General features: G+C 33.8%; 47 protein-coding genes and 1 pseudogene (1 of these 48 running past the window's edge). 31 read left to right on the top strand and 17 right to left on the bottom strand.

From position 1 onward, the window contains the following. A pseudogene (locus K1X16_RS15185) lies at positions 1 to 76 on the bottom strand (30S ribosomal protein S12); the annotation flags it as partial. Between the two features lie 236 nt (positions 77 to 312). Between K1X16_RS15185 and K1X16_RS15190 the strand changes: the two are divergent. From K1X16_RS15190 to rlmB, 4 genes are all read left to right on the top strand, one after another. Then, the gene (locus K1X16_RS15190) at positions 313 to 1,941 is read left to right on the top strand and encodes a POTRA domain-containing protein (RefSeq protein WP_225036996.1); all 1,629 of its coding nucleotides are present in this window, start codon (positions 313 to 315) and stop codon (positions 1,939 to 1,941) included. A gap of 522 nt (positions 1,942 to 2,463) precedes the next feature. Further along, positions 2,464 to 5,592 carry a SusC/RagA family TonB-linked outer membrane protein gene (locus tag K1X16_RS15195; RefSeq protein WP_195871636.1) on the top strand — a complete coding sequence of 1,043 codons (3,129 nt, stop codon included), beginning with the start codon at positions 2,464 to 2,466 and terminating at the stop codon, positions 5,590 to 5,592. Positions 5,593 to 5,617: 25 nt separating this feature from the next. Next, entirely contained in the window at positions 5,618 to 7,261 is a 1,644-nt protein-coding gene (locus K1X16_RS15200) for a RagB/SusD family nutrient uptake outer membrane protein (RefSeq protein WP_195871635.1), read from the top strand. A 133-nt stretch (positions 7,262 to 7,394) separates the two neighbouring features. Further along, positions 7,395 to 8,129 carry a 23S rRNA (guanosine(2251)-2'-O)-methyltransferase RlmB gene (rlmB, locus tag K1X16_RS15205; RefSeq protein WP_225036997.1) on the top strand — a complete coding sequence of 245 codons (735 nt, stop codon included), beginning with the start codon at positions 7,395 to 7,397 and terminating at the stop codon, positions 8,127 to 8,129. Positions 8,130 to 8,205: 76 nt separating this feature from the next. Here the strand turns inward: rlmB and K1X16_RS15210 are convergent, their stop codons facing one another. Then, entirely contained in the window at positions 8,206 to 8,970 is a 765-nt protein-coding gene (locus tag K1X16_RS15210) for a rhomboid family intramembrane serine protease (RefSeq protein ID WP_225036998.1), read from the bottom strand. Positions 8,971 to 9,120: 150 nt separating this feature from the next. On the opposite strand from K1X16_RS15210, the gene K1X16_RS15215 reads away from it, so the two are divergent. Then, positions 9,121 to 10,398, top strand: a complete 1,278-nt coding sequence (locus tag K1X16_RS15215; RefSeq protein WP_225036999.1) for a replication-associated recombination protein A — start codon at positions 9,121 to 9,123, stop codon at positions 10,396 to 10,398. 19 nt (positions 10,399 to 10,417) lie between these two features. On the opposite strand, the gene K1X16_RS15220 is transcribed toward K1X16_RS15215, so the two are convergent. The 4 genes from K1X16_RS15220 to radC all read right to left on the bottom strand — a co-directional run bounded on the left by K1X16_RS15220 (position 10,418) and on the right by radC (position 14,014). Beyond that, positions 10,418 to 11,230: a hypothetical protein gene (locus tag K1X16_RS15220; RefSeq protein WP_225037000.1), complete on the bottom strand. Its 813-nt coding sequence runs from the start codon at positions 11,228 to 11,230 to the stop codon at positions 10,418 to 10,420. A 10-nt stretch (positions 11,231 to 11,240) separates the two neighbouring features. Beyond that, positions 11,241 to 11,924, bottom strand: a complete 684-nt coding sequence (locus tag K1X16_RS15225) for a YjjG family noncanonical pyrimidine nucleotidase (protein ID WP_225037001.1) — start codon at positions 11,922 to 11,924, stop codon at positions 11,241 to 11,243. Further along, entirely contained in the window at positions 11,924 to 13,219 is a 1,296-nt protein-coding gene (locus K1X16_RS15230) for a polysaccharide deacetylase family protein (protein ID WP_195871629.1), read from the bottom strand. The genes K1X16_RS15225 and K1X16_RS15230 overlap by 1 nt, the downstream gene beginning before the upstream one ends. A gap of 96 nt (positions 13,220 to 13,315) precedes the next feature. Then, positions 13,316 to 14,014: a RadC family protein gene (gene radC / locus K1X16_RS15235; protein ID WP_225037002.1), complete on the bottom strand. Its 699-nt coding sequence runs from the start codon at positions 14,012 to 14,014 to the stop codon at positions 13,316 to 13,318. 97 nt (positions 14,015 to 14,111) lie between these two features. On the opposite strand from radC, the gene K1X16_RS15240 reads away from it, so the two are divergent. The 7 genes from K1X16_RS15240 to K1X16_RS15270 all read left to right on the top strand — a co-directional run bounded on the left by K1X16_RS15240 (position 14,112) and on the right by K1X16_RS15270 (position 20,300). After that, on the top strand, positions 14,112 to 14,702 hold the full coding sequence (locus K1X16_RS15240; RefSeq protein WP_225037003.1) for an FMN-binding negative transcriptional regulator: 591 nt from the start codon (positions 14,112 to 14,114) through the stop codon (positions 14,700 to 14,702). 11 nt (positions 14,703 to 14,713) lie between these two features. Then, entirely contained in the window at positions 14,714 to 15,121 is a 408-nt protein-coding gene (locus K1X16_RS15245) for a hypothetical protein (protein ID WP_225037004.1), read from the top strand. Between the two features lie 61 nt (positions 15,122 to 15,182). After that, positions 15,183 to 16,070: a dienelactone hydrolase family protein gene (locus K1X16_RS15250; protein ID WP_225037005.1), complete on the top strand. Its 888-nt coding sequence runs from the start codon at positions 15,183 to 15,185 to the stop codon at positions 16,068 to 16,070. Positions 16,071 to 16,158: 88 nt separating this feature from the next. After that, on the top strand, positions 16,159 to 17,103 hold the full coding sequence (locus K1X16_RS15255; protein ID WP_225037006.1) for a tRNA dihydrouridine synthase: 945 nt from the start codon (positions 16,159 to 16,161) through the stop codon (positions 17,101 to 17,103). Between the two features lie 120 nt (positions 17,104 to 17,223). After that, on the top strand, positions 17,224 to 17,784 hold the full coding sequence (locus K1X16_RS15260; protein ID WP_195871623.1) for a hypothetical protein: 561 nt from the start codon (positions 17,224 to 17,226) through the stop codon (positions 17,782 to 17,784). Continuing rightward, on the top strand, positions 17,781 to 18,230 hold the full coding sequence (locus K1X16_RS15265) for a hypothetical protein (RefSeq protein ID WP_225037007.1): 450 nt from the start codon (positions 17,781 to 17,783) through the stop codon (positions 18,228 to 18,230). The genes K1X16_RS15260 and K1X16_RS15265 overlap by 4 nt, the downstream gene beginning before the upstream one ends. Positions 18,231 to 18,455: 225 nt before the next feature. Beyond that, positions 18,456 to 20,300: a cystathionine beta-synthase gene (locus K1X16_RS15270; RefSeq protein ID WP_225037008.1), complete on the top strand. Its 1,845-nt coding sequence runs from the start codon at positions 18,456 to 18,458 to the stop codon at positions 20,298 to 20,300. A 75-nt stretch (positions 20,301 to 20,375) separates the two neighbouring features. Here K1X16_RS15270 and K1X16_RS15275 read toward each other — a convergent pair whose 3' ends face one another. Together K1X16_RS15275 and K1X16_RS15280 are read right to left on the bottom strand one after the other, a co-directional pair. Next, entirely contained in the window at positions 20,376 to 21,734 is a 1,359-nt protein-coding gene (locus K1X16_RS15275) for a UDP-N-acetylmuramate--L-alanine ligase (protein WP_225037009.1), read from the bottom strand. Positions 21,735 to 21,952: 218 nt separating this feature from the next. Beyond that, entirely contained in the window at positions 21,953 to 22,870 is a 918-nt protein-coding gene (locus K1X16_RS15280; RefSeq protein WP_225037010.1) for a tetratricopeptide repeat protein, read from the bottom strand. 262 nt (positions 22,871 to 23,132) lie between these two features. On the opposite strand from K1X16_RS15280, the gene K1X16_RS15285 reads away from it, so the two are divergent. Beyond that, positions 23,133 to 29,201, top strand: a complete 6,069-nt coding sequence (locus tag K1X16_RS15285) for an alpha-2-macroglobulin family protein (protein ID WP_225037011.1) — start codon at positions 23,133 to 23,135, stop codon at positions 29,199 to 29,201. Between the two features lie 109 nt (positions 29,202 to 29,310). On the opposite strand, the gene K1X16_RS15290 is transcribed toward K1X16_RS15285, so the two are convergent. Then, positions 29,311 to 30,036, bottom strand: coding sequence for an SDR family oxidoreductase (locus K1X16_RS15290; protein ID WP_225037012.1), 726 nt, complete (start codon positions 30,034 to 30,036; stop codon positions 29,311 to 29,313). Between the two features lie 143 nt (positions 30,037 to 30,179). On the opposite strand from K1X16_RS15290, the gene K1X16_RS15295 reads away from it, so the two are divergent. Further along, entirely contained in the window at positions 30,180 to 30,668 is a 489-nt protein-coding gene (locus K1X16_RS15295) for a hypothetical protein (protein ID WP_225037013.1), read from the top strand. Positions 30,669 to 30,670: 2 nt separating this feature from the next. Further along, on the top strand, positions 30,671 to 32,056 hold the full coding sequence (locus tag K1X16_RS15300; protein ID WP_225037014.1) for a M64 family metallopeptidase: 1,386 nt from the start codon (positions 30,671 to 30,673) through the stop codon (positions 32,054 to 32,056). A 12-nt stretch (positions 32,057 to 32,068) separates the two neighbouring features. Here the strand turns inward: K1X16_RS15300 and K1X16_RS15305 are convergent, their stop codons facing one another. The 5 genes from K1X16_RS15305 to K1X16_RS15325 form a co-directional block, all read right to left on the bottom strand. Further along, positions 32,069 to 32,590: a DUF4136 domain-containing protein gene (locus K1X16_RS15305; RefSeq protein WP_225037015.1), complete on the bottom strand. Its 522-nt coding sequence runs from the start codon at positions 32,588 to 32,590 to the stop codon at positions 32,069 to 32,071. A 16-nt stretch (positions 32,591 to 32,606) separates the two neighbouring features. After that, positions 32,607 to 36,236 (bottom strand): T9SS type A sorting domain-containing protein, encoded by a 3,630-nt coding sequence (locus K1X16_RS15310; protein WP_225037016.1) that lies wholly within the window; start codon positions 36,234 to 36,236, stop codon positions 32,607 to 32,609. A 63-nt stretch (positions 36,237 to 36,299) separates the two neighbouring features. Further along, complete coding sequence (locus K1X16_RS15315) at positions 36,300 to 37,013, bottom strand: ion transporter (protein WP_195871612.1); 714 nt, start codon at positions 37,011 to 37,013, stop codon at positions 36,300 to 36,302. A 15-nt stretch (positions 37,014 to 37,028) separates the two neighbouring features. Then, positions 37,029 to 38,027, bottom strand: a complete 999-nt coding sequence (obgE, locus tag K1X16_RS15320) for a GTPase ObgE (protein ID WP_195871611.1) — start codon at positions 38,025 to 38,027, stop codon at positions 37,029 to 37,031. Between the two features lie 64 nt (positions 38,028 to 38,091). Further along, on the bottom strand, positions 38,092 to 39,201 hold the full coding sequence (locus tag K1X16_RS15325; RefSeq protein WP_195871610.1) for an adenylate kinase: 1,110 nt from the start codon (positions 39,199 to 39,201) through the stop codon (positions 38,092 to 38,094). A 157-nt stretch (positions 39,202 to 39,358) separates the two neighbouring features. Between K1X16_RS15325 and K1X16_RS15330 the strand changes: the two genes are divergently transcribed. The 10 genes from K1X16_RS15330 to K1X16_RS15375 all read left to right on the top strand — a co-directional run bounded on the left by K1X16_RS15330 (position 39,359) and on the right by K1X16_RS15375 (position 47,294). Then, positions 39,359 to 40,513: a 5-(carboxyamino)imidazole ribonucleotide synthase gene (locus K1X16_RS15330; RefSeq protein ID WP_195871609.1), complete on the top strand. Its 1,155-nt coding sequence runs from the start codon at positions 39,359 to 39,361 to the stop codon at positions 40,511 to 40,513. A gap of 3 nt (positions 40,514 to 40,516) precedes the next feature. Continuing rightward, on the top strand, positions 40,517 to 40,996 hold the full coding sequence (gene purE / locus K1X16_RS15335) for a 5-(carboxyamino)imidazole ribonucleotide mutase (RefSeq protein ID WP_195871608.1): 480 nt from the start codon (positions 40,517 to 40,519) through the stop codon (positions 40,994 to 40,996). Between the two features lie 165 nt (positions 40,997 to 41,161). Further along, on the top strand, positions 41,162 to 43,192 hold the full coding sequence (locus tag K1X16_RS15340; RefSeq protein ID WP_225037017.1) for a M3 family metallopeptidase: 2,031 nt from the start codon (positions 41,162 to 41,164) through the stop codon (positions 43,190 to 43,192). A gap of 27 nt (positions 43,193 to 43,219) precedes the next feature. Beyond that, complete coding sequence (locus K1X16_RS15345) at positions 43,220 to 44,002, top strand: hypothetical protein (protein ID WP_225037018.1); 783 nt, start codon at positions 43,220 to 43,222, stop codon at positions 44,000 to 44,002. Between the two features lie 47 nt (positions 44,003 to 44,049). After that, on the top strand, positions 44,050 to 44,553 hold the full coding sequence (locus tag K1X16_RS15350; RefSeq protein ID WP_225037019.1) for a GbsR/MarR family transcriptional regulator: 504 nt from the start codon (positions 44,050 to 44,052) through the stop codon (positions 44,551 to 44,553). 153 nt (positions 44,554 to 44,706) lie between these two features. Next, the gene (locus tag K1X16_RS15355; protein ID WP_225037020.1) at positions 44,707 to 45,039 is read left to right on the top strand and encodes a hypothetical protein; all 333 of its coding nucleotides are present in this window, start codon (positions 44,707 to 44,709) and stop codon (positions 45,037 to 45,039) included. Then, complete coding sequence (locus K1X16_RS15360; protein ID WP_225037021.1) at positions 45,036 to 45,470, top strand: hypothetical protein; 435 nt, start codon at positions 45,036 to 45,038, stop codon at positions 45,468 to 45,470. The genes K1X16_RS15355 and K1X16_RS15360 overlap by 4 nt, the downstream gene beginning before the upstream one ends. 11 nt (positions 45,471 to 45,481) lie before the next feature. Then, a complete protein-coding gene (locus tag K1X16_RS15365; RefSeq protein ID WP_225037022.1) occupies positions 45,482 to 46,363 on the top strand; it encodes an SAM-dependent methyltransferase in 882 nt (293 codons plus the stop codon). A gap of 80 nt (positions 46,364 to 46,443) precedes the next feature. Beyond that, the gene (locus tag K1X16_RS15370) at positions 46,444 to 47,001 is read left to right on the top strand and encodes a sigma-70 family RNA polymerase sigma factor (RefSeq protein WP_225037023.1); all 558 of its coding nucleotides are present in this window, start codon (positions 46,444 to 46,446) and stop codon (positions 46,999 to 47,001) included. Positions 47,002 to 47,030: 29 nt separating this feature from the next. Beyond that, positions 47,031 to 47,294, top strand: coding sequence for a hypothetical protein (locus K1X16_RS15375; protein ID WP_195871601.1), 264 nt, complete (start codon positions 47,031 to 47,033; stop codon positions 47,292 to 47,294). Here the strand turns inward: K1X16_RS15375 and K1X16_RS15380 are convergent. Then, positions 47,271 to 48,107, bottom strand: a complete 837-nt coding sequence (locus K1X16_RS15380; RefSeq protein ID WP_225037024.1) for a hypothetical protein — start codon at positions 48,105 to 48,107, stop codon at positions 47,271 to 47,273. The two genes, K1X16_RS15375 and K1X16_RS15380, sit on opposite strands and share 24 nt — an antisense overlap. A gap of 119 nt (positions 48,108 to 48,226) precedes the next feature. Here K1X16_RS15380 and gcvP point away from each other — a divergent pair, with 119 nt between their 5' ends. The 4 genes from gcvP to K1X16_RS15400 all read left to right on the top strand — a co-directional run bounded on the left by gcvP (position 48,227) and on the right by K1X16_RS15400 (position 53,803). Beyond that, positions 48,227 to 51,076, top strand: a complete 2,850-nt coding sequence (gene gcvP / locus K1X16_RS15385) for an aminomethyl-transferring glycine dehydrogenase (RefSeq protein WP_225037025.1) — start codon at positions 48,227 to 48,229, stop codon at positions 51,074 to 51,076. A 175-nt stretch (positions 51,077 to 51,251) separates the two neighbouring features. Then, entirely contained in the window at positions 51,252 to 52,310 is a 1,059-nt protein-coding gene (locus K1X16_RS15390) for a 3-oxoacyl-ACP synthase III family protein (RefSeq protein ID WP_225037026.1), read from the top strand. 31 nt (positions 52,311 to 52,341) lie between these two features. Beyond that, a complete protein-coding gene (locus K1X16_RS15395) occupies positions 52,342 to 52,878 on the top strand; it encodes a methyltransferase (protein WP_225037027.1) in 537 nt (178 codons plus the stop codon). Between the two features lie 73 nt (positions 52,879 to 52,951). Further along, positions 52,952 to 53,803, top strand: coding sequence for a glycosyltransferase family 2 protein (locus K1X16_RS15400; RefSeq protein WP_225037028.1), 852 nt, complete (start codon positions 52,952 to 52,954; stop codon positions 53,801 to 53,803). A 70-nt stretch (positions 53,804 to 53,873) separates the two neighbouring features. Here K1X16_RS15400 and K1X16_RS15405 read toward each other — a convergent pair whose 3' ends face one another. Further along, complete coding sequence (locus tag K1X16_RS15405) at positions 53,874 to 54,680, bottom strand: DNA/RNA non-specific endonuclease (RefSeq protein WP_225037029.1); 807 nt, start codon at positions 54,678 to 54,680, stop codon at positions 53,874 to 53,876. Positions 54,681 to 54,689: 9 nt separating this feature from the next. Then, positions 54,690 to 56,357 carry an alkaline phosphatase PafA gene (pafA, locus tag K1X16_RS15410; protein WP_225037030.1) on the bottom strand — a complete coding sequence of 556 codons (1,668 nt, stop codon included), beginning with the start codon at positions 56,355 to 56,357 and terminating at the stop codon, positions 54,690 to 54,692. Positions 56,358 to 56,456: 99 nt separating this feature from the next. Here pafA and K1X16_RS15415 point away from each other — a divergent pair, with 99 nt between their 5' ends. Both K1X16_RS15415 and K1X16_RS15420 read left to right on the top strand, forming a co-directional pair. Continuing rightward, positions 56,457 to 57,206 carry an MlaE family ABC transporter permease gene (locus K1X16_RS15415; RefSeq protein ID WP_195871593.1) on the top strand — a complete coding sequence of 250 codons (750 nt, stop codon included), beginning with the start codon at positions 56,457 to 56,459 and terminating at the stop codon, positions 57,204 to 57,206. A 2-nt stretch (positions 57,207 to 57,208) separates the two neighbouring features. Continuing rightward, positions 57,209 to 57,671, top strand: the 5' portion of a protein-coding gene (locus tag K1X16_RS15420) for an ABC transporter ATP-binding protein (RefSeq protein ID WP_195871592.1). 305 nt of this gene lie beyond the right edge of the window; only the first 463 of its 768 coding nucleotides appear in the window; its start codon is at positions 57,209 to 57,211; the stop codon falls past the right edge of the window.

A 57,671-nucleotide genomic window follows, 5' to 3' on the forward strand; every position in this document is an offset into this window, starting at 1 on the left:
AATCTAAAGCAGCCGATTTACTCTTCTTGGTTATTTTGGCTCTTCCTTTTCGTACTAATTGTGAAATTGTTGGCATATATTTCTATATAAAATTTATTAATCCTCACTTTTGAGGGGTGCAAATGTAGTAATTTATATCTATAATTCAAATAGTTGATAATTAATTTTTAAAAGAATTATAAACTTTAATTTCATCACTATACAATATCACTTATTTTTACGTTACCATTAGACCTATTTTATATCGTTTAAATGCCATTTTATAACCGAATTGTTTTTTTAATTCTGTTCCCAGTTTTTTCAAGCTTAGGGATGGCACAATCTATTCACCTATCCGTTATTGGAGAAAACGACACCTCTACTAAAATAATAGACACTATTGGCTATACAGAAACCTTTACCTCTTACAATGATCTCCAATCAGAAATCAATCTTTTAAAAGGGAAGGTTATTCGAAAGGGCTTTATTGACACAAGTACAGAAAAAATAACCAAACTAAACGACACGCTTTTTAAAGCACATCTTATATTAGGACATAGAATTAATAGAATTAGAGTGTATTTTGACTCTAGTTTCAATGTTGAATTATTAAAGTCTTTAAATTATAACATCCGTGACGGTTATTTCGAGCTACATATAAATGAGCTTGAATCTAATCTAGAAAATTTAAACTCTAAAATTGCCGAACAAGGCGATCCGTTTTCGACATTACAACTTATTAATATATCTAAGTTGAATTCTGAGTTATTATCAGCTAACTTAAAAGTGGTCGCTAACCAAAAAAGACGCATCGATAAAATATTAATTAAAGGTTACGAGCAATTTCCGAAGTCGTATTTAAAACACTTTCTAAAACTGAAAACCGGAAAATCCTTCAACCTAAATGCAATAAAAGAAAAGGTTGAATTACTAAACGAGCTCCGCTTTGCCTCTAAAATTAAAGCACCTGAAGTTCTATTTACACAAGACTCTACGACACTATATATATATGTAGAAAAAACTAGAACTAATAATTTTGATGGATTTTTAGGTTTTGGAACCAATGAAAACACTAATAAAATTGAATTTGATGGCTACTTAGACTTAAGGCTTATTAACAACCTTAATTATGGCGAAACCTTGAATCTATTTTACAAAAGTGACGAAATAGATCAACAAACCTTTAACGTTGATGCAGATTTACCTTATTTATTTGGATCACCAATTGGATTTCAGGTTGGTCTCAACATTTTTAGAAAAGACTCAACGTTTTTAAATGCTAAGCAATATGCTAAAATAAACTACCAGGTTAATGCACAGCATAAAGTTGGTGTTGGCATCACCTCCACTACATCGACTAACCTATTAGAAAATGATACTGATATTTTAAACGATTACAAATCCAATTATTATACGCTCCATTACAACTACATGAAGTCTCAGTTTTACGATGCTTTATTTCCTATAAATTTTTGGTTCGATTTCTCATCTGGCTTTGGCAATAGAATCAATGATTTAGAAAAACAACAGCAAAATGTATTCACTTTAGATACGTATAAAATTTTTAACCTAAATAACAAAAATAGCTTTTACACTCGGATAAATGGAGCAACACTTACTTCAGATAACTATCTAGATAATGAACTGTTTCGTTTTGGAGGCATCAATTCTATTCGTGGATTTGAAGAAAACAGTTTGGTAGCAAATTTATATGGAGTACTTAGTACAGAATACCGCTACCGTTTAAGTAGTAACATATATGTGCACTCGGTTTTAGATGCTGCATATTTTGAGAACAAACTAACAGACAGTAAAGAAAAGCTCTTTGGTTTTGGTTTTGGATTAGGTTTATTGACCAACGCTGGATTATTCCGTTTAAACTACTCTAGCGGAAAGACTGAAAACCGACAATTTAAATTATCAGACTCAAAAGTTCACTTGAGTTTAACAGCTACTTTTTAATCTTCCAAACCACATACGATAAGCTTGTGATACTAAAAAGAACACTCATAAAGTTATTATGAGTGAAATCATTAACTCTACATTTCGCAAAACAGACACTTTAGGTTTCTCAGAATAACTTAATAGCATTTAGTTACTATAAATGTATTCAGACACAAATAAATTAGGCAAAAAGCTAGTGAAGTATATGAAAAGTTTAAACTAGTTTTAACCTTGACACACAATGATATCTACCCAATTATACGATGGTTTGTTTTTAGGCAATATCACTATACATTATAGAATACAGAAACTATTTTACTGAAGACTTCCCTAATCACACAACAATAACACTCTTGTTATCAGACGCTTTACAAGAACGGCACCAATAACACTTTTTTCACAAAAGATTTAGGCAGTAAATTCAATTAAATTTCACTCCAAACCTTTATAAAACATTATTCTCTATTTAACATCAAAAATATTGCTTATTTGGCAAAATTTTAGCATTTTTGGTGTTAATCATAACTAATCCATATTAATATGAAAACAAACTACAAAGGAATTTTAACACTAGTATTAGTGTTTCTTGTACAGCTAACGTTTGCACAAGAAAAAACAGTCTCGGGTGTGGTATCCGATGAATCTGGGCTCCCCTTGCCTGGAGTGAACATTATAGTGAAAGGCACTACGACAGGAACACAAACAGATTTTGACGGTAAATTCTCTATTACAGCTAATGTAGGAGACACTATTGTTATTAGCTACATTGGTCTACAGACTCAAGAAGTCAAAGTTGGCAGTTCTAATACTATGAATGTAACATTAGCTGAAGATTCTGCTGCGTTAGATGAAGTCGTGGTCGTTGCGTTTGGTACATCTAGCATGGAAGCTTTTACCGGCTCTGCCAGTGTCATTGGCGAGAAAGACTTAGCATTAAGAAGTGTAACTTCACCTGTTGCTGCCATAGAAGGTAGAGCAACTGGTGTTCAGTTTACATCGCCTTCTGGTCAACCAGGTTCTTCACCTAATATTGTAATACGTGGTGTAGGAACATTAAATGGTTCTTCAAGTCCTTTATATATTGTTGATGGTATTCAATTTGAAGGTGCATTGAGCACAATAAACCAAGAAGACATTCAATCTTTTACAATTCTTAAAGATGCTGCATCCACATCACTATATGGATCTAGAGCTGCAAATGGGGTTGTATTAATAACCACAAAAAGTGGTACAAAAGGAGATATTAAAACGAATGTATCTGTACAAACTGGTTATGTAACAAATGCAGTCTCTGAATATGATTACATAGGTCCTGGTGATTACTATGAAACCATGTGGGAAGCCCTAAAAAATTCAAGTGCTGCAGGTGGTGATCCTGTTTTTGCTTCAGATAACATTTACAACCAATTAGGTTATAATCCGTTTAATGTTGCTAACGATCAAATTGTTGGAACTGACGGAAGGTTAAATCCAAATGCTGAAGTCATCTATAAATCTCTAGATTGGTATGACGTTTTACGTAGAACTGGTATAAGAACTAACTACAATGTAAATGTTGCTGGTGGTGGAGAGAAACACAAAGTATTTTTCTCTACGTCTTATTTAGATGAAGATGGTTACGTAGTAACTTCAGATTATAATCGTTTAACCACACGTTTAAATGCTGACTTTGATGTTAGTGATTGGTTAACTATGGGAGGTAGTGCTAATGTTACTCTTTCAGAGTCTAATGGACCTGCAAACGGAGGTGAAGGAAGTATTGCAAACCCTTTTAGTTTTGCTAAAAATATTGGATCGATTTACCCTGTTTATGTGAATGACTTAGATGGAAACTTAGTTAGAGATGCTTCTGGAAGTCCTGTTTATGATAATGGATCTGGATTTCCAGAGTACAACATTGGATCAAGACCAACAAATCAAGATCGTCACGCACTACAAGAACTTGTTTTAAACGACGAAAACAATCAAAACAATACCTATGGATTTAGATATTATGCAGATGCAAAAATATTAGATGGTTTACATTTCAAAGTTAACTATGGAAGAGACATCAATGAAGGTATAAATAAAAGTTATGAAAATAACATTATTGGAGATGCTCAACCCACTGGTAGATATGCAGAGGTTAGATATAGAAGGGAAGTAGAGAATTTCAATCAAATTTTAACGTACTCTAAAACTTTCGGAAGTGCACATAATGTAGATATTACGGCAGGACACGAAAGTTTTGACAGAACTTACACAAGTAATAATGCTACTGCTATAACGCAAGTTGTAGAGGGTATTTTTGAGTTTGACAACTTCTCTGAACCAGTAAGCTTAGGTGGCGCAACTACAAATAAGACACTTGAGGGTTACTTTTCAAGAGCTAATTACAACTATGATAACAAATATTATTTAAGTGCTTCAGTAAGAAGAGATGCTTCTTCTGTATTTGACAAACAGTCAAGATGGGGAACATTTTACTCTGTAGGTGGATCATGGCGTATAGATCAAGAAAATTTTATGGATGACGTAAGTTTTATTGATAAGTTAAAAATTAGAGCCTCTTATGGAGAAGTTGGTAACGATAACTTATTAGACTTTTTCTTATCACAACCTAGATATGGATTAACGTCTAATGCCGCTGATCCTGCATTAGTTTGGCAAGAAATTGGTAATGCAGACTTACAATGGGAAACGTCTTCAAGTTATGACATAGCTTTAGAATTTGCATTATTCAATAACTTCATAGATGGATCTTTAGAATATTACAAGAAAAACTCAACAGACCTTCTTTATGATTTACCAATTGCATTGAGTAACGGACTAAACGAATTCCCAACAAACGTTGGTGATATGTATAATTCTGGTTTTGAAATTGGATTAACAGCACACCTTGTCAACAAAGTAGATTTCAAATGGGATGTAACATTACAAGGCTCAACGTTTAAAAACGAAATAACTGCACTTCCAGACCCTTTTATTAATGGTTCTAAACGATGGGAAACAGGACGTTCTCGTTTTGATTTCTATTTACTACATACAGCAGGTGTCGATCCTGCCAATGGTGACCAATTATTTTACATGTATGAAATAGATGATGACGGAAATAGCGTACCTGTTGAAGATGGCAATGGTGTTCAAGAAACTACTAATGACTGGCAAGAAACAGAAAGAGCGTATACTGGAGATAGCTCAATACCTGACTTTTTAGGTTCTATATCAAACAGTTTAAGCTATAAAGGATTTTCTTTAGATTTCTTAATTACTTATGGAATTGGTGGCAAAGTATTAGATAATGGTTATTCTGCAATGATGCATAGTGGTAGTTATGGTCGTTCTTTACACCCAGACATCTTAAATGCATGGAGAGAGCCAGGTGACATCACAGATGTTCCAAGATTACAAAATGGAAACAGTGATTTAGTACAAACTCAGTCAACTAGATTCTTAACAGATGCTTCGTTCTGGTCCTTAAAGAATGTAAACCTTGGATACACCTTTGACAACAAACTTACAGATGCTCTTAAAATGGATAACTTAAGATTGTATGTATCGGGAGAAAACTTGTATCTTAAAAGTGAAAGAACAGGTTTAGACCCTCAATACAACTTAGGCGGAACAGGTTCAGGAAATGATTATAGTCCTAGTAGAATTTTCTCTATTGGATTAAATGTTTCATTTTAATTAAACTAATTTAAAAATATATATCATGTTAAGAAAAATAAAAATAACACTATTAGTAGGCCTCGCTCTTACTGTAGCCTCGTGCGAGGAAGATTTCTTGGAAACATCACCTACAGATGCGATATCTTCTACTGATGCCTTAGCTACTGCAGACAATATGGCTTTGATACTAAATGGACTGCACCGTTTACAGTATGCACAGCCACAAACCTTAATTTCGGGAGGTGACAGTTACAGATCTGGTAACCATTATTGGGTACCATTAGGAGATAATATAGCAGGTGCCTTAATTCATTCTGCATCTTCTAATAATTTAGGCTGGCAAGATGAAGCAAGATGGACGTCACATTCACAACAAACATCACTTACAACTGAGCAATTATGGTACCAACGCTACCACGTTATTGCTAGTACCAATGCGATTATTAATAAAGCTTCAGACGGAAGCATTCCTGAAGATGACAGATTGAGAGAGATACTGGGACAAGCATATACTTACAGAGCATTTGCTTACCACGATTTAGTGACGCATTATGCTAAAGGCTACTTAATTGGAAATCCTTCTACAGATCCTGGTGTACCATTATTATTTGCTTCTGAATCACCTTTTGAGAGTGAAGCTAGATCTACAGTTCAGGTGATTTATGACCAATGTAAAGCAGATATTGATACGGCAATTTCTTATTTTGAAAATGCAACACCAAGACCTACAGGAGATCCTAAGCATAAATCACAACTTAATATAGATGTTGCTTATGGGATTAAGGCTCGTATTGCTTTAGCTAGTGGTGATTGGACTACGGCTGCTAGTGCAGCTGCATCAGCTAGACAAAATTATCCGTTAATGGGAGAAGAAGAGTATAAGTCTGGGTTTAATTCTAATAACTTATCTGAAGTCATCTGGGGAAGTAATAATATAGGAACGGAAACGACATTTTTCCGATCGTACTTTTATTTAGCTAGTAATACTTTTAATGGTAGTCAAGTTAGAAACAATCCTAAACTGATTGACAAAAGGTTATACAATCAAATTCCTGATACGGATTACCGAAAAGACTTATTTTTAGCCGACGCACCTAACACTAATACTTCTGCATCTAATGGAGAAGGCGGTTTTGGCAATGATCCTAATTATACAGATGAAGACGCATTTAACGATAGACGCGATGAAATTCGTTCTCAGTATGGTTTATCTTCTAGTTTTAATTTACACCCTTATATGCATGTAAAATTACGTAATGCAAATGCTGGAACTACAGATCCTGATGATATCATTTACATGCGTTCATCTGAAATGTATTTAATTGAAGCAGAAGCAAATGCTATGATTCCTAATATTCCTGCAGCACAAGCTGCCCTACAAACTATAGGAGAAGCTAGAGATTCTGCCTTCGATGCTACTGTTTTTAATACTCAGGCGAGTTTATTAGAGCAAATTAAGTTTCAACGTGGTGTAGAGTTATATGGTGAAGGTTTTAGTTATTCTGATAAAATTCGTTGGGATGAGGGTATAGACCATAGTGCCAATGGAGGTTCTGGTGCATCTCAAACATTATATCAAGATGGGTTTATACAAGCAAAACCTTCTGTAAATGATGCATGGATTTGGAAAATTCCTCAAGCTGAAATTGATGCTAACCCAAATTTAACACCAGGTGATCAAAACTAAACAACACCTTTAAGCGATTACAGGTATTAAATAAAATCTCCAGCAGTAATGTACTGTTGGAGATTTTTTAGTTTACCAACGTATCATTCAAAATAATTAACTTATTAAAGAATACTTTGCATAACTTTGCAGCATGAAAAACGAAACTACCATTTTTGGAATTAGAGCTATTATTGAAGCTATAAAATCTAACGAAACGATCGATAAAGTTTTTATGCAAAAAGGGCTTAACGGAGATTTGTTTCAAGAATTGGAGCAAGCTATCCGTTCTGAAGGAATTAATTCTTCGTATGTTCCTGTTGAAAAATTAAATCGACTAACCCGCGGAAACCATCAAGGAGCCGTTGCTCAAATTTCACCAATAGGATTTCATGATATTGATGATTTAGTAATGAGCGTCATTGAATCTAGCAAAACCCCTTTATTCCTTTTATTAGATCAGTTAAGCGATGTAAGAAATTTTGGTGCGATCGTTAGAACAGCAGAATGCACGGGAGTCAATGGTATCATTATTCAGAAAAAAGGTGGAGCTCCTATTAATGGAGATACGATTAAAACAAGTGCTGGTGCTATTTTTAAAATGCCCATTTGTAAAGTAGATCATATTAAAGATGCTGTTTTTCATATGCAATCTTCTGGAATTAGAGTCATTGCTGCTACAGAAAAAGCAGAGCACTTTTTATACGACGTGTCGTTTAAAGAACCATGTGCCATCATTATGGGGTCGGAAGGAAGAGGTATAAATCCTTCGGTTTTAAAAGTTGTAGACGACCAAGCAAAACTCCCTATATTAGGTGAGATTGAATCTTTAAATGTTTCCGTAGCTTGCGGTGCGTTTCTCTATGAAGCCGTGAGACAACGCAGTTAGTCTTTAGTAAAATGTAAAAATATCAAACCGTTTCTTACCTTCGATTACGATAATATTAGTTTGTGACTTTTAAAATCTAATCATCCCTTTTCCTAAAAATGTAATTGACCTTTGGAGTTTCAACTTCTTTAGTTTCCGGTTTTATTTCAATTTCAGATTCCATTTCGACGTCTTCGGGTTCAAACTCAATAAAATTACCGTCTTTGTCAAAATGTTTCATAAACGGATCATCATCTTCATTATAATCGGGTTGCTCCCATTTGTAACGTTCTGGTTTTGCTACTTGTTTTCTGAATATTAAGGCAAATACCAATCCGGTAATTAAACCACTTAAATGGCCTTCCCAAGACATTCCACTTTTTATAGGAAATACATACCAAATCATGCTTCCATACAAAAAAATAACAACTAACGACAATGCAATTAGTCTATAATGTTTTGCAAATATTCCTTTAAAAAACATAAAGCTAACTAAAACATACACCAATCCACTTGCTCCAATATGATTTCCAGAGCTAGCAATAAGCCAAGTCATAAATCCTGAAAGCAAAATACCAAAGCCTATAACGCGCCAAGCAATTTTATTATAAAAGTAAAACAAGGCAACCGTGAGCACAAAAAGCGGTACAGAGTTATTATAAAGATGATTAATATCCCCATGCAAAAACGGACTTGTAATAATGCCTAAAAGTCCTTCTAGTTTTTGTGGCCTAACACCAAAAGATTTTATACCACTATCCACTCTAACCTGATACCAAAACACCAACCAATTAACAAACAGAATCATCAACGGATAGATGATGATGTTGTTAGAATATTTAAAGTGTTGTGGTTTACTCATTTTCAAATTTAACGAAAGCAGTTCAAATTTGAATCCAAAAATGGATAGACTGAAATAATGGCAGAACCCTAAAATTTTAGCTATTGTAATTTTAATTGAATTTCATTGATTTCATTAAACCATCACAAAAGCATTTCGTAATTTTGAAATATGAATACTCCATTAGCAGAACGATTACGACCAAACACCCTTGAGGACTACTTAAGTCAACAACATTTAGTGGGTAAAGATGGTATGTTATACCAACAAATTAAAAGTGGAGTTATTCCTTCTATGATATTTTGGGGACCTCCTGGCATAGGGAAAACTACCTTAGCAAATATTATTGCACACGAATCTGATCGTCCGTTTTTTAAATTGAGTGCTATTAATTCTGGTGTTAAAGATATTAGAGAGGTTATCGATAAGGCCAAGAAAAGTGGTGGCATGTTTACCACCAAAAATCCTATTCTGTTTATTGATGAAATCCATAGATTTAGTAAGTCGCAACAAGATTCATTATTAGAAGCGGTTGAAAAAGGTTGGGTAACTTTAATCGGAGCCACAACGGAAAACCCAAGTTTTGAGGTTATTTCTGCCTTATTATCTAGATGCCAAGTTTATACTTTAAACGCCTTTAGTAAAGCAGATTTGGAAGCCTTATTAGAACGTGCTCTAAAAGAAGATTCTACGCTTTCTAAATTAAATATTGAATTAAAAGAAACCGAAGCTTTACTGCGTTTATCTGGTGGTGATGCTAGAAAATTACTTAATATTTTTGAATTGCTTGTTGCTTCATTTGAAGGTGATAACATTATTATTTCTAATGATCTGGTGACCAAACAAGTGCAAAATCAAGCAGCGCGTTACGATAAAACCGGAGAACAACATTACGATATTATCTCGGCATTTATAAAATCGATACGTGGAAGCGACCCAAATGCAGCAGTATATTATTTAGCGCGAATGATTGAAGGTGGAGAGGATGTAAAATTTATTGCCAGACGCTTACTAATTTCAGCTAGTGAAGATATTGGAAATGCCAACCCTACAGCTTTAGTGATTGCTAATAACACGTTTCAGGCTGTGTCAGCCATTGGCAATCCTGAATCACGAATCATTTTAAGTCAATGTGCAACCTATTTAGCGAGTTCGCCAAAGAGTAATGCCGCCTATGAAGCTATTGGAAGAGCTCAACAATTAGTGAGAGATACTGGAGATTTATCAGTACCAATTGCCATGAGAAATGCACCAACGAAACTTATGAAAGAATTAGGATATGGTGATAACTACAAATATTCGCACAATTACGAAAACAACTTTGCAGCGCAAGAATTTCTACCAAAAGAAATAGCGAATACTAAGTTATATGATCCTGGCAATAATTCACGAGAACAAGCCCAACGCAATCATCTAAAAATGCTTTGGAAAGATAAGTATGGGTATTAATGTTGAGACTGTTAAGATATTAAAATTTAATATTTAAAACTTTTTCTGAAGTTACAGTGCCGTCATTCTCAGAGTAAATCCACTCTCCTTCTTTTTTAAAAACGATTGCACTTTTGTCTTTAACAATAAAAACATCTTTAGCTGAAGAATTCAACAAAATCATGACAACCTTTGGCTCTGAATCTACCAATTGAAATCCATTTGTAACAGCCTGTGCGTAGTAGAGTTCAGATGTAATAGTATCTGTTGATTTAACCGCTAAAGTTGTTGATTCTTCCTTTAGTTTTGTATTAGTTTTTTTCACTTCCGAAGTCTTTTCAGTCTTAACAATTTCCTTTATGGGTTGCTTGTCTTCATTAGGCTGTACTTGTTTCGTTTCAGTTATACTAGTGTCCTTTTCAACATACTCATAATCCATGTTTTGAAAGGTTTCAAAAGCATCGCGTAAGGCTTCATTGTAAGCTTTTCCGTAAGCTTTTAATCGCGACTCACCAACTTTAGATTTTATAACCTCTTCATTAAAACAATCTTTGAGTGTAATTACCAGTTTCGTTGAAAACAAACCTCCTTCATCATTAGATACATCAACCGTTAATGCTGAGCAACGATCTTTATTTGAATCACCTGAAAACTCATCAATAAAATAAGCGTCGTATCCATATTTATTAAATAAAAACTTAGCAAGTGAATTTAATTGATACTGATCATCGCCTTTAGAAAATTCAAACGCTTTAGGTATAAGTATGTATTTATAATCATTAATATTTTTTTGTGCATTTCCATAAAAACTTAGGATTACAAATGAAACGGTAAAAAGTATTTTCTTAAACATTCTTTTATTTTTAAAGGTGATTTAGTAGCATTTTTAAATTGGTAATGCGTTTAAATTTATGATTACTATGAGCGTCCTTATAGTCAAAATGAATGGTATCCATCCCAATATTATGAGCGCCTTCAATATCGGCTTCAATATTATCTCCAATCATTAAACTTTCAGTTGCTTTAGCTTTAGCCAAATCTAAGGCAAAATTAAAAATCTTAGGGTTAGGTTTTTTAACACCAACCATTTCTGAATTTGTAACGGTTTTAAAGTACTGTTTAATATTTGAAGTGGTTAATTTTTTATTTTGTGCACTGTCAAAACCATTCGTAATTATATGTAATTCGTATTTATCCTTAAGGTAATCTAAGGTATCAAAAGCACCATCAAATAAATGATTAAATGTTGTTAACTCATTAATATACGATTCAGATAAGTGATGAATCATATCGTCTTCTATGGTCACTCCTACTCCATCAAAAGCTTCCTTTAATCTCCCATATCGCAATGCCGATTTCGTCACTTTTTCTTCTCTATAAAGTTTCCAATATTTAAAATTAATGGGTTCATAAATCGGCAAAAAGTCATTGAGATTAACATCAATTTTATTCAAATTAAATATCTTTTCGAACGTTAAACTCGAATTTTTATCAAAATCCCAAAGCGTATGATCTAAATCAAAAAATATATGTTTTATCTGTTGCATTAATCTGCAGATTCTAATATTAAATTAAATAGCGATCTAAACCCTTTCCATCGATCTAAATCACCAAATGAATAGTTGTGAAATATAGGTGTAAAAGTACCATTTACAGCTTTCACCTCCCTAATTATTTTTTGTAAATGTTCTGTTTTATCTAATAGCGAATTATACTTTAAGAGTCCAAAATCTAAACAATGGTATGGATTAATTTGCAATGGTGTTTGTACTTCGTAATCTAAATCGTAAAACTGAAAAGGCGTACAAGTACCTGCTCTAAAACCCATGGTATTTACGTAACCCATAGTAAAATCTTGATGAACCTCTAATTCTACTAAATTACGATACGATGTTGGCAAATTTAACTTAGAAAACGAATGACGAACAGCTGTTAAATCAGTATGTATTATAGATTCCATTTTAAGCTTTTCCTTTTTAAGGATAGAAATATCATTTAAAGAAAAGTATGATGCTTTTAACCCAACATCACAATAATCAGCAACCGATTTAATCAGCGATACAAAGTCTTTTTTATTCGTGTTTATATTTTTATCGTAGGTTGAATAGTCACCTATTAGAAAGAGTACCATAAATTTAAAATCGTACTGCTTTTGCTTTCTAATAATCCACTTAAAGGTATTATGTGGGTCGCGTTTAAAGCCAAAAAGTACCAAATAGCGAAAATACAACTGCTTTAATCGTAACCGCCTAAGATCATTTAATGTACCTCCAATAGTTCTCAAAAGCCCTTTATTTCTATAATAATATGCCATTGGCACATCTATAACTGGCTGTATCTTATAGTGTCTTTCTGGAAATTGATACTCTGGAAAACGTACACTCAACACGTCTTTGAGCTTATAGGCCCAAATATCTACAACAGGTTGTTGTAAAAATTTATGCTGGAATGCGAGACTTTCAGATGCTAAAAACCGACCATAATCATCCTTTACATGTGGTAAATATTCCTCATAACGACTGAGTAAATAAAAGGATGCCGCAAAAATATCGAAAGGTAAGTCGCTTCGTTCACCAGTACTGAAAAACCCTTTGGTATTTTCCCATTGCTGAACTTGAATATTAATATCAGATAAACCCGTTTCAAACAACAAGTCGTTACTTCTTACAAACAGCTCATTACTTAATGGTTGCTTTGCATAGGACATTTTAAGGCTGTCGTGTGCTATAAAGTCTTCAACTTTAGACGTAAAACTAACTTCTATACCCAAAATACGTTTGCATATATGCTTAAACGTATAGGTAACGCGTGGTGTAATTTTATGTGTGTAAACTAATAACATAGGGTTTTGCAAATTCCAAAAAGTTAAAAATAACAAATTCCTATGTTGAAATTACTCATTTGGTATTTAGTTTTTGACATTAACTATTTAACATTTCTACAGAATGTTTTCATCTGCAAAACTATAATAAGCATTTTCTGTAATAATTAGATGATCTAAAACCGAAATATCCAAACTTTGCGCTGCTACCTTAAGCTTTTTAGTAATATCTTTATCTGCCTGACTTGGTTTTAAAGTACCAGATGGGTGATTATGACACAATATTAAACCAGTCGCGCCAACCTCTAAAGCGTTTTTAAGTACTAAACGTACATCGACTAAAGTACCCGTAATGCCACCTTTACTTAGTTGGTTTTTTTGAATAATTTTATTTGAGTTATTAAGATATAATATCCAAAATTCTTCATGAGGTAAATCTCCAATAATATGTTGCATTACATTATTAACCGATCGGCTCGATGAAACTTTATCTAACTGCATGGCATCTTCTAACCGACGACGTCTCCCTAACTCCAAAGCCGCAACAATAGAAATCGCTTTCGCTTCACCTATGCCTTTAAACTCCATTAATTGGGCAATAGAGCGTTTTCCTAAGGCGTTTAAATTATGGTCTACACTAGCAAAAATACGTTTACATAAAGCCACAGCGCTTTCGTCTCGGTTTCCAGACCCGATTAAAATAGCGATCAATTCCGCATCACTAAGTGCCGTTTTACCTTTGTCTCTTAGTTTTTCTCGTGGCTGATCATCTTGCGACCAATTTTTTATTGAAAATGAAGTTGATTTATCTGCCATGCATTAAAGATAAAAAATTGTAAATTTCGAGTGTCATTAAATTGATTTAAATTCCATATTGAAAATAACTTATTAAAATTCAACAGGCTAAAAACACATGAATTATCCACCACAACACCATCAAGATAACGACAAAAATCATTTAATAGAAGTGATTAAAACGTATCCTTTGGCGACGGTAATTTCTATACATAACAACCAACCACTAATTACACATTTACCATTAATTTATGACGACGGTAAACTTATTGGGCATATTGACATTAACAATCCACAGGCTAAATTACTAAAGGACAGCAATGATGTAACCCTTATTTTTAGCGGTCCAGATTGTTATATTTCTCCGAGTATTTATTCAACTACGCAACTTCCAACATGGAATTATATTAAAGTACATCTTAAAGGAAACGTTGATAAAAATACAGATAAAATGGCGTTAAAAGAATCGTTGATAACTATGACTGAATTTTTAGAAGCACCAGAACATAAGTATATTTTAAATGCAAATAATCCACGTTTAGATAAAAATCTTGATTATATTGTAATGTTTGAAATTACTATTACCCAATGGGAAGGCAAATTTAAACTGTCGCAAGACAAGAAACCTACCGATATTACAGCTGCTCGCGAGGAGTTAGTAAGATCTAATCAAGAAAGTATTAAACAATTTTTAAATAACATATTTTAAACCCAAATACTATGAAGTATCTATTTACATTTTTTATCATTCCGTTTTTTTTACTGAATACCACAACACAGAAAGAAAATTTTGTTGGTAAATGGCTCGGTGAAGACCAAAGCGAAATTGGTTATTTAATTTTTGACACTGAAGGTTATGCCGCTTTTGAAATTGAAGGGCAAGTTATGGGCGGTAAAGAGTTCTATATGAAAGGCAAAAAAGGTAAAATGACATATTCTATTAATTATGATACCAAACCAATTGAAGTCGATTTTACACTTACCAAAATTGAAACTGGAGAATCTAAAAAAATTCTTGGAATAGCTGAGTTTATAGACAAAAACACATTGCAGTTTAACCTGAGTTTTGATGCCGCTAGACCAACTGAATTTGGTGAAGATTCGATTGTATTAAAACGTGTTCAGTAATATGAGCCACTCATTTTTTGAGTTTTAAAGACTGAAACTATGTAATTATAAACACAACATCATGAAAGACGTAAAAAAGGAAGACATTAAACAAGAAGTTTTTGATTTATACGATGACTACGCACATAACAAGCTCAACCGCAGACAGTTTGTCGAAAAACTTGGTTTATACGCCGTTGGTGGCTTAACGGTATCGTCTTTATTGAGTTTTGTGTCGCCTAATTACATGAATACGTTGTTAGTACAACCAGACGATCCTACTTTAGATTCAGACTACATAACTTATGAGTCGCCAAAAGGAGGAGGTACCATAAAAGGTTTATTGTCTCAGCCAAAGGATAACAAAACCAAGTTACCAGGAGTTATTGTTGTGCACGAAAACAGAGGTCTTAACCCCTATATTGAAGATGTTGGCAGACGTACAGCTAAAGAGAGTTTTATTTCCTTAGCACCTGATGCTTTAAGTCCACTTGGTGGTTACCCAGGTAATGATGATGATGGTAGAACCATGCAAAGAGAACGCAACCAACAGGAAATGCTCGAAGATTTTATTGCAGCATATCATTATCTTAAAAATCATAAAAACTGTGATGGCAATGTTGGTGTTGTCGGTTTTTGCTTTGGAGGCTGGATTTCTAATATGATGGCAGTTAGAATCCCAGAATTGGGCGCTGCAGTTCCTTATTATGGAAGACAACCAGAAGCTAAAGATGCGGTAAAAATTAAAGCTCCACTTCTACTTCAATATGGAGAGTTAGATACTAGAGTCAATGCAGGTTGGCCAGCGTTTGAAAAAGCACTTATTGAAAACGACGTAGACTATGAAGCTTATATTTATCCAGGAACTAATCATGGTTTTCACAACAATACCACACCAAGATATGATAAAGAAGCGGCAAAATTATCATGGGAACGCACGATTGCATTTTTTAAGAAACATTTGAAGTAACAAACCACTTCTGTTCATCAGAATAATACAATTGTTTTTCGTTATTTAGCGACTGCAAATAAAGTCAACATTTTCATCTAAAAACGAAATGCCAATAACACTTTTATCATCACCATTACAAGGCTTTACAGACTTCCGGTTTCGGAATGCCTTTAACCATTATTTCGGTGGAATTGATACGTTTTATGCACCATACATTCGATTCAACAAAAAACTAATCATAAAGAATTCTTACCAACTCGATTTACAACTTGAAAACAATTCTACACTCGAAGTCATTCCGCAAATTATGACCAATAGTGCTGATGAATTTTTATTTACAGTCGATTATATTCAAGAATTAGGGTACAAGGAACTCAACTGGAATTTAGGTTGTCCGTATCCGATGGTCACCAATCGTGGCATGGGTTCTGGATTGATTTGTGATCCGGAAAAAATCAATCATATTTTAGATCGTGTGCATTCTGAAACTGATATTACAGTGTCCATGAAAATGCGAATGGGTTATGAAAATCCGGAAGAAATCTTACACACCTTTCCTATTCTAGACACCTACCCTTTAAAAAATATTGCCATTCATGCACGCATTGGCAAACAGCTTTATAAAGGTGGAGTAAATCTTGATGCTTTTGAAAAATGTATTGAAAGCACCAAACACAAATTATATTATAATGGAGACATTACAACGGTTGCCAAACTAAAAGAAATGCAAACGCGTTTTCCTAGTATCGATCATTTTATGATTGGCAGAGGATTAATTGCAGATCCGTTTTTACCAAGTATGATTAAAAACAACACTACTGAATACCCAGAAAATAGATGGGAAATTTTTAGAGAATTTCACGATACTATATATCAGCAATACGACGCTGCACTCTCTGGTCCAACACCAATTAAAATGAAAATGCAAGGCTTCTGGGAATACTTTTCACAATCATTTTCTAACCCTCAGAAAGCATATAAAAAAATAAAAAAAGCCAATAATCCTAGAGCCTACCAACAAGCTGTTTCTGAGATCTTGAAAAACAAATAGCAATTAAGCTAAAAAAAATAAAAAAAACACAACATACAATTTGTCTTCCTAGAATTTTCTTAGAACTTTGTAACTGCTACATTATCGAACGTAATTCCAAGATAAATCTAAATATTCTTAATGAGAAAACATAAAGCCATTCGATTTTTAATGGTTATTACTGTTGTATTTGTGCTAATTACATTTTTAACTATGATTGTAAAAGAGCACTACGGTACAAATACAACCATAATTATTACGGCTATTTTTATAATACTAACCTTACTTTTAGGTTATCGGTATTTAGATTTACATCACGAAGATTATGCTTACGAACGCGTCGCAGTAGTCATTTGGGTTCCTATTGGAGCTGTACTGTGCTATCTTTTAAATGTTAATGCTGGTTTAGGCCCTATTTTGTCTATGGGAATTGTAGGCACATTAGCATCGTTTGCTCCATCTTTAAATAAGAACTCAAACTATTTAAAACAAATTCCTGCAAGTATTTATTGTGGTGCCTTTGTTGGCATGTCTAGTGTAGACACCACACCAAATATTGGTTTTGTTCTTGCTGCAGGCACTTTAGCAGGATTATTTTTTATGATATCAAAAAACTTATTCCTAGGTGTTGGGGGTAAATTGGGAACCATGGCCTTTGCGGGTGTCACTATGGCAACATTAATTTATTGGATCATCGTATGAACATCATTATTTTAATAGTTACAGGAATAATAGGTGCAACGCTAACCCATTTTGTAAGTGAACAACTCAAATGGGGAGCTGTAAAAGCATCTGCCATACTATCATTAATCGTAGGATTATTTTTTTATTGTTTTCCGGAGCTACTTAACAGTTATTTAGATGAACATATTCCTATTGTATTTGTTGGCACTTCATTTATTGGTATGGTTTCTTCAAAAACGTTAAAAAGTTATCCGTTGCTTGCCATTTCAGGAACTATATTCGCTGCTATCTACATTAACAAAAATCATGTTTTTGATGGTTATGGCGGAGCACTTGGAGCACTTGCTTTCATTGCATTATTGGTGACTATGGGATTTGCAGAAGCTGTATCAAGACCAAACAAGATAACACTTAAGGTATCGGCTATTTTGCAAAAGATTTTCAGCAATAAAGACACATCTTAATCTAACGTTTAGTAGGAAAAACAAGAATGCTTATAGCGTAGTATTGATCATAACTTTAACGACATACTTAAACATAGTTCAACCCTTCGACCTCACATTTATTTTATGTTACTTTTCTTCGTAAAACACAAGTTTTAAGAACTATTGTAAACCAATAAACCTCTTGTAAGGTTTTAAAGAAACATCTAACTAACGTATCTTTACCACCCAGTAAAATTGGAAATTATGCAAGATCAAAATAGTCGCAATTATATAGAAAACGTATTAGCGCAAATGCCATTAGATTGGTTAAACCTAACAACCCATCGATTAGATATTTACAACGAAGCGTTGGCTAAAACCGAATTTTTAGACCAGTTTGAAACCTTATATAAAAACAATAATTCAGAAACTTCTGCGCTTAGTGCACTACCAACTGCATACGATTATATTCGATTAGGCCATCCACTTTCAAGTGTTTTAGAATGGGGAATTGCCAAAGTAAATGGGCTAAAATCAGAAAATGTAATAAGTTTTTCGTCTCAGACGGCTCCCATTTTGGCGATTTTAAGACATAATTTACTGAATCATAAAAACACGCAGATTATTTACAATGATAAACTACCATCTTCTTTTGATGCGGAACTGATAAAACGTGTCTATGGATATAATTTTAAGTTAGTGCAAACTGATGATGTAAATGCTATCTTAAAATTTAAAGGCAGTACTATATTTATAGCACAACCTAATAATATTTCAAGTATTGAACAAAATGCAAATATTGATTTTCAAGTTAATTTGTATCAAAATATTGGAAGTGTTTTAATAGTTAACAATAAGGAAAGTGAAGATTATATTTCCGATATTCAACACGTAAGACGTCGCGAAACAATTGCTATGACACCTTCAAATTCATTGGCTGCTTTGAAAGCTTTTGTTGCTCAGACGTCAATAACAATTAAAGACAACAATACAGACGCCCATAAAGCCAGTGTTATAAAATCACTAAAAGAAATTACCGCTACAACGGCAAAACCATTAGTAGCGTCAAGTGGTTTGTCTATGCAATATGCCATTATGATGGGGTTAGTTGATGTTGCACAAGAGAACCATAGTGGAAAGGCCATAAAATTTATTGTACCTCCTAATTGTTATGGCGGCACCAATGACCAAGCAAGACGTGTTGCAGCATGTTTAGACCATGTAGAAGTGGTCGATTTACCTGTTGATGGTGACAACGATATGGTACAAAGTATTGATGCCGTTTTAACTAAAGTAGCGCTTCAAGATGCCATACCTTATATTATTGCCGAAATACCTACAAACCCAAGAGTTGAAGTCCCTAATTTAGAAGATTTAAAGTCGGCCTTAAGCAAAAAACGAAAAACGGCGGATGGCAATAATGCTATTGACCCTGTATTTATTTTAGACCAAACCTTCTGTCCTAACATTCACTTTTTAGGTGAAGGTGACATATTATCAACCGTAAGAACGATTTCTTATGCAAGTGGTTCAAAATTCCCAAGTGGTGGAAAATGTACTGCTGGGTATTGCGTGGCAAACAACAAAGCTGAAACGTTAATTGATAGTATTGAACGTCATTTAACCTTATGTGACAACGAAGCGACCGATCATCAATACGAGATACTAGCAAAGCAATTGCCTTCTATGAATCAAAGAATTGCGGAAGCCTACAAAAACACACGAGAATTTGTCAATTTTATTCATGACGTGTTACCTGAAGCAAAAATCAATTTTGTCTCAGAAGAATTAGCATCACAAGGTTTTACACCTTCTGTCTTTTCGTTAGACCTTCCTACAAAAGGAGAAACGGCTGAAGAAAAGGAAACTTATAAACGTGCTTTGAATCATAAGTTAATCCAGATGATGATTACAGAAATTCCTAACGAAAGTAAGTATTGCGTTAGTTATGGTCAGTTAAAAGGCTGTTATTGGACGATTCCTGCAACCTCAACACAAGGCACCACTAAAGAAGGTGATAAGGATTATATTGCAAGAGTTTCTCTGTCTCCAGATTTAGATTTGGAACAGCATAAAAACGTGTTTTTGGAATTTGTAGAGCATATATAATTAAAAAATGGTGTCTTCCATTCGCAAACACCACTATGAATCGCTCAAAAACAGGCTCTTAAAACAATAAGACTCCTACTTTTGTAGGAGTTGTTTAACCTCATCAAAATCTAAACCACCATAATTTCCAGAGCTCATTAAAAGTAAGGACTTATTTTCAAAATTCTGAGAGAATAAAAAGTCTTTAAATTCTTCTGGATTGGTATAAATAATTAAATCATCACGCTCAAAAGCCGCGGCTATTTGATCTTTAGTAACTTCTTCTAATTTTTTAATTTCAACGGCATGTGGTGAATAAAACACGACAGCTACATCTGCAGCATCTAAAGCTCCTTTGTATTCTTTAAGGAATTCAGCATTAAGACTACTATAAGTATGTAATTCTAAACAAGCGACTAAAGTTCGGTCGCTAAATTGTTCTTTTACGGCTTTGGTTGTCGCTTCTACTTTACTTGGTGAGTGCGCAAAATCTTTGTAAGCTACGCTTGTTTTAGATTCGGCAATTTTTTCTAAGCGTTTGCTGGCTCCTTTAAAGGTTGAAATGGCTTCGTAAAAATCATCTTCATCGATTCCCATATGTTGGCAAATCCATTTGGCTCCTGCTAAATTGTTTAAGTTGTGCGCTCCAAAAACTTCAATAGGCATTGGACCTTCTGGTGTATCTAATAAGGTTTCTCCATTTTCAACAGTGTATTCTGGAGTTTTATAAGCAATCTTACGAATCTGATTTTCCGAAGCTTCTACGACACGTTTTACTTCAGCATCTTCTTCATTGTAATTAATACTTCCACCTGTAACAATAGAATCTACAAAAATGCTAAACTGCTCCACATAATTGTCGTAAGTTGGAAACACATTAATATGGTCCCAAGCAATACCACTCAACAAGGCGATATTAGGTTTATATAAATGGAATTTTGGTCGTCTATCAATTGGAGAGCTTAAGTATTCGTCACCTTCGAGAACGATAAAATCATTATCATCGGTGAGTTTTACCATCACGTCAAAACCTTCGAGCTGTGCTCCTACCATATAATCCACATCTTTATCATGGTAATGCAGCACATGTAATATCATTGAGGTAATCGTAGTTTTCCCATGACTCCCTCCAATAACGACTCGTGTTTTGTGTTTGGATTGCTCGTATAGAAATTCAGGGTAACTGTAGATTTTTAAGCCGAGTTCTTGGGCTTTTATCAATTCAGGATTATCAGCTTTAGCATGCATTCCTAAAACAATAGCGTCTAAATCTGATGTGATTTTTTCAGGATACCAACCGAATGTTTCCGGTAACAAACCTTTAGCTTCTAATCGTGATTTTGACGGGTTAAAAATAGTATCATCACTTCCTGTGACCTTATAACCTTTATTGTAAAGTGCCAAGGCTAAATTGTGCATTGCTGCACCACCAATTGCTATAAAATGTACGTTCATTGTATCCTAAAATAAGTAATGTAAAAATACTATAAGTTTTTTGAAATGAGAATTTATGAAACAAGGTTCTCGATACAATTTTTTAAAAGAAAAAATCACTCGAACTGACGGAAGTAGCATCAAAAACAATATAGTTAAACCTTCAACGTCAGTTCGAGTGTTTGTTTATTTGAAGTAGAACGGATAATAAACAAATGTATCGAGAACAGGCTTTGGGCTTATATCGTCTCCCTAAACTCCTGAAAAACTTCAATGTCAGGCAAACCAGCAATCGCCTTATCTATCCAAACGAATGCTTCTTTCCTATTGTTTCTATGTTTATAAATTTGTGCCAAACGGTAATAGGCCCATTCTTTAGGCACACCATCTTGAGCCGAATGGTTAGACAAATACGTTTTAAGGCATTTTTCACCTTTTTCTAATTGAATATTATAATCTGCGCACACCTTACCAATTTGATAGTGCATAGCATTCCGCTGGTGCTTACCTTTAGCTTCTTCTAAATTCCCTATAGCTTTTTCGGGTTGTTTTTGACCTTCGTAAAATTTAGTTAACTTTTCATAACAGGTCACTGATCCACCAACTTTTATGGCCAATCTGTAATACTTTTCGGCTAGTTCTGGTTCATCATCATATTCGTAAACATAGCCTTTTGCCAAGTAACCATCTACCTTAGACAAGTCTTCTAATTGCTGTGCATAACTCAAGGCTTTTGAAAAACTACCTCCTACAATACCTGGCAAAGACACATACAATTCTACCAAGGCCCAACGTGCATCGATATGACCTGGATCTAACTGAGCTGCTTTATGAAACGAATCTTTGACATCGCCAATAATTCCGAGCGCTCTAATTTTACTAATACTCAAAGCTTTCATACCTAAAGCACCACCATATTTGTAATGGTAATTAGCGTTTTGTGGTCGTTTTTGTTTCAAAATTTGATACTGAGAAATGGCATTATCCCATTTTTCCTGGTAACCATACGCATCACCTAAAAGTTCAATAGCCTTTAAATTATTGGGATTCGATTCTAAGAATTCGGACATTTCGGTCTGTGCTTTCACAAATTCCTTATTAGAAATATGTGTCTCAGCATTCTCAATAGACGCTTGAGAAAAACATATCGAAGTCATTAAAAAGACAATCAGATTTTTATACATAGAAACATTATCTTTTGCGAAAATACAATTTAATATCGCTTAGTTTCCTCAACAAATTGTTAACTTCACTCATAAAACTAAGACATTAACTCATTCTGACTTTTTTTGGAATGCATTTTGTAAGTATTTTGCTTAAAACAACAGAATATGTTTGTATCGAAATTAACACAAATAGATTCTCTAAAAAGATTACCGCTTTTGCGGCCACAATATGAAACACTATATATCTCTACTTATGCTCATCTGCTTCGCTTCTTTTTCTTATGGTCAAACGCATTTTGAAAATGATTGGAAAGAAGTGGCTAAACTCGAAAACAAAGGACTTACCAAAAGTGCTTCAGATTTGGTAGAAACCATTTATCAGAAAGCAATAAAGGCCGAAAACGCACAACAACGAATCAAAGCGCTTTTGCATATTAGCAAATACATGTTAACGCTTGAAGAAGACGCACAACTCAATATTGTGAATCGTTTTAAATCTGAAATTAACAGCACAAAAGACACCGTAACTCAACAGCTTTTAGAAAATATGTTAGCCACTATGTATTGGCAATATTTTCAGCAAAATCGTTGGCAATTTTATAATAGAACAAAGACTACAGAAAAAGTAAGTGATGATTTTAGAACTTGGGATTTAGAAACGCTGTTTGCTGAAATTCACACCTATTTTCAAAGCTCGCTTCAAAACGAATCTATACTTCAGCAAGAAGAATTGACCAACTACACCTTACTTTTAAACGAACAAGAAAACTCAAAAGACGTTCGTCCTACCTTATATGATTTATTAAGTCATAATGCTTTAGAATTTTATAAAACAGACGAAAACAGTATTTCACAACCAGCTTATAAATTTACAATTGACAACCCTCAATTTATTGCAGATAGCGACGTTTTCATCACTGTTAATTTAGAGTCTAAAGACACTTTATCATTACAACGGAATGCTTTAAAAATTTATCAAAACCTATTAAAGTTTCATCGTAAAGATCGAGTTTCAAAAGCTTTTGTTGCTGTAGATATTGAACGTTTAAATTTTGTTGCACAACACGCTGTATTTTCCGATGTAGATAATCAACTTCTAAAAACTTTAGAGTTAACATCAAACGATTTAAAAACGTCGGCTTTATCTACCTTATATAGTTTTGAAATTGCTGCTATCTATAAAAAACAAGGAGATGAATACAATAACACCCTTAAAGACAACGAAAGCAATACCAAAAACCGTTGGAAATTAAAAGAAGCAAAAGCATTGTGTAATTCGGCAGTATCAAAATTCCCTAACAGCATTGGTGCTAAAAAATGTGAGGTTTTAATTGCTCATATCCATAAGCCAAGTTTACAATTACAAACAGAACGATTTATAGGCATTGAATCACCTTCAAAACTATTAGTAACCTACAAAAACTTAGAACAATTAAATTTCGAGATTTATAAGGTTTCTCAAAAGCAATTAGAAGGTTATAATGAGTTATATAGAGTAGATCATAAACAGGCATTTTTTAAAAAATTGAGTCCAATTGAATCCTTTTCAAGCGTGTTAAAAACAGAAGGAGACTATCAAAATCATAGTACTGAAATTGTATTACCAAACTTAGCCAACGGATTATATCTCATTAAAGCAAATACTGAATCTCATTATGACGTTTTTGCAACCGCTCATATTCAAGCCACCAATTTGGCCTTGATAGAAAGCTCTAAAAACGATACGTATTTATACCAAGTTATTGATAGATCTAACGGAAAGCCTCTAGTTCATACCAAAGTAGAATTATCATATACAACAAACCGAAATAAACAATTAACCAAATCATTCACAAGCAATCGCTTTGGAAAATTTGAATTTATAAAAGACAATAATTATTATAGAAATGTTCAAATTAAAGTTGATGCAAAAGATGACACAGGTTATTTTGGTGACTATTATATCAACCGAACCTACAGACAAAACGAAAACAAAGACACCCAATACAGAAATTTTCTGTTCACAGACCGAAGCATTTATAGACCAGGACAAATGGTATATTTTAAAGGCATTGCAACCAAATCTAAAGACGGAAAGACAGAAGTTTCAGCAGATGAAGCTGCAAAAATCAGATTAAAAAATGTTAATGGTGAAGTCGTTAGTGAAATGCTACTACAGACTAATGCATTTGGGTCAGTACACGGTGAGTTTATTTTACCAAATGATGGTTTAACAGGCAATTACACCATTGAACTATTTTCAAATAATTCTGCGTATGCCAATATTTCTGTTGAAGAATACAAGCGACCAAAGTTTAAACCCGAGTTTCAACCTATTACAGAAACCTTTAAAGTAAACGACAGTATTACCGTAAAAGGAACTGCAGTTGCCTTTGCTGGTAGTACTATTACCAATGCCAAAGTGGTATATCGTGTAAAGCGCAATGTGAGGTTTCCAAGTTGGTATTATTGGAGGCGCCCTTATTTTAACGCAGAACCACAAGAAATCACCTTTGGAGACACAAAAACCAATGAAAACGGTGAATTTGAAATTACCTTTAAAGCGCTTCCCGACGACAGTGTTTCAAAAGATAATCTTCCTGTTTTTAATTATGAAGTTACAGCAGATATTACAGATCTAAATGGAGAAACACGCTCTACTTCAACTATTGTAAACGTTGGATATCATGCCATGACACTCAATATTGTGTCGCCTCAAAAGATTGATAAAGAAACAAAAGACATAGAAATCTCCTTAAACTCACAAAATCTTAACGGTCAATTTGCACCAGCAAAAGGTGAATTAAAAATCTACAAACTAAATGCACCAGATCGTATTTTAAGAACTAGACCTTGGGAAGCACCAGATTATCAAACGCTTTCTAAAGAAGAATTTATAAAATTGTTTCCTCACGAACCTTATGATAACGAAGGACAATTAACCAATTGGACAAAAGGAGACCAAGTTTTTAGTACCCAATTCGATACTGAAAAAGAAAAAACCATCACCTTAATGAAGCTGAACAAATGGGCTTCTGGACAATATATTATGGTGGCTGAAAGCAAAGATAAATTTGGGCAGATTGTAAAAGATCAAATTTATACGTCGCTTTTTAGTGATAAAGACAAAACGCTTGCCAATAACCAATTATATGAAGCACAATTAGACCAAGAAAGCTATGAAACCAATTCCATGGCTAAATTAACCTTGGGTTCTGCAGCAGAAAACATCACTGTTACTGTTGAAATTGAAAGGGACAATACCATTATAATGACGCAATTGGTTACGCTAAACAATTCTAAAAAAACGATAAGCATTCCTGTTTTGGAAAGCGATTTGGGAGGTTTTGCAATTCATACATCGTTTGCAGCTTTTAATGAGTTTAAATCTCAAAGTTTTAATGTATATGTACCTTATCCTAAAACGGATTTAGAAATTGAAACCACAACATTCCGAGATAAACTACAACCAGGACAAGATGAGACCTGGAGTTTTAAAATTAAAGGCCCAAAAGGCGATAAAGTTTCAGCTGAATTATTAGCGAGTATGTACGATGCGTCTTTAGATGAATTCAGAACACATAACTGGAGTTTTAACCCAATTAATAACCCTGTTTATTATGGCAGCATCAACAAAAATTCTAGACAGAGTTTTGGAAACACCAGATTTAGATTGTTTAATAATTTTAATATTTCTAGTTATTATCCAAGTCAAAGACGTGATGAACTAAATTGGTTTGGGTTTTATTTTGGGAATAACCGTTACTTAGGAAGAGGTTATAATAAAATGAAAATGGCTGCACCTGAAGCTGCTATGATGGTTGAAGATGAAATGGCTTTAGAGGAAGTATCAGATACAAGTTATGATTATGATGCAAAGTTTGCTAATGATGAAAAATGGAATTCACAAAATACGGATTCAGTTTATAATATTTCAAAAGGTCAATTCGAAAAAGTTGAGAACTCAAAAACAGACAACATTCAAATCCGGAAAAACCTCAACGAAACGGCCTTCTTTTTTCCACAATTGCAAACCGACAAAGAGGGCAATGTCAGCTTCAATTTTAAAGCACCAGAAGCTTTAACAAAGTGGAAACTACAATTATTAGCACATACCAAAACTTTAGAAAGTGCCACCACACAATTACATGCTGTAACGCAAAAAGAATTGATGGTCATTCCAAATGCACCGCGCTTTTTAAGAGAAGGAGATAACATTACGATCAGTACAAAAATTGCCAATCTTACAGAGAAGGAATTATCTGGAATGGCTCAATTGATCTTGATCGATGCCATAACTGGTAAATCGATTGACACAGAGCTTTTAAACGCTAGTAACACATCACCTTTTCTAGTTGATGCGAACGGCAATACGCAAGTATCTTGGAGTTTGAATATTCCAAAAAACATTCAAGCCGTCCAATATAAAGTGACTGCAAAAGCTGGCGATTTTAGTGATGGCGAACAAAACGCATTACCGGTTTTAAGTAATAGAATGTTGGTAACAGAAACGCTTCCGATGTGGATTCGTTCTAATGAAACAAAGATGTTTACTTTAGATAAGTTGAAGAATAATACGTCCACGACTTTAACCAATCATAAGTTGACTCTAGAAATGACGTCAAATCCTGCATGGTATGCTGTACAAGCTTTACCATATTTAATGGAATATCCTTACGATTGTAATGAGCAAACGTTTTCGCGCTATTATGCGAATGCTTTAGCACAACATATTGTAACATCGAATCCTAAGATTGAAGCGGTTTTTAACCAATGGAAATCGACAGACGCATTACTTTCAAATTTAGAAAAGAACCAAGAATTGAAATCATTGCTCATAGAAGAAACACCTTGGTTACGAGATGCACAATCTGAAACCGAACAGAAAAAACGCATCGCCTTGTTATTCGACTTAAATAAGATGACTAATGAATTGCAATCAGCTTTAAGAAAGCTAAAGAACAATCAACACAATTCTGGAGCTTGGCCATGGTTTAATGGTGGACGTGATAATCGTTTTATCACGCAACATATTGTTGCTGGTTTTGGACATCTTAAACAACTAAATGTCATTCCGACAAAGCGCAGCGACGAGGAATCTCAAATGATTAGAAATGCCATTCAATACTTAGATTCCGAATTCATCCAAGAATATAAAAACATCAAAAAATACAACAAAGATGCAGATTTAAGTAAAGACCATTTATCACATACACAATTGCATTATTTATACACACGAAGTTTTTATCCTGAAATTAAAACGTCGAGTGAAGTTCAAAATATCATGGATTATTACCACGGTCAGATCCAAAAGTATTGGTTAAAACGTTCATTATATGCTAAAGGTTTGATGGCTTTAACCGTGAACAGGATAAACGATACCAAAACGGCAGGTAAAATTGTAAAGTCTTTAAAAGAAAACAGTATTACGTCTGAGGAGTTAGGCATGTATTGGAAAACCAACACCAACTCTTGGCATTGGTACCAAGCACCAATCGAGAGCCAAGCTCTCTTCATAGAAGTATTTTCGGAAGTTGGTCATACGATTCAAAGCGAAGCGAAGAATCTCGAAGACATCGACAACCTCAAAATATGGTTACTAAAAAACAAACAAACCAATCGTTGGAAAACCACTAAAGCAACCACTGAAGCTGTTTATGCTTTACTATTACAAGGTAGTGATTGGCTGAGTGTCACAGACCAAGTCGACGTCAAAGTTGGAACTGAGACTATTTCTCCTGAAACTTTAGACAACGTAAAAGTAGAAGCTGGAACAGGGTATTATAAAACGGCTTGGAATGGTTCAGAAATTACACAAGAACAAGCCGACGTCACCATCACGAAAAAAGGAGAAGGCATTGTTTGGGGAGCGTTGTACTGGCAATATTTTGAGGATTTGGATAAAATCACCTCAGCAGAAACACCTTTAAAATTAAGCAAGAAATTATTCTTAAAATCGAATACAGATACAGGTGAAGAAATTACTGAAATAACGACTGAAACTAAATTAAAGGTCGGTGATTTAGTGAGAGTAAGAATAGAATTAAGAACAGATCGTTCTATGGAATTTGTGCATCTTAAAGATATGCGTGCTGCTGGTTTAGAACCTATAAATGTATTATCACAATACAAATGGCAAGATGGTTTGGGTTATTATGAAAGCACCAAAGATGCCGCCACCAATTTCTTTATGGATTATTTACCAAAAGGTGTTTATGTGTTTGAATATGATTTACGTGTGAACAATGCTGGTGACATGAGTAATGGAATTAGCACCATACAAAGTATGTATGCTCCTGAATTTAGCAGTCATAGTGAAGGGGTTCGTATTGTGGTGGATTGATTTTGTCGTACAAAAACCCAGAGGCGCAACCGAAGTTACGAAAATTATATGGTGAAGATTTATACATAAAAAAGAGGTTTCAAATTGAAACCTCTTTTAAGTTTTTCTACTATTTACTTGGCGGTGTTGTTGGTCGCACTTCAATTTTACTTGGTAAGGTTCTTGGATTCATGTGTAACAAATCAATTACCAATTCACCAATATCTTCTATTTGAATCTTCCACGATTGTTCATCACTTGGAGTATTTCCATTGAAATGTGTAGATACTGATCCTGGCATAATTGTACTCACTTTTACTCCATATTGCCTTAAATCTAGCATTACAGCTTGGGTAAACCCAGTAACACCAAATTTACTAGCGTTATAAGCAGAACCTCCTGCAAAGAAATTCGCACCAGCTAAACTTGAAATGGTGATATAATACCCTTTAGATGCTTTGAGTGCAGCAACACTGGCTTTTATAGAATTAAATGCACCTGTTAGATTGGTGTCTATAGTTTGGTTCCATTGCTCTTCCGTCAAATCCTCAATACTTCCAAAATGACCGAGACCTGCGTTTGCAATAACAATATCTAATTGTCCAAAAGTATCTAGTGCTTGCTTAACAGCGTCTTCCTGACTTTGAAGATGTCTAACATCTGCCTGAATACCAACCACAGATCCTATAGTATCTGTTTTAGATGCTAATTCTTTTACAGCATCATTAGCCGCATTCTCATCTCTACTTGTAATCACCACTTTTAATCCTTGATTAAGTAAAGCTTCTGCCACACCAAAACCAATTCCTTTTGTACCTCCTGTGATTAACGCTACCTTTCCTTTTAAATCTTTCATTTCTTCTTTTTATCCAAATTTACAAAATAGGATTCGAAAATGAGATTCAATACTGTTATGATATTTATAAAACTATAGGTTGCTTGTTATCAACTGCTTTTATGTTTAACTTTGCTCGCTGATATACATCTAATGTTTAGACAATGAAAATTTCACACTTTATAAAGCATACGTTTGCATTAGTTTTTATATTCACTTTATTGTCTTGTGTTGGAAAAAAACCTGTAATTACTGAAGAACAACAGATAACAACACCACCAAAACTTCTATTCTTAAATTATAAAATTAATCAAGAAGACACTAAGAAAACCATCACGCTAATTAATCAAATTACAACCGATGGTAAATTAAAAATAAAAGATGCGTATAACAAAAGTGCGACTATTGGTGATTTAGAGTGTCTTATTTTAGATGAAGATTTAAATACATTAGAAACGTATTCCATAAAAAATCCATTAAAAAAAACAATTGAGTTTATAAATGATTCGGGAAAGTTTGAAAAAAAAATACTAGCTTTAGACAGTGTTCAATTTTCATTGAAATTACAATTACATCCTAAATCAAAATACGCTGTAATTAATGAAATTAAAGAAACCGAAACCATAAAACACATCACTACAAAAATTGAATGAGCATGAAAAAAACGCTACTATTACTATGTTTTGCCTTTAGTTTCCAATTTCTTTTATCGCAAACTTTTGATGTGCTTACCTTAAAAAACTCTGGTGACGATGACAGACGTATCAATCTTGTTATTTTAGGTGATGGTTACCAAGAAGATGAAATGTTACAGTTTGAAACAGACGCTACAAACTTTATGAATGATATGTTTTCTCAAGAACCTTTTTCTAATTATGAAAACTACTTCAATGTTCATATTATAAAAGTACCGTCTAATGAAAGTGGTGCAACGCATCCAGGAACAGCAACAGACGAGCCAATACCAACAGTTCCTACAATTACAGTTGATAATTATTTTGGCACAGCTTATGACAGTTATGATATACACAGGTTATTATACACAGAGAATACAGCTTTAGTTAGTACGGTTTTAGCTAATAATTTCCCACTGTATGACCAAGCTATTATTTTAGTTAATTCGCCATATTATGGAGGAAGTGGAGGCCCTTTTCCAGTATCATCTACAGGAGTGGATGCAGGCGAAATAGCTATTCATGAATTAGGGCATTCTTTTGTAGATTTAAAAGATGAATATTATCCTATAGAAATCCTTGTCGAAGAAGGTATAAATATGACGCAAGAAACAGACCCTACTTTAGTACGATGGAAAAACTGGGTTGGTATTAACAATGTTGGAGTTTATCCGCATGCAACTTCAGGAACTGCTTCAACTTGGAATAGACCTCATCAAAGTTGTAAAATGCGTTATCTAGGTTATGATTTTTGTTCAGTTTGTAAAGAAGGAATTATTGAACGCATTCACGATTTAATTTCACCTATTGATTCTTATGCGCCAACAGAAGCTACAATTACAGAACTAAGTTTTCCGTTGAGTTTTCAAATAAACACAATACAAACACTACCTACAAACACTATAGTTAACACTTGGACACTTAATGGTAGTGACTTTGCAACAAACGAAGTTACTGTTAACATTGAAGAAAGTGATTTAGCTACTGGCACAAACAATTTAACCGTTGTTGCACACGATGCAACGACTTTAATTGATGTAGACAATCACGAAACTATTCATGTTGCAACCGTTACTTGGACTATTGACAATACCTTAGGAGTACAAGCAGTAACCGCTAATGATTTTAGCTTAACACTATTTCCAAATCCTGCAAATACGCTAGTAAATATTAATCTAGAAAACGCATTAAACGAAAGTGTCGTTGTTGAAATTATAAGCTTAGATGGTAAGAAAATAAAATCAGCTCAACTTTATAATCAGCAAAATACAACTATTGATATTAGTACGTTAAGCGAAGGAATTTACATTACTAACTTTTATACAAATGATGTTTTAATAGCGAGCAAAAAACTGATTAAAAATTAAAACGACGTTTTATCATTTAGACTTTGGCGGATAACTTGAAAACATTTTTTCGACTAAAGCCTTAAATTTTTCTTCGCGTTTTTCTGGAGTAGCATTGGGATTGTAACGGCTTTCGCTAATGGCTTGCCAAAACATACCGGTTTTATTATCGTCTACAAACTCAATAGCTAATTCTCTCGTACGTTTGTTTCCGCCTATAGGTACACCTACAGAAATTCCGCCACCAACATGGCCTCCACCTCCACCGACTCCAATACCAACATTGCTATTGTTTCGGCTTTGTATATCTTGACTAATAATATCAATGTAAAAATCTGGATTATCAGAGCGCGTTAAACCCATTGTTTTAAGCTTTGCGTCCATGGTTCTCATTAAACGTTTGGTATCTAATTCAGACATACCTGTTTTCATCTCAGCAAAGTAATTGTAACTTTTGTAATCGTTAAAATTAGTAGACTTTTCATAATCATAGTTGACTACGGTTCCGCATGATGTAATAAGCAAAGCAACGAGTATAAGTTTTACTAATTTCATGGTTTTAAATTTTAAATTAATTCTTTATAATTCGTTTTGTAAAGTTTGCTTTTTTCGTATAAATTTTAACAAAATATATTCCAGAATGCAGTTCTGACATATTCAATTCTTTAGACGTTGAATTCATAACTTCCTTTCCTAAAACAGAAAATATTCGAACTGAGATTAACTGGTTTTCAACTCCGCGTATAGTAATTTTACCTGAAGTTGGATTTGGGTATAATTCAACACTTCTCAAACGCTCTTCTTCATTAACGCTAAGTGGCTCTATATATTCTGTTTCTATCGTATTTGTGATTATAGGAAAATTATAATCGAAATATATTTTAGCCGTATTTTGAATAACATCACCTACTTGTAAATTGGCAATTGGCTTAATTTTAAAGGCAACATATCCATTGCTTCCAGATTCGTCTAACAGCTGAGGAGGAAGATTAATGTTTTCAAAATTAAAGGTTACATGTTTTCCATCAATAATTTCTAAATCATAACTATGACTTGCGCTTTTCATTCTGAAAGTATTCCAATCGAGTAGATCACTTAATTCGTCGGTAATACGAACATGAATAGCATCCGCGGTTCCGGTATTTTGAAAACGTACTAAATAGTCTAAATAATCCCCCGTTTGGTTTTCTAAAATAGTTGCGCCTTGTGAAACTTGTTTATCATTAGGATCGTATGAGTTAACCATAAGCTGCTCTAACATATAACTATTATCTTCAGAAACTTCGTCATTGTCAAACGCTATTGAAACCTCAAAATTTAAAATATCATCTGAATTATTTATTGGAGGCACTTCATTTATAAAGGTTACAACTAGCGTTTCGGATTGCAGTGGCAATAAATTTGTATAATCCCATTGAATTGTATTACCACTGGTGTTTGAAGGTAAAGTTGTAGCGCCAACAAAGTCTTGCCTAATGTCATCAAATATGAGAGTTATAGAACCTGCTGCAATTGTAGTTCCTAAGTTTTCGTAATGCAACAAATAATCACTTTCAAAACCAGGACGCGCATCACTAATCGGCGTTACACTTATAGCTACATTATTTACCTGAGTTATAGCGGTTATACAGAAATCTAGCGTTGTCGCATTTCCAGTAGACGAAAATGTAACCGATTGCTCGGTTGGCGTTACCATAAAATGATTGGGAATAGCTGCGTCATTTATTTCAATATCGAATTGCCCTTCTGGCAGTCTCATTTCATAAGTTCCATTAACAGTACTAGTTGTACTTACGGTGTGCCCAAGACTATTTGTGGCTTTAATTATAAAATTTTCAGCGGCATAATCATTGGCGTCACACAAATTATTATTAAAATCATAACTGAGTGTCCCAGAAACAACATTTAAAGACGCCTCACAATAATCAATAACGTCTTGATTAGAATTACAATTGCCACCATTTACACCTATAAAAGCATTAGCCGAAGTGTCTTCTAAAATATTACACACAGAGAGAATACTACAATTTGTTAGTTGTGGATTATCTGCTATTCTCAATTGATAAACTGAATTTGGGTTCAAATAAGTTAAACCACTAATATCATTAAGTGCATCGTTATATTCAATTTTTAAGACTAAATACGAACCTGGATTATTACCATTGGTTAAATTGGATAAGCCATCTAAATGTAATAAGGCTGCGTTATTACTAATTCCAATAGTACCCGAAACGCCTAGCAATCCTGCTAATCCGTTTATATTTAACAAACTTGGGTTTAATGTAATAAATAATGTATTTAAATAGCTTTGTAAATTAGTGAGTGCATCTATTTGCACTAAGACCTCGTTTCCTGTGATGCCTAAATTAGCAGCTGTTGTTAAGTTTTCTAATCCGGCTAAATTTGCTAGCGCATCATTATTATCTATTAAAACAGGTCCGTTTACCGTTGTAAGATTTGAAAGTCCAGCTAATGACGTTAAACCAATATTGTTAGAAATCTCAAAATTATTTGCCTGTGTAATTTGAAGCGGTGGAATTTCTGTAAGCGCATCATTATTTATAATTTTAAAATTATAAACTGTTTCTATATCATCAATAGCAGTTATGTTTGCCAATAAGGGATTATTGACAATTTCAATAAGACTTGCGTCGTCAATATTTTGTAATCCATCTAAGGTTGTTAGTTGGCCATTATCATTAATATATAAACCACTATTTTCAATAGATATTATTTGCTGCAATGGGCTTAAATCTACAATATCATTACCTACAATATGTAAACTACCATTTAAAGTATCACAGTTGGGGTATAAAACGGGGAAATTATCAACTTCTGCTTGTGTTGATAAGTAAACATCACCATATGGGCATCCTGTGCATTGCTCAAAAACATCACTATAGTCCTCACAACCAACGCCGTTATTTGAGATATTAATACCGCCTCCAGGAGGTATTAATTCACAGATACTATTGATGGCACAATTAGATAAAGCGGTGTTTCCGCTTATGTTAATATTGTTATTCCCTATAAATTCAACAGTACTAATACTTTCAATACTATTGAGATTTTCATTGTAATAAATCCCTAGTGCAGCTAAAGAATTTAAAGTTTCTAAACCATTAAATGTTGTGAGTTGATTATTTTGTGAAACATATAAAAAAGCAATGGTTTCAATACTTATTAAATCTTCAAAATCTGTTATTAACGCGTTGTTAATGACATAGAGATTTTGAATTGAAACTAAGTTTTCCAAACCTTGTAAATCCAATAAGGCTGAATTATTTTGTATATATAAATTTGAAATGTTTTCTAATTGAGATAGACCAGATAAATTTGTAATATCATCACCCTCAATAGTGAGATTATAACTTAGACTTGTACAATCAGGATACGTTGTTCCAAAGGCATCGACTTCTAGTTGATTTGATAAAATGATAGCCTCTGTTGGACATGTCGAACAGCTGGCCAACACATCTTCTACAGAACTACAACCCAAAGCATTATAAGAAATTGTGCTATTCCCATTTTCTGTCACAGAACAAACCAAAGTATTTTCACAAACGGCAAGTTGCGAATTGTGAGTAATATCTAGTGTTAAATCAGGACTAAATTGCGCTGTATCTAGTTGTGAAATATCGTTTAATAAGGCATTTCCTGATAAATAAATTCCAGAGGACTGAACTAATCCACCTGTAAAATTCAAGTTTTCATTTAAACCATCTAAACTCATCAATGCATCACTATCTTCAATATGCAATGCTATAAAATCTACAATACTATTGGCACCTTGTAAGCTTGAAAGCGCATCCATTTCCCTAATTAAAAATACAATGGGAACATTGAGCGTGTAATTATTTAAAAACAATACATCCTGAAGCAAGGGATTGTCGTCTAAAAAAATATAAGAATCTTGCCCATCAATACCTGTTATGGTAAGCTCTTCTAAACCCTCTACACTTACAATAGAAGTTTCTAAAATGTATATACTTCCTACTGAATTGAGCTGTGTTAAAGGTGCGAGATTTGTAATATCAGTTCCTGAAATGGTAACAGCACCTAATATAGAGTCACAATCTGGATATAAATTTGGAAAATTATCAACTTCTGATTGACTGGTTAACAGAAGGTTTTCAAGACATTGCGCATAAGAAGCAAAAGGTAGTAGGAATACTACAACAATTAGTAACTTTAGTTTCATAGTAAGGTTTAAAGAATAACCTTTCAAATATAACTATATTAAAATGAATGATTAACAAAAAAGTTAGGCCTTCTCTTCAGGTTCCTCTACAGCCTTCGTTAACGACGAAGAAATAATCCCTGTCGGAATTGCTACAACCCCTAAACCTATTAAAAGCATAAAAAATGTAAAAATACGTCCGCCAACAGTAATGGGATACACATCGCCATAACCAACTGTTGTTAATGTTACAATTGACCACCAAAGACTAGAAAATATGGAAGAAAAATGCTCTGGCTGTGCTTCGTTTTCAAAATAATAAATACCTACAGCAGCAAAATAGATAAGCATAATTGTAATAATCATAAAGAGTATAATTTGCTCTTTTGCTAACTTCATCGCATTAGCAAAATGACGCATCGCTTTATTATAACGCACCAACTTAAACAATCTAAACAATCGGAACATTCTTAATAAACGCAAGGAACGTAGATCAACACCAAAGGACAAATAAAACGGTAGTATAGCCAAGAAATCTATAATACCAAAGAAACTAAAAATAAATTTTGGCTTACTATCTGCGACATAAATACGAGCTAAATACTCAAGCGTAAAAATAACTACACAAAACGCTTCAATGGCTTTCAAAACCACTTGTGTTTGAGGCCTTAAATCTGGTAAAGTTTCAATAGAAAAGGTGATTACCGAAAGTATAATTAGAAACTGAATAAAATAAGCAAAGCGTTTACTCTGTTTACTTCCATTGAGTTCTACGAGATTCTTCAGGTAAGTTTTCATATTAGCTATGCGCCTTTAATCATTCAACAACTTCCAAAGTTTATCTTTTAACTCGGTTAAACCTTGCTGTGCTACTGAAGAGATAAACATATAATCGGCTTTTAAATCTTTATCTAGAATTGTTGCAATTTCAGATTTTAATTCGCTATCTAACATATCAGATTTTGAAATACAAACAAGCCTCTCCTTATCTAACATTTCAGGATTATAACGCTTTAATTCATCTTCTAAAATTTCGTATTGCTCCACAATATCTTTTGCATCTGCAGGAATTAAAAACAGTAGAATTGAATTACGCTCAATATGTCTTAAAAAGTAATAACCTAAACCTTTACCTTCCGCAGCACCTTCAATAATACCAGGAATATCTGCCATTATAAACGACTGAAAATCGCGATATTCCACAATGCCTAAATTAGGCTTTAAGGTTGTAAATTCGTAATCCGCTATTTTAGGTTTTGCGGACGTTAATACAGATAATAAGGTTGATTTTCCAGCATTAGGAAAGCCAACCAAACCTACGTCTGCTAAGACTTTAAGCTCTAATGTGATATCTTTTTCTTCGAGTGGAATTCCAGGTTGCGCATAACGAGGGGTTTGGTTGGTAGAACTTTTAAAATGCCAGTTACCACGTCCTCCCATGCCGCCTTCGACCACTATTTTTTCTTCACCATCTTCTGTGATTTCAAATAAAACAGTATCAGTTTCAGAATCGCGTACTACAGTTCCTAAAGGCACTTCAATGTAAATATCTTCACCATCAGCTCCTGTACTTCGTCCTGAACTACCATGTGCTCCATGGCCAGCTTTAAAGTGTCTTTTAAATTTTAAGTGAATTAATGTCCAAAGGTTTGAGTTGCCACGCAAAATAATATGACCTCCACGTCCACCATCTCCTCCATCTGGACCACCTTTTTGTATATATTTTTCGCGATGTAAATGCGCAGATCCTTTTCCTCCGTTTCCAGAAGTGACGTGCATTTTTACGTAATCAACAAAATTTCCTTCAGTCATATTCATTTCCCACCAGTGTGGGAATCTTTTTAGTTAGATTCCTATTTTTAGTAGGAATGGCAATTTATAATTTATCAATTACAGTACTTAGACGCACTGTAATGTCTTCAACACTACCAACACCATCAACACCAAAATACTTGTTTTGATCCGTGTAGTAATCTTTTAAAATCGCTGTTTTTGTATAGTATTGCTTAATTCGGTTTCTAATAATACTTTCGTCAGCATCATCAGTTCTACCACTGGTTTCTCCTCTTTTTAGTAAACGTTCTACCAATACCTCATCGTCAACTTCTAAAGCAACCATAGCATCGATTTGCGAATCCTTATCTTCCATTAATTTATCTAATGACTTAGCTTGTGCATTAGTTCTTGGAAAACCATCGAAAATAAAGCCGTTAGCTCCAGCATTTTTTTCAACTTCTTTATTTAACATATCAATAGTAACCTGGTCTGGTACTAACTCTCCTTTGTCCATAAAAGACTTAGCTAACATGCCTAATGCGGTTTCGTTTTTAATATTAAATCTAAAAACGTCACCTGTAGAGATGTGAATTAAATCGTATTTTTCCTTTAGAAAATTAGCTTGTGTTCCTTTGCCTGCACCTGGAGGACCAAATAGCACTATGTTTGTCATGTGTTGTGTAGTTTTTAATTGATATACATCTGGTAAATCTCTTCCTAGTCCATCGTAATCTAAACCGTAGCCAACGATGAATTTATTAGGAATTTCCATACCTACGTAATGAAGTTTAAAATCTTTATCATAAGCTTCTGGTTTATAAAACAAAGTAGCAATTAGTAATTGCTTTACATTTTCGTTTTCAAAAATGCGATGTACTTCTTCTAATGTGTTTCCTGAATCTATGATATCTTCTAAAATAACGACGGTTCTTCCTGTTAAGTCTTGGGTTAAACCAATTAAGCGTTGAATATCTTCGGTAGATTTAACACCTTCGTAAGACGCTAGTTTTATAAAGGTGACTTCACATGGTTTGGGATATTTTTTTACAAAATCGCTCACTAACATAAACGAACCATTTAAAATCCCAATAAACACAGGTACTTCATCACCTAAATCGGACGCAATACCATCTACCATGTTTTGGACAGCCGAATCTATTTCTTTTTCAGAAATAAAAGGTTTAAAGTATAAATCGTGAAGCTTAATCACTTTATTATTATTTTAGAATTGCAAAGATACATATTTGAATGCTTTTTGAATGATTTTTGATTTACGAATTTAGAAGTATGTGTCATATTTAGCGTATTTTTGTTGCTGAAAACGCAATGTGTAACTAATAAAGTTTCCACTTTCGTGGAAAATAAATATGAACTATTTTTCTTCCAATTTTAAACTCGGTATTCTTGGTGGTGGCCAACTTGGCAAAATGATGCTGTATGACACTCGCAAGTTTGACATCTACACTTGTGTCTTAGATCCTAGTGCTGACGCACCATCACGACTAGCTTGCGACGAATTTACCGTAGGTGATTTATTAGATTACGACACGGTTATTAACTTCGGAAAAAACGTTGATGTGTTAACGTTTGAAATCGAAAATGTTAATGTAGATGCCTTAGAATCCTTAGAAAAACGTGGAGTAAAAGTTTTTCCTTCAGCTAAAACATTAAGAATCATTCAAAATAAAGCAACACAAAAATTGTTTTATCGCGATAATGAAATTCCTACAGCTGATTTTTCGAGATTTGCTTATACATCAGAGATTGATGAAGCCGTAGATAATGGTGGTTTAAGCTACCCTTTTGTTTGGAAAAGCGCAAGGTTTGGTTACGATGGTACAGGTGTAAAAGTGGTTAGAGGTCTTTCCGATTTAACCGATTTACCTAATGTAGAATGCATTACAGAAACCTTAATTCCGTTTAAAAATGAATTAGCGGTTATTGTTGCCAGAAATGAACAAGGCGATATAAAAACATATCCTGTGGTGGAGATGGAATTTCACCCTGAAGCCAATCAAGTGGAATATGTTATTTGTCCGGCTCGAATTCCAGATGACATCGCAAAGAAAGCCGAATTAGTAGCTTTAAAAACGGCTGAAGCCTATAAACATGTTGGGCTTTTGGCTGTTGAAATGTTTCAGACTGAAAATGATGACATTTTAGTAAACGAGGTGGCGCCAAGGCCACACAATTCAGGTCATTATAGTATTGAAGCAAGCTATACATCACAATTTGAACAACAACTGAGATGTATTTTAGGTTTACCACTTGGCAATACTGAAAGTAAAGTGGCTGGAGTGATGGTTAATCTTGTTGGTGCTGAGAACCACACAGGCAACGTCGTTTATAAAAATATTGAAGACATCTTAGCAATGGATGGCGTCACTCCCCATATTTATGGGAAGAAACAAACCAGACCGTTTCGCAAAATGGGACATGTAACTATTGTTAATGAAGATATTGCCGTAGCACGCGACATTGCAGAAAAAGTAAAACGTACAATTGAAGTAATTAGTGAATAAAATATGAGTAAAGTTGCCATTATAATGGGAAGCAAAAGCGATATGCCAGTGATGCAAGACGCTATAGATATATTAAACGGATTTGATATTGAAATTGAAGTGGATATCGTTTCTGCACATAGAACACCTGAAAAATTATTCGATTTTAGTAAAAACGCACACAAAAGAGGCATTAAAGTGATTATTGCTGGTGCAGGAGGAGCTGCGCATTTACCAGGAATGGTTGCATCAATGTCACCACTTCCTATTATTGGAGTACCCGTAAAAAGCAGTAATTCTATTGATGGTTGGGATTCTGTATTATCTATTTTGCAAATGCCAGGAGGTGTTCCTGTTGCTACCGTTGCACTTAATGGAGCAAAAAATGCCGGAATTTTAGCCGCTCAAATTATTGGATCTTCAGACCAATGCGTCTTAGATAAGGTTTTGGTTTACAAGGAAGGCTTAAAAGCAAAGGTGATTGAGTCTGCAAAGGACATCTAAAAAAGCCTCAACTTTCGTTAAGGCTTTTTAGCTATTAATCAATTCTCCTTTTACATTATTAAATGAAAAAACAGTGATGCAAAGGTACAACCATATACAAATGGCTTTCCTAACAAAAAGTTAAAATTCAGAAACGCATAATCTTAAATTAAAGTCAAAAAATTAATGAATTTTCTTAATAATACATTTAACACAACATATAATACAGCACCATTTTCAAAAATAAAAGCAGAAGACTTTTTGCCTGCTTTTAAAATTGGAATAGAAAAAGCAAAAGCAGAAATCGATGCCATAACCGACAACACTGCATCACCAACTTTTGAAAATACTATTGAAGCCTTAGATTATTCAGGTGAAGAGTTAAATCGTATTTCTAGTATATTCTTCAATTTGAATTCTGCGGAAACCAATGATGAGATTCAAAAAATTGCTCAAGAAGTTTCACCCTTACTTTCTGAGTTTAGTAATGATATTACATTGAATGAAGCTTTATTTAAGCGTGTAAAAGCAGTTTACGATTCAAAATCTAATTTAGAGTTAACCATAGAACAAGAAACATTACTAGATAAAAAATATAAAGGTTTTTCTAGAAATGGCGCCAATTTAGCTGAAGATAAAAAAGATAAACTGAGAGCTATTGATAAAGAGTTAAGTCAACTAAAATTAAAATTTGGTGAGCATATTTTAGCTGAAACCAATGCCTTTGAATTGCATTTAACAAACGAAGATGATCTTTCGGGTTTGCCAGAAGGAGCCAAAGAAGCTGCCAAACAATTAGCAGAAAGCAAAGATAAAGACGGTTGGTTAATTACCTTAGATTACCCAAGTTATATTCCGTTTATGACCTATGCAGACAATAGAAATTTACGAGAACAACTTTCAAAAGCATTTGGTAGAAAAGGATTTCAGAATAACGAATTGGATAACCAAGAACTCGTTATTAAAATAGCACAATTACGTTTTCAGCGTGCACAACTGCTAGGTTATAAAACACATGCGCATTTTGTATTAGAAGAACGTATGGCACAAACGCCAGAAAAAGTGACTTCTTTTTTAAATGAACTCTTAGAAAAAGCAAAACCAGCAGCTAATGAAGAGTTTAATGAATTGGAAAATTTCGCTAAAGAACTAGACAGCATAGACCAATTACAAAAATGGGATTCTGGTTATTATTCTGAAAAATTAAAACAAAAATTGTTTGACTTAGATGATGAACAGTTAAAACCATATTTCAAATTAGAGAATGTAATTAATGGTGCTTTTACAGTTGCCAATAAGTTATTCGGATTAGAATTTGAAGAAATTGACACTATAGACAAATACCACGAAGAGGTTTTAACCTATAAAGTGACAGATGCTGATGGTGAATTTGTTTCTATCTTCTATGCCGATTTTTTCCCGAGAGCCGGAAAACGTAACGGAGCTTGGATGACGGTTTACAAACCACAAATGATAAAAAATGGTGTAAATGACAGACCTCATATATCAATCGTTTGCAACTTTACAAAACCCACAAAAAGCAAACCATCTTTACTCACTTTTAATGAAGTCACAACGTTATTTCACGAATTTGGTCATGCCCTACACGGCATGTTAGCCAACACAACGTACCCAAGTTTATCTGGTACGAGTGTGTATTGGGATTTTGTAGAATTACCAAGTCAGGTATTAGAGAACTGGTGTTACGAAAAAGAAGCCTTAGAATTGTTTGCCACGCATTACGAGACAGGCGAAGTGATTCCTATGGAATTGATAAATAAAATTAAAGCTTCTTCCACGTTTCATGAAGGCACGCAAACGCTACGCCAATTAAGTTTTGGGTTATTAGACATGTCTTGGCATGGTATTGACCCTTCAGAAATTGATGATGTAAAATCTCATGAAGCCGAAGCTTTTGCTGATACCAATTTGTATCCAGATGTTGCAGAAAACTGTATGAGTACATCCTTCGCGCATATTTTTCAAGGGGGTTATTCTTCTGGCTATTACAGTTACAAATGGGCAGAAGTTTTAGATGCTGATGCTTTTGAATACTTCCTAGAAGAAGGTATTTTTAATAAAACCGTTGCAGACAAATTTAAAACCTTTGTACTATCTCAAGGTGGTACAGAAAATCCAATGGTATTATATAAAAAGTTTAGAGGTCAAGAGCCAAAACCTGAAGCGTTGTTGCGACGTGCAGGATTGTTAAAATAAAACTAGCGTATTATACGTTCAGTATGTATGGGTTTACTTAAACGTATTGGGCATATCATACTAATTATTGTTTTAACAACTATGACCCAAGTTGGCGGCATCATTTGGCTACTTGCTGTTATTATTTCATACCAAACAAAAAAGGGAAAGCGTATTGTTTTCCCTTTGCTTTATCTATTATTTAACCTAGTCATCATTCCTCCTATTGCGTCTCATTTTGGCAGAGAAAAATTACCATGGTTTGGTCCTGAGTTACAACCTCGAAATTGGTTTTATCCATTAGCATTTAGAAATTATGTGAATCCAGAATTAAAATTAGAACTAGAAGATGCTGCTCATGTTTTATATAAATCTGGAATTACAATCACTTATTTAGATGCCAACTTACCTTTCTTTAATGGCTTTCCGTTATTACCGCATTTAAGTCATAATGATGGAAAAAAGATAGATATTTCATTGATGTATTTAGATGAACAAGGTCAACCTACAAACAAAAAACCGTCCACTTCTGGCTATGGTGTTTTTGCAAATACAGAGAATAGCTATAGTGCTAAATCTTGCTTAAGTAAAGGGTATTGGCAGTATGATTTTACCAAATACCTTACGTTTGGAACCTTAAATAATTTAAAACTTGATACTAAAAAAACAGCTCAATTAATAAAACAATTACTTTCAATTCCATCGTCTCAGAAGCTGTTTATAGAACCACATCTTAAAACATCATTAGGTTTAAGTGCGCAATATAAAATTCGATTCACGGGATGCCACGCTGTAAGACACGATGATCACATTCATTTACAAACAAAATAAACTTTCAATAATTACTGAAAGTTTAGAAATTATTATATATTTGTTGTATGGAATATCAAGAAGCAAAAGAAAAGTTTATTAGTACTTGGGGAAGTTTAGGCTCACTCTGGGGAATTAATAAAGCCATGGCACAAATACAAGCCTTGCTTTTTATTTCAACCCAACCATTATCCATGGAAGATATTATGGAAGATCTTAAAATTTCTCGTGGTAATACTAGCATGAATTTAAGGCAGCTTATGGATTGGGGAATTGTAACCAAAGTTATAGTTTCGGGTGAGCGCAAAGAATTTTTCACAACAGAAAAAGACGTACAAGAATTAGCAAGAACGGTTGCAAAAGAACGTAGCCGTAGAGAAATTAGACCTGTAATTAAAGTTTTAGAAGAAGTGTCTTCTATAAAAGATGACGGCACCGAAAAATCGAAAGAACTCATTAAACAAACTAAAGCACTCAACCAGTTAACCCAAGATTTAGATACATTAATGAATAAAATGGTGAATCAAAAACAAAATTGGTTAACTAAGTCGGTTTTAAAACTGATGAAATAGCTTTAACTAAAAGTTTCATTGAAAATTAAAGATTATTAAACGGATTAACTATGTGGCATTTGAAAAGCAATAAACAAAACCACAGAAAATAGCTCGTATATTTTTTTAACACAAACTTTCAATTTTTTCTGAAAGTTTTAAAACAAAAGAAACATGAAATATTTATACGATATAAATAAATGGCTAATCATTATCACAGCACTACTCTACTTGACATTTTGGGGAGGCATTATGGCACAGGTGATTTTAGGTGCTATACAAATTATTATGAGTATTTCAATACTAGTTCACTTCTCTGAACAACCGAAACTTGTAAAACGCTTATTTGTCATTTACATATTAGCAACTATTTCAATCGTTTTTCTCTTTATAATTATGACACAAAACTTAAATGGTGGTTTCGAATTAGTCTTTCTATGGTTAATCATTACAATGATGCTCGCCATATTTCATATGTATATCACTTATAAAATTAAAATATCATGAAAACTCAAATACCAAATTGGCTAATCATTTTAGGAGGATGTGGTCAAATCTTTACAGCACTAATTTACCCATACATAAGACATAAAGTTTTTGATTGGTATAATGATGTCAAGCAATTGAAACCATTAAATCAGGAAATAGCTAAAACTTACGGTAGATATATCCAGGGATTAAACTTCTCATTCGGATTAATTGCAATTGTAATTCCTAATGATTTAAAAAATGGTACAAACCTATCTATTGCATTAACTGGACTCATTGCCGCATATTGGGTTGGTAAAGTAGCAACACAAATTGCGTATTACCCAATGTATCAAATTCCACAGCAACTGATTTTTAAAATAGGTAGTTACTTTATGAATATCCTTTTTACACTTTTTGCTGTTGTTTATACATGGTTACTCATTACAAACCTTAATTCAACCTTTTAAATCTAATAGTTATGACATCACAAACACTGCCACTCAACACCCATTCTGAGAAGAATAAAATAGAAATGATAGACTTCTATAATCAAGCATCAGAAGATTATGAATTTTGGAGTCACGATTTCAATATGCATTTTGGTTACTTTATTCCGTTTAAGACTAACCTTTTTAAACGCGATAGCATGCTCAACCAACTGAATGCTCAAGTTATAAAACGATTAAAAATTGATAACCAAAAGCATCGCCTGGTAGATTTGGGTTGTGGTATGGGCGCCACAATGCGATATGCTATAAACCAACATAAAAATATAATAACTTATGGTGTTACACTTTCAGAATTTCAAGTCAAAGAAGGCAATAAACTTTTAAAAGGAAAAAACGGTATCATTCTAAAAGAAAACTACAACAACACCTCATTTCAATCCAATTCATTTGATTCTGCTTTAGCAATTGAAAGTTTTTGTCACTCAGGTCACAGCACAAAATCGTTACAAGAAGCGCATCGCATTTTAAAACCTGGCGGACAATTGGTAATTGCAGATGCCTTCTTAAAAAAAGAACAAACAGAACTATGCAAAGGTGGCAATTACGCTTATCATCGTTTGTGCGACCATTGGAGTTTAGAAAAACTAGAAACATATTATTTTATAAAAAACCAGTTACAAGCTTTAGGTTTTAATACTATTAAAATTGAAAATGCGTCACTAAGAGTTGCACCATCTGTTTTACATGTACCGTTTGCAATTACAGGCTTTATTCTAAAAAAAATTCTCAGTTTTAAGTCTATCAAAAGAGAAAGTTTTCATAATTTAAAGGGATCATTCTTCGCGTTATTAGCAGGACTGCATATGAAAAGTTTTGGATATTACATTATAACTGCCACTAAAAACGAATAAAACCTAGTTCAGTTTTACAACTTTGAAGAATTATATCTCATATTTTTAAACTATTTTTGAAACAGCAATGAAATTGAACAATGCCAAAGCACAAAATAGACCCAAATAATTGGGTAAAACTTTATTCAGATTACCTTTTCAATTACACCATTACACGTGTAAGTGATAGAGAAGTTGCTCAAGATTTAATATCTGAAACTTTTTTAGCTGGACTTAAATCCATGAAGAACTTTAAAGGTGAGGCAAGCGAACGTACTTGGCTAGTTTCAATTTTAAAGCGTAAAATCATTGATCATTATCGCAAAATAAATTCTAACAAAGGTAAAGCTGAAGTTAGAATGAATTATATCAACGATACAGATTCAGAAGGAGACTGGTTAGAAGAACGCGTTGCAGATTCTAACGTAAAAACCGCTGAAGACACACTAGTCAACTCAGAATTAGGTGGTGCCATCTACGATTGTTTAGCAAAATTACCAGAAAAACAGGCCGACGTTTTTAAAATGAAAACCATTTTGGGTTACGGCACAGAAACAATTTGTAATGAATTGGATATTACTGCGTCTAATCTATGGGTAATTATACACAGAGCACGAACTGCATTAGCAGAATGCATGGAGGAAAATTGGTTTAAATAAATGATATACCGTTTACAAGGACATTACAGATGAAAAAAAGTTTTTTATTTATTAGTTGTGAAGAAGCTAAACTTATTTGTGATAAATCGCAATATGATGAAGCTACTACTTGGGAGATTGTTAAGCTACGAATCCGCCTATTTTACTGTGGTATTACTAAAACATATTCACGTAAAAATGTGAAGCTATCTGAAACTATTGAAACGTCTAAAGTACAGTGTTTAAAAGCAGAAGAACGCGACAAACTTCAATCTACCTTAGATAAAGAGCTAACTAAGCAACAACAAAACTAAGAGCCATATAATAGGTAAACTTTCTACCCAAAACGCACTATAATATTTTGATTGATTTTTGTTTGAAAAGAGCAAAAACAGCAACGAAACTCCTGTAATTATTAGTGTTGCACATATAGACTTACTTGTTAATTCATCTTTAAAAAATTCCAACATCAAAAAAACAAATAAGAGTACAACACCAATAATTTTTGTTTTTTTGACCCCTATTTTCTGTGGTATTGTTGCCAGTTTTAAACTATCAAAATTAAGGTCTCTAATCTCAAATGGAAACATTAATACCAGAACATATAAAAACCGTTGAGTACTGGTAATTACCACATCCATATTAATTAACACATCATGATTTACTATAGGCACTATCACTGTAGTAAACATCCAAATCAGAGCAATTAGATACACTTTTAAACCACTAACTTGTCGTAAATTTTTATGATCATCAAACAAATAATGCTTCGGAACCATAATAGGAATGGCATAAAAAAAAGTGATCACTCCAAGAATAACAATAACGATTAAGGTTTCTACCTCAAGCTTCAGTCCATAATAACACATGGCAAAAAAAGCTCCTAGTGAAAATAACTGAATCGCTTTTAACCAACCTGCCAAACTGCGATGATGAAACTTAACAATACCAAAATATTTCACAAAATTATATCCCGTTATTGTAGCAAAAAACACAAAACTCAATAGGTTTTGATCATGTTTTAAGTTCATCTCAATTAATGTTACCCATGCTAAAGCACAAGTGGCAATGGCAACATGAATACTACTATTAATATAAAAGTTGAAGATACGTTTTAAAACTTCCATAACGCAAAAGTAAGTAATGTGTTAACAACCTTTAATATTGGTTAAAAACTTTAGGTATTCTTAACTAAAAAACAAGGGCAAATCCTTACTTTTGCAAAACTAAAATTAACTTTTTTTCAATGGATACGACTTCATTTGCACTCAGACATATTGGCTCAAATTCAGACCAACAACAAGCCATGTTAGACACCTTAGGTGTTAAAAATATTGAACAATTGGTAACGGAAACCATTCCAGATAATATTCGCTTAGAAAATGATTTAAACCTCGATGCTGCCTTAAGTGAGCAGGAGTACCTAAGTCATATCAACCAACTTTCAGAACACAACAAAATATACAAAACCTATATTGGTTTAGGCTATTACCCTACTAATTTACCCGCTGTAATTCAGCGTAATATATTAGAAAATCCAGGATGGTACACCGCTTACACACCATACCAAGCTGAAATTGCTCAAGGCCGATTAGAGGCTTTATTAAATTTCCAAACCATGATTATTGATTTAACAGGAATGGAAATTGCCAATGCTTCGCTTTTAGACGAAAGTACAGCAGCTGCTGAAGCCATGGGATTATTATTCGCCGTTAGAGATCGTAGCCAAAAGAAAGCCAATGTCAATAAATTCTTTGTATCAGATTTAGTATTACCACAAACTATTGACTTACTCGAAACTAGAGCAAACCCAATTGGTATTGAATTAGTTATAGGCAATGAAACAGAATACAATTTGTCCGATGAATATTTTGGTGCTTTACTTCAGTATCCTGGAAAAAACGGACAGATTACAGATATAAAATCGTTTATAGAACAAGCTAACGCGAAAAACATCAAGGTAGCTGTTGCGGCAGATATTTTAAGTTTAGTAAAGCTTGAAGCACCAGGAAAATTTGGAGCAGATGTGGTTATTGGCACCACACAACGTTTCGGAATTCCGATGGGTTATGGAGGTCCTCATGCTGCATATTTTGCAACAAAAGACGCTTATAAACGTGATGTTCCTGGTCGTATTATTGGTATCACAAAAGACGTTACTGGCAATAGAGCCTTACGAATGGCATTACAAACCAGAGAGCAACACATTAAACGCGATAAGGCAACTTCAAATATCTGTACAGCGCAAGTTTTATTAGCTGTTATGGCAGGTATGTATGCCGTTTACCATGGTCCAAAAGGACTGACATTTATCGCAGATAAAGTTAAAAACTCAACCTCTACTCTAGCTGATGCATTAGAGCGTTTAGGATTAGAACAAGTTAACACCCACTATTTTGATACTATTCAAATTAAAGCGGATGCTGTAGATGTAAAATATCAAGCTGAGAAAAATGAAGTTAACTTTCATTATCCAGATACCAACACAGTAACAATATCATTAAACGAAACAACTACGATTTCAGATTTAAATGATATCATTTCAATTTTTGAAAACGTAACAGGTAAAACTACAGATAAAATTGAATCCATTTCAACAAATGAAACGATTCCAAACCATTTAAAACGTCAATCCGATTTTTTAACGTTTGACGTTTTTAACACTTACCATTCTGAAACGGAATTAATGCGTTACATCAAACGATTAGAACGTAAAGATTTAGCATTAAACCATTCTATGATTTCACTTGGTTCTTGTACCATGAAATTAAATGCTGCGGCAGAGATGTTGCCATTAAGTTGGCCAAGTTGGGGAAATATGCACCCTTTTGTACCAACAGAACAAGCAACAGGCTATAAGTTAATGTTAAACGCATTAGAAAATCAACTATCTGAAATTACTGGTTTTGCGGCAACATCACTGCAACCAAACTCTGGTGCTCAAGGTGAGTTTGCCGGTTTAATGGTGATTAAAGCATATCATGAATCGCGTGGAGATCATCACAGAAACATATGTTTAATTCCATCGTCTGCACACGGAACAAATCCTGCAAGTGCTGTTATGGCTGGCATGAAAGTGGTTGTAACTAAAGCGTCAGAAAATGGAAATATTGACGTTGAAGATTTAAGAGAAAAAGCAGAGTTACATGCTGACAATCTTTCTGCAATTATGGTAACATATCCATCTACGCATGGTGTTTATGAAGCTTCTATTAAAGAAATCACTAAGATTATTCATGATAATGGTGGTCAAGTTTATATGGATGGAGCTAACATGAATGCACAAGTAGGCTTAACCAATCCTGGAAATATTGGTGCAGATGTGTGTCACTTAAATTTACATAAAACGTTTGCTATTCCTCATGGAGGTGGTGGACCAGGAGTTGGACCAATTTGTGTTGCCAAACAACTCGTTCCATTTTTACCTGGCAACCCAATTATAAAAACAGGAGGTCATCAAGCGATTACTGCTATTTCTGGAGCACCTTTCGGCTCTTCTTTAGTATGTCTAATTTCTTATGGTTATATAAAAATGTTAGGATATAGAGGTTTGAAAAAAGCAACACAAGTCGCCATTTTAAATGCCAACTATATTAAGGAACGCTTAAAAGGATCGTACCCAACATTATATTCTGGTGAAATGGGAAGAGCTGCTCACGAAATGATTATTGATTGTCGTGATTTTAAAGCCAAGGGTATTGAAGTTACAGATATTGCGAAACGTTTAATGGATTATGGTTTTCATGCACCAACGGTTTCATTTCCGGTTGCTGGAACCATGATGATTGAACCTACTGAAAGTGAAAGTAAAGCCGAAATGGATCGTTTTTGTGATGCTATGATTTCAATTCGAAAAGAAATTGACGCAACATCTAAAGACGAACCAAATAATATGTTGAAAAATGCACCTCATACGTTGAGTATGCTAACGTCTGACGAGTGGGTATTACCTTACAGTAGAGAAGCGGCAGCATATCCTTTAAGTTACGTTAGAGACAACAAGTTTTGGCCAAGCGTAAGACGAGTAGATGACGCTTATGGTGACCGAAATTTAGTTTGTAGTTGCGAACCTATTGAAGCTTATATGGACGCATAGTTTAAATACATAATCATTAAAAAAGAGTATTCAAATTGAATACTCTTTTTTTTGTTGTTTTATAAATTATAGAGACCGATAATTATGAATTCTTTAAAAATTATTGCTTTAGAACTGTAATTTATAGAAAATTCTATAATATTAATTAGCTTCGTAACTCTGAATACAATTAGTAATGGCAATAAAAATAACAGGAACTGGAAGTTATATTCCAAGTAATATTGAAAAAAACGAAGACTTTTATAATCATCAATTTGTAAATGCCGACGGCTCTACTATTAATAGCCCAAACGAAGTTATTGTTGAAAAATTTAAAGCTATTACAGGAATACAGGAACGTCGTTATATTGAGGACGATTTATTAAATTCTGACATCGCATTCTTTGCCGCTCAAAAAGCTATAGATGACGCAAAAATTGATAAAGAAAGTTTAGATTATATCATTGTAGCTCATAATTATGGTGATGTAAAACACAATGCAGAGCAAAGCGATACTGTGCCAAGTATTGCATCTAGAGTGAAGCATTTATTGCAGATTAAAAATCCAAAATGCGTGGGTTACGATTTGCTATTTGGTTGTCCTGGCTGGATCGAAGGCGTTATACAAGCCAAAGCATTTATTGCTTCAGGTGTTGCTAAACGTTGCTTGGTTATTGGTAGCGAAACCTTATCGCGAGTTATTGACAAACACGATAGAGACTCTATGATTTATAGTGATGGTGCTGGTGCGGTAATTGTAGAAGATACTGATGAAGAAGGTGGAATTTTAGGTCATGATTCTGCAACTTACGCCTTAGACGAAGCCCATTTTATCTACTTTGGAGAAACCAATAATCCTGAGATTACAGATAAACGTAGATACATTAAAATGTATGGTCGTAAAATCTATGAATTTGCGCTTTCTAATGTTCCAAAAGCATTAAAATCTTGTCTTGATGATAGTGGAGTTTCAATAAAAGATATTAAAAAAATACTGATCCATCAGGCGAATGAAAAAATGGATGATGCTATTGTAAAACGTTTTTACAAACTGCAAAACATGGAAATGCCAGAAGGTATCATGCCAATGACCATTAACCGACTTGGTAATTCTAGTGTTGCCACGGTGCCAACTTTATTAGATTTAATCTTAAAAGGTAAATTAAAAAACCAAAACATTAATAAAGGTGATATTATTTTGTTTGCTAGTGTTGGTGCTGGCATGAATATTAATGCTATTGTTTATCAGTATTAATTAGTGACCACAATTATTGTGAAAAGTAAACATGTACGAAAAAACATATCCTAATAAACGATTTCAACTGACGCTTCAGTTTTTAAAAAAGCACATTAACACCTCAGAATCAATCTTAGATTTAGGTGTAAAAAATCCGTTTTCAGAGATTATGATTTCTGAAGGTTTTACGGTTGAAAACACATCTGGAGAAGATTTAGACGAAGATCAATCGGCAATTCAAGAGTCTCCTGCTAAAGTTGTAACCGCTTTTGAAATATTTGAACATCTTTTATCGCCTTATGAAGTTTTAAAATCAATTAAAGCGGATAAGTTAGTGATTAGTGTTCCTCTTAAATTATGGTTTGCTTCGGCTTACAGAAGTAAAACTGATATGCGAGACAGACATTACCATGAGTTTGAAGATTGGCAACTCGATTGGCTTTTAGAAAAAACAGGATGGACAATTAAAGACCGTCAAAAATGGACCAACCCAGTAAATAAACTTGGAATTAGACCCATTTTGAGACGTTTCACGCCAAGATACTATATTGTTTATGCTGAAAAGCAAGAAAACTCCAACTCATAAATTTCAAATTCCAATTCTTCACCATAGAATTTGCAGTATTAAAGTTTAACTTTGAATTTTAAATCTTGAACTTTTGAACTTCCACATTATCATTCCAGCGCATAACGAAGAAGCTTACATTGGTAAAACTTTAGCTTCTTTAGTTAAGCAAACGTTGTTACCAAAAGCAGTGGTTGTGGTGAATGATAATTCTTCAGACCATACTGAACATATTTGTGACGATTATGCTTCAAAATATGAATGGATTTCTGTTATAAACGCAACATCTTCAAACCAACATTTACCAGGTTCAAAAATTATTCAAGCGTTTAATAAAGGTTTAGAGTCCCTTGATGATAACTATGATATCATTTGTAAGTTTGATGCTGATTTAATTTTTCCTGAACATTATTTAGAAACATTAGCATCTCATTTCAATACTAATAAACAATTAGGAATGGCTTCTGGCTTCTGCTATATTGAAAAAAACAACACATGGATTCTTGAAAACCTAACTAACAAAGACCATATTAGAGGTGCACTAAAAGCTTACCGAAAAGATTGTTTTAAACAAATAGGCCAACTAAAACCATCGATGGGTTGGGACACTGTTGATGAGTTATTAGCCAAATATCATGGCTGGGACATTCTTACTGACGAATCACTTCATGTAAAACATTTGAAACCCACAGGACAATCCTATAATAAAGCGTCTAAATACCTACAAGGTGAAGCCATGTATAAAATGCGTTATGGCTTTTGGATTACTTTAATTTCGGCTTTAAAATTGGCTTATAAAAAAGGAAAATTTAGGTTGTTTAGAGATTATATGTCTGGTTATTTTAGAGCGAAATCCAATAAAACTGACATTTTGGTTTCAAAAGATGAAGGAAAGTTTATACGTGATTTGCGTTGGAAAGGGATCTTCAATAAATTCCAAAAATAACATTACAACTTCCAATTCTTCCCGATGTCTTTGATTACCAATTTTGAAATTCCTGCGTTCGCAGGAATTGTTAGAAACTCCAGCTTTTGTAGCTGCTAGAAGCTTCCAACCTGTTTTCAATACTATCCTCTAATTCTGGGAAGAAATCAATGCCAGTTAAAGTTTCTACCTCATCAACAGAAACTACAAATTTATATAATGGTAAATCAGAATTTTTATGATCCATTAAAAACGCTAGCATCTTAATTTTTCCATTAGTATTATCTAAAATTACTTTATAAAATTGATTAGGAACTGAAACATTTTCATCACCTATACCTTTCAAGTCATCTTCTAAAACACCTCCTGTTACGACAAAAACACCATCATTCTTTTTAGCCCAATAGCGTACTTTTTGTTCTAATCGATTCCATACTCCAGCATTAAATTGGTGTTCTTGCGGACTAATATTGCTAGTTAAAAAGGTTTCGTCATGTGCTGATTTGGTAAATCGTCTATCAGCAGCAGGACACAAATGACCTCTATCGTAACCTGAGTTTTTGTAATTGCGCCAATGTGCAGCACCTGTTTTTACAGCGTTATCAATTTCAAAATAGGGTCTTTTATGGTTGGTATAACTTAAATGCGACGCTTTTAATTCATAAGCCACCCATTCCGCTTGTTCATGAGGTTCACTATACGATAACGAGTAATTTTGATGATGGATAACTTGATTTGTAGTACTTGTCGGCAGAAAGTACTCGTTAGTATTCTCTTTTACAGTTTTACCATCTTTTACTATTTCTGCCTTTTCTTCAACATCTAAAAAGTACTCATAGCTGTAAATGCCTATAACTATAATAACAGCAATTATGGTAAAAATTGGTTTTCTCTTCAAAATAAGATATTAATCAATCACAAACCCTAAAGGTTGACCTGTCGCTCCATTAGGAAAACTAATTCCCAAAAGCGCCGAAATCGTTGGTGCAATATCTGGAATTACCGTTTTATCGAATGTTTCACCATGCTTTATACCTTTACCAAAAAATAATAATGGTACATGTGTATCGTAGTTTAACCCGCTACCATGTGTAGAACCTGTTTTATTGTAAGAAATAAAGGAGGTGTCATTTACCAAAATCACATCGCCAGATCGCTTTTGGTTAAATCCATTTTGTAACAAATTCTCTACTCCAATAGAAAAACTTGTAGTACTCATCGTTGTTGCCGTATACACTTTAGAGATATTTTTATAACTTAAATACTCCATGGCAATAGCATCTTGAACATCACTAAGTTTTAATCCTAAGGCTTGAACCTTGTCTCTGTTTAAAAAAATCTGACCGTTGCTAATATGCTCTACGATATCTTCGGTACCATACGTTGTATTTAAAAAAGAATTAAAACGCTCCTTTCTATCAGTTCTATCAACATATCCAGCAGGTACTTTTACTGAAGCTAAATAGGAAGGTACATCAACCGCTCCATGATCTGCAGTTAGAAACACAGTGTATTCTCCTTTGCCAACATTGGTATCTAGATACTGAAACAAACGCTCTAAATCTTTATCTAAACGAAGATATGTATCTTGTACTTCTTTTGAATTAACTCCAAAATTATGGCCAACATAATCCGTAGCTGAATAACTTACAGCAAGGACATCGGTTATTTGGTCTTGTCCTAAATTTTCGGCCTCGATTGCTGCCATTGCAAAATCGGTGGTTAAACTATTTCCGTAAGGTGTCGCTTTTAAAAGATCATAACCTCTATTGTCCTTACTAAGTGCTTTTAAATCGTAAGGAAATGTCGCTTTTTCTTTACCTTTAAAGCCACCTTCAAAGGTATTTTCATCAACTCCGCTTTCAGTATAAGTAGAAATATCATAAAGTGTATTCCACTCTTTTAAATAAGATGCTGCGTTATCCGAAGCATTAAAATCTTTAACCCATTGTGGTAAGTCATTCATATAAAATGAACTTGTAATCCAAGCCCCTTCACCTCTACCATGAAACCAGTATGCAGCATTTGCCGTATGACCTGCTGGTAAAATTGCACCTCTATCTTTTAAGGAAATCCCAATGGTTTTTCCTTGCATTTGTGTAAACAGTCTGTTTTCATCTGCAAAACTTGTGGTTTGCATTCTCCTTGGTGACATTTCACCTGCATCATCTTCTGTTCCAACAGACGACACACTTTGATCACCTGCACAATAGACACTTTCTTTAGTTTCTTTATCGTACCAATTATTACCTATGATACCATGAGTTTTTGGTGTTGTTCCTGTATAAACAGAGGCATGTCCTGGACCAGTATATGTTGGCACATAGTTAAAATGATTGTTTTTACAATTAAAACCTTCATTGATCATACGATTAAAACCACCATCTCCGAATTTAGATTCAAAACGAGTTAAGTAATCGTAACGCATTTGGTCAACCACAATTCCAACGACTAGTTTAGGACGATCATTGGATACTAAAACAGACGTTTTCTTTTTTATATCAGTAGTTGTATTTTGTGCACCACAAGCGGAAAACATACACAATACAACAATTAGGAAGGACATTTTTTTCATTCGGATATGAGTTTATTATAAGTCTCAAAAATACAATATTTAAATTATCTTAGTTTAAATTAACATTAATAACTAATCATTTTTTATACTTTAGCATTAATGAAAACACCCATAACTTATCTACATAATATAGGCACGTATTTTATTATGATTAAAGATATTTTTCGCCGACCAACGAAATGGTCAGTGATGAAACCTTTAATCTTAAAAGATATTGACGACCTTATTATTGGATCGCTAGGTATTGTTGCCTTTATTTCCTTTTTTGTTGGAGGCGTTGTTGCGATACAAACATCGTTAAATATGACCAGTCCAATAATGCCCAAATACTTGGTCGGTTTTGCCACTAGACAATCCATAATTTTAGAATTTGCACCTACTTTTATTTCTATTATCATGGCAGGCAAAGTAGGATCTTTTATTACATCTAGTATTGGAACCATGCGTGTTACAGAGCAAATCGATGCACTGGAAGTAATGGGAATAAATGCTATTAATTATCTCGTTTTTCCAAAATTCATTGCCTTAACGCTTTATCCATTTGTAATTTCTATTGCAATGTTTTTAGGTATTTTAGGTGGACTCATCGCATGTGTGTACGGAGGTTACGGCACCATGGAAGACTACATAGAAGGTGTGCAATTAGATTTTATTCCGTTTCATTTTATATACGCTTTTATAAAAACCTTTGTATTTGCATTTTTATTAGCAACTATTCCTTCATATTACGGTTACTTTATGAAAGGTGGCGCTTTAGAAGTTGGTAAAGCAAGTACAACCTCTTTTGTTTGGACTAGTGTAATGATCATACTTGTCAACTTTTTACTAACCAGTTTATTACTCGGCTAATTATGATAGAAGTTAAAGACTTAAAAAAATCGTTTGGCGACACCCAAATTTTAAAAGGCATAACCACATCTTTTGAAAAGGGAAAGACCAATTTAGTTATAGGACAAAGTGGATCTGGTAAAACCGTATTTTTAAAATGTTTGCTTGGGTTGTTTGAATACGAAGGAGGCTCAATTTCTTACGAAGGCAAAAACTTCAGTAAATTAACACGAAACGAAAAAACAAACTTACGTTCAGAAATGGGTATGGTTTTTCAAGGTAGTGCTTTATTTGACTCCATGACTATTGCCGAAAATGTAATGTTTCCATTACGCATGTTTACCAAACAGAGTAAAAGTGAAATGGAAGACAGAGTTGATGAAGTTTTAAAACGTGTTAACTTAGATGATGCACATCACAAAATGCCAAGTGAAGCTTCTGGTGGAATGCAAAAACGTGTTGCCATTGCAAGAGCCATTGTTAACA

Origin of the sequence: Winogradskyella sp. SM1960 (assembly GCF_020179375.1) — a bacterium.
GTDB lineage: Bacteria > Bacteroidota > Bacteroidia > Flavobacteriales > Flavobacteriaceae > Winogradskyella > Winogradskyella marina.

Bases quoted from the DNA above. Each gene is read 5' to 3' on its own strand.
- K1X16_RS15355 (WP_225037020.1), top strand. From the start codon at position 44,707: ATGAAATATTTATACGATATAAATAAATGGCTAATCATTATCACAGCA.
- K1X16_RS15315 (WP_195871612.1), bottom strand. From the start codon at position 37,013: ATGAAAACTTACCTGAAGAATCTCGTAGAACTCAATGGAAGTAAACAG.
- K1X16_RS15360 (WP_225037021.1), top strand. From the start codon at position 45,036: ATGAAAACTCAAATACCAAATTGGCTAATCATTTTAGGAGGATGTGGT.
- rlmB (WP_225036997.1), top strand. From the start codon at position 7,395: ATGAAAAACGAAACTACCATTTTTGGAATTAGAGCTATTATTGAAGCT.
- K1X16_RS15210 (WP_225036998.1), bottom strand. From the start codon at position 8,970: ATGAGTAAACCACAACACTTTAAATATTCTAACAACATCATCATCTAT.
- purE (WP_195871608.1), top strand. From the start codon at position 40,517: ATGAGTAAAGTTGCCATTATAATGGGAAGCAAAAGCGATATGCCAGTG.
- K1X16_RS15290 (WP_225037012.1), bottom strand. From the start codon at position 30,036: ATGAAAGATTTAAAAGGAAAGGTAGCGTTAATCACAGGAGGTACAAAA.
- K1X16_RS15365 (WP_225037022.1), top strand. From the start codon at position 45,482: ATGACATCACAAACACTGCCACTCAACACCCATTCTGAGAAGAATAAA.
- K1X16_RS15310 (WP_225037016.1), bottom strand. From the start codon at position 36,236: ATGAAACTAAAGTTACTAATTGTTGTAGTATTCCTACTACCTTTTGCT.
- K1X16_RS15270 (WP_225037008.1), top strand. From the start codon at position 18,456: ATGCAAGATCAAAATAGTCGCAATTATATAGAAAACGTATTAGCGCAA.
- K1X16_RS15250 (WP_225037005.1), top strand. From the start codon at position 15,183: ATGAAAGACGTAAAAAAGGAAGACATTAAACAAGAAGTTTTTGATTTA.
- K1X16_RS15200 (WP_195871635.1), top strand. From the start codon at position 5,618: ATGTTAAGAAAAATAAAAATAACACTATTAGTAGGCCTCGCTCTTACT.
- K1X16_RS15240 (WP_225037003.1), top strand. From the start codon at position 14,112: ATGAATTATCCACCACAACACCATCAAGATAACGACAAAAATCATTTA.
- K1X16_RS15255 (WP_225037006.1), top strand. From the start codon at position 16,159: ATGCCAATAACACTTTTATCATCACCATTACAAGGCTTTACAGACTTC.
- K1X16_RS15215 (WP_225036999.1), top strand. From the start codon at position 9,121: ATGAATACTCCATTAGCAGAACGATTACGACCAAACACCCTTGAGGAC.
- obgE (WP_195871611.1), bottom strand. From the start codon at position 38,027: ATGACTGAAGGAAATTTTGTTGATTACGTAAAAATGCACGTCACTTCT.
- K1X16_RS15195 (WP_195871636.1), top strand. From the start codon at position 2,464: ATGAAAACAAACTACAAAGGAATTTTAACACTAGTATTAGTGTTTCTT.
- K1X16_RS15285 (WP_225037011.1), top strand. From the start codon at position 23,133: ATGCTCATCTGCTTCGCTTCTTTTTCTTATGGTCAAACGCATTTTGAA.
- K1X16_RS15305 (WP_225037015.1), bottom strand. From the start codon at position 32,590: ATGAAATTAGTAAAACTTATACTCGTTGCTTTGCTTATTACATCATGC.
- K1X16_RS15265 (WP_225037007.1), top strand. From the start codon at position 17,781: ATGAACATCATTATTTTAATAGTTACAGGAATAATAGGTGCAACGCTA.
- K1X16_RS15395 (WP_225037027.1), top strand. From the start codon at position 52,342: ATGTACGAAAAAACATATCCTAATAAACGATTTCAACTGACGCTTCAG.
- K1X16_RS15295 (WP_225037013.1), top strand. From the start codon at position 30,180: ATGAAAATTTCACACTTTATAAAGCATACGTTTGCATTAGTTTTTATA.
- K1X16_RS15225 (WP_225037001.1), bottom strand. From the start codon at position 11,924: ATGCAACAGATAAAACATATATTTTTTGATTTAGATCATACGCTTTGG.
- K1X16_RS15375 (WP_195871601.1), top strand. From the start codon at position 47,031: ATGAAAAAAAGTTTTTTATTTATTAGTTGTGAAGAAGCTAAACTTATT.
- K1X16_RS15230 (WP_195871629.1), bottom strand. From the start codon at position 13,219: ATGTTATTAGTTTACACACATAAAATTACACCACGCGTTACCTATACG.
- K1X16_RS15340 (WP_225037017.1), top strand. From the start codon at position 41,162: ATGAATTTTCTTAATAATACATTTAACACAACATATAATACAGCACCA.
- K1X16_RS15350 (WP_225037019.1), top strand. From the start codon at position 44,050: ATGGAATATCAAGAAGCAAAAGAAAAGTTTATTAGTACTTGGGGAAGT.
- K1X16_RS15345 (WP_225037018.1), top strand. From the start codon at position 43,220: ATGGGTTTACTTAAACGTATTGGGCATATCATACTAATTATTGTTTTA.
- K1X16_RS15415 (WP_195871593.1), top strand. From the start codon at position 56,457: ATGAAAACACCCATAACTTATCTACATAATATAGGCACGTATTTTATT.
- K1X16_RS15190 (WP_225036996.1), top strand. From the start codon at position 313: ATGGCACAATCTATTCACCTATCCGTTATTGGAGAAAACGACACCTCT.
- K1X16_RS15260 (WP_195871623.1), top strand. From the start codon at position 17,224: ATGAGAAAACATAAAGCCATTCGATTTTTAATGGTTATTACTGTTGTA.
- K1X16_RS15220 (WP_225037000.1), bottom strand. From the start codon at position 11,230: ATGTTTAAGAAAATACTTTTTACCGTTTCATTTGTAATCCTAAGTTTT.
- K1X16_RS15300 (WP_225037014.1), top strand. From the start codon at position 30,671: ATGAAAAAAACGCTACTATTACTATGTTTTGCCTTTAGTTTCCAATTT.
- gcvP (WP_225037025.1), top strand. From the start codon at position 48,227: ATGGATACGACTTCATTTGCACTCAGACATATTGGCTCAAATTCAGAC.
- pafA (WP_225037030.1), bottom strand. From the start codon at position 56,357: ATGAAAAAAATGTCCTTCCTAATTGTTGTATTGTGTATGTTTTCCGCT.
- radC (WP_225037002.1), bottom strand. From the start codon at position 14,014: ATGGCAGATAAATCAACTTCATTTTCAATAAAAAATTGGTCGCAAGAT.
- K1X16_RS15280 (WP_225037010.1), bottom strand. From the start codon at position 22,870: ATGACTTCGATATGTTTTTCTCAAGCGTCTATTGAGAATGCTGAGACA.
- K1X16_RS15370 (WP_225037023.1), top strand. From the start codon at position 46,444: ATGCCAAAGCACAAAATAGACCCAAATAATTGGGTAAAACTTTATTCA.
- K1X16_RS15380 (WP_225037024.1), bottom strand. From the start codon at position 48,107: ATGGAAGTTTTAAAACGTATCTTCAACTTTTATATTAATAGTAGTATT.
- K1X16_RS15275 (WP_225037009.1), bottom strand. From the start codon at position 21,734: ATGAACGTACATTTTATAGCAATTGGTGGTGCAGCAATGCACAATTTA.
- K1X16_RS15245 (WP_225037004.1), top strand. From the start codon at position 14,714: ATGAAGTATCTATTTACATTTTTTATCATTCCGTTTTTTTTACTGAAT.
- K1X16_RS15390 (WP_225037026.1), top strand. From the start codon at position 51,252: ATGGCAATAAAAATAACAGGAACTGGAAGTTATATTCCAAGTAATATT.
- K1X16_RS15330 (WP_195871609.1), top strand. From the start codon at position 39,359: ATGAACTATTTTTCTTCCAATTTTAAACTCGGTATTCTTGGTGGTGGC.